Annotated in this window: 58 protein-coding genes (2 of these 58 running past the window's edge); 38 read left to right on the forward strand and 20 right to left on the reverse strand. The window is 56.5% G+C overall.

The annotated features are described in order from the left end of the window. On the forward strand, positions 1 to 192 hold the final stretch of the coding sequence (yjfP, locus tag ACHH0Z_RS19185; RefSeq protein ID WP_045408133.1) for an esterase. Its footprint begins 531 nt before the window's first position; the window shows 192 of its 723 coding nt (coding positions 532–723); its start codon lies off the left edge, out of view; the stop codon is at positions 190 to 192. Here the strand turns inward: yjfP and ulaR are convergent. Continuing rightward, positions 189 to 944: an HTH-type transcriptional regulator UlaR gene (gene ulaR / locus ACHH0Z_RS19190; protein WP_008502904.1), complete on the reverse strand. Its 756-nt coding sequence runs from the start codon at positions 942 to 944 to the stop codon at positions 189 to 191. The two genes, yjfP and ulaR, sit on opposite strands and share 4 nt — an antisense overlap. A 109-nt stretch (positions 945 to 1,053) precedes the next feature. Continuing rightward, positions 1,054 to 2,118 carry an L-ascorbate 6-phosphate lactonase gene (ulaG, locus tag ACHH0Z_RS19195; RefSeq protein ID WP_010427455.1) on the reverse strand — a complete coding sequence of 355 codons (1,065 nt, stop codon included), beginning with the start codon at positions 2,116 to 2,118 and terminating at the stop codon, positions 1,054 to 1,056. Positions 2,119 to 2,477: 359 nt separating this feature from the next. Between ulaG and ulaA the strand changes: the two genes are divergently transcribed. Genes ulaA through ACHH0Z_RS19225 form a run of 6 tightly spaced genes read left to right on the forward strand, consistent with a single transcriptional unit; the run spans position 2,478 to position 6,885 of the window. Continuing rightward, positions 2,478 to 3,878 carry a PTS ascorbate transporter subunit IIC gene (ulaA, locus tag ACHH0Z_RS19200; protein ID WP_021240705.1) on the forward strand — a complete coding sequence of 467 codons (1,401 nt, stop codon included), beginning with the start codon at positions 2,478 to 2,480 and terminating at the stop codon, positions 3,876 to 3,878. A 12-nt stretch (positions 3,879 to 3,890) separates the two neighbouring features. Continuing rightward, positions 3,891 to 4,196 (forward strand): PTS ascorbate transporter subunit IIB, encoded by a 306-nt coding sequence (gene ulaB / locus ACHH0Z_RS19205; protein ID WP_003856022.1) that lies wholly within the window; start codon positions 3,891 to 3,893, stop codon positions 4,194 to 4,196. Between the two features lie 9 nt (positions 4,197 to 4,205). Beyond that, entirely contained in the window at positions 4,206 to 4,673 is a 468-nt protein-coding gene (gene ulaC, locus ACHH0Z_RS19210; protein ID WP_003856024.1) for a PTS ascorbate transporter subunit IIA, read from the forward strand. 12 nt (positions 4,674 to 4,685) lie between these two features. Further along, on the forward strand, positions 4,686 to 5,336 hold the full coding sequence (gene ulaD / locus ACHH0Z_RS19215; protein ID WP_008502901.1) for a 3-keto-L-gulonate-6-phosphate decarboxylase UlaD: 651 nt from the start codon (positions 4,686 to 4,688) through the stop codon (positions 5,334 to 5,336). A gap of 9 nt (positions 5,337 to 5,345) precedes the next feature. Next, on the forward strand, positions 5,346 to 6,206 hold the full coding sequence (locus tag ACHH0Z_RS19220) for an L-ribulose-5-phosphate 3-epimerase (RefSeq protein ID WP_008502900.1): 861 nt from the start codon (positions 5,346 to 5,348) through the stop codon (positions 6,204 to 6,206). Then, a complete protein-coding gene (locus ACHH0Z_RS19225) occupies positions 6,199 to 6,885 on the forward strand; it encodes an L-ribulose-5-phosphate 4-epimerase (RefSeq protein ID WP_025911930.1) in 687 nt (228 codons plus the stop codon). The genes ACHH0Z_RS19220 and ACHH0Z_RS19225 overlap by 8 nt, the downstream gene beginning before the upstream one ends. A 138-nt stretch (positions 6,886 to 7,023) precedes the next feature. On the opposite strand, the gene yjfY is transcribed toward ACHH0Z_RS19225, so the two are convergent. Continuing rightward, positions 7,024 to 7,299, reverse strand: coding sequence for a DUF1471 family protein YjfY (gene yjfY, locus ACHH0Z_RS19230; protein WP_008502898.1), 276 nt, complete (start codon positions 7,297 to 7,299; stop codon positions 7,024 to 7,026). A 341-nt stretch (positions 7,300 to 7,640) separates the two neighbouring features. Here yjfY and rpsF point away from each other — a divergent pair, with 341 nt between their 5' ends. Genes rpsF through rplI form a run of 4 tightly spaced genes read left to right on the forward strand, consistent with a single transcriptional unit; the run spans position 7,641 to position 9,080 of the window. Next, the gene (rpsF, locus tag ACHH0Z_RS19235) at positions 7,641 to 8,036 is read left to right on the forward strand and encodes a 30S ribosomal protein S6 (RefSeq protein WP_008502896.1); all 396 of its coding nucleotides are present in this window, start codon (positions 7,641 to 7,643) and stop codon (positions 8,034 to 8,036) included. Between the two features lie 6 nt (positions 8,037 to 8,042). Beyond that, positions 8,043 to 8,357 (forward strand): primosomal replication protein N, encoded by a 315-nt coding sequence (priB, locus tag ACHH0Z_RS19240; RefSeq protein WP_008502895.1) that lies wholly within the window; start codon positions 8,043 to 8,045, stop codon positions 8,355 to 8,357. A gap of 4 nt (positions 8,358 to 8,361) precedes the next feature. Continuing rightward, a complete protein-coding gene (gene rpsR, locus ACHH0Z_RS19245) occupies positions 8,362 to 8,589 on the forward strand; it encodes a 30S ribosomal protein S18 (RefSeq protein WP_000135199.1) in 228 nt (75 codons plus the stop codon). A 41-nt stretch (positions 8,590 to 8,630) separates the two neighbouring features. Further along, complete coding sequence (gene rplI, locus ACHH0Z_RS19250) at positions 8,631 to 9,080, forward strand: 50S ribosomal protein L9 (protein ID WP_008502894.1); 450 nt, start codon at positions 8,631 to 8,633, stop codon at positions 9,078 to 9,080. A gap of 68 nt (positions 9,081 to 9,148) precedes the next feature. On the opposite strand, the gene ACHH0Z_RS19255 is transcribed toward rplI, so the two are convergent. After that, positions 9,149 to 9,793: an OapA family protein gene (locus ACHH0Z_RS19255; RefSeq protein ID WP_045408137.1), complete on the reverse strand. Its 645-nt coding sequence runs from the start codon at positions 9,791 to 9,793 to the stop codon at positions 9,149 to 9,151. A gap of 233 nt (positions 9,794 to 10,026) precedes the next feature. Between ACHH0Z_RS19255 and fklB the strand changes: the two genes are divergently transcribed. Beyond that, on the forward strand, positions 10,027 to 10,647 hold the full coding sequence (gene fklB, locus ACHH0Z_RS19260) for an FKBP-type peptidyl-prolyl cis-trans isomerase (RefSeq protein ID WP_008502892.1): 621 nt from the start codon (positions 10,027 to 10,029) through the stop codon (positions 10,645 to 10,647). A 312-nt stretch (positions 10,648 to 10,959) separates the two neighbouring features. Next, positions 10,960 to 12,369, forward strand: coding sequence for a D-serine/D-alanine/glycine transporter (cycA, locus tag ACHH0Z_RS19265; protein WP_008502891.1), 1,410 nt, complete (start codon positions 10,960 to 10,962; stop codon positions 12,367 to 12,369). Positions 12,370 to 12,455: 86 nt separating this feature from the next. On the opposite strand, the gene ytfE is transcribed toward cycA, so the two are convergent. Beyond that, entirely contained in the window at positions 12,456 to 13,118 is a 663-nt protein-coding gene (gene ytfE, locus ACHH0Z_RS19270; protein WP_045408140.1) for an iron-sulfur cluster repair protein YtfE, read from the reverse strand. 244 nt (positions 13,119 to 13,362) lie between these two features. Between ytfE and ACHH0Z_RS19275 the strand changes: the two genes are divergently transcribed. Further along, entirely contained in the window at positions 13,363 to 15,012 is a 1,650-nt protein-coding gene (locus ACHH0Z_RS19275) for a methyl-accepting chemotaxis protein (protein ID WP_045408142.1), read from the forward strand. Between the two features lie 87 nt (positions 15,013 to 15,099). On the opposite strand, the gene ACHH0Z_RS19280 is transcribed toward ACHH0Z_RS19275, so the two are convergent. The 3 genes from ACHH0Z_RS19280 to ACHH0Z_RS19290 form a co-directional block, all read right to left on the reverse strand. Continuing rightward, complete coding sequence (locus ACHH0Z_RS19280) at positions 15,100 to 16,065, reverse strand: DMT family transporter (protein ID WP_023326558.1); 966 nt, start codon at positions 16,063 to 16,065, stop codon at positions 15,100 to 15,102. Between the two features lie 75 nt (positions 16,066 to 16,140). Beyond that, on the reverse strand, positions 16,141 to 16,965 hold the full coding sequence (locus tag ACHH0Z_RS19285; RefSeq protein WP_045408145.1) for an AraC family transcriptional regulator: 825 nt from the start codon (positions 16,963 to 16,965) through the stop codon (positions 16,141 to 16,143). An 81-nt stretch (positions 16,966 to 17,046) separates the two neighbouring features. Further along, on the reverse strand, positions 17,047 to 17,895 hold the full coding sequence (locus ACHH0Z_RS19290; protein WP_045408148.1) for an SDR family oxidoreductase: 849 nt from the start codon (positions 17,893 to 17,895) through the stop codon (positions 17,047 to 17,049). Positions 17,896 to 17,979: 84 nt separating this feature from the next. On the opposite strand from ACHH0Z_RS19290, the gene ACHH0Z_RS19295 reads away from it, so the two are divergent. Then, on the forward strand, positions 17,980 to 18,366 hold the full coding sequence (locus ACHH0Z_RS19295) for a helix-turn-helix domain-containing protein (protein WP_008502885.1): 387 nt from the start codon (positions 17,980 to 17,982) through the stop codon (positions 18,364 to 18,366). 89 nt (positions 18,367 to 18,455) lie between these two features. Here the strand turns inward: ACHH0Z_RS19295 and ACHH0Z_RS19300 are convergent, their stop codons facing one another. Continuing rightward, positions 18,456 to 20,399: a bifunctional 2',3'-cyclic-nucleotide 2'-phosphodiesterase/3'-nucleotidase gene (locus tag ACHH0Z_RS19300; RefSeq protein WP_045408151.1), complete on the reverse strand. Its 1,944-nt coding sequence runs from the start codon at positions 20,397 to 20,399 to the stop codon at positions 18,456 to 18,458. Positions 20,400 to 20,589: 190 nt separating this feature from the next. On the opposite strand from ACHH0Z_RS19300, the gene cysQ reads away from it, so the two are divergent. After that, on the forward strand, positions 20,590 to 21,330 hold the full coding sequence (gene cysQ / locus ACHH0Z_RS19305; protein WP_008501432.1) for a 3'(2'),5'-bisphosphate nucleotidase CysQ: 741 nt from the start codon (positions 20,590 to 20,592) through the stop codon (positions 21,328 to 21,330). Here the strand turns inward: cysQ and ACHH0Z_RS19310 are convergent. Then, complete coding sequence (locus tag ACHH0Z_RS19310; RefSeq protein WP_025911942.1) at positions 21,324 to 21,881, reverse strand: YtfJ family protein; 558 nt, start codon at positions 21,879 to 21,881, stop codon at positions 21,324 to 21,326. The genes cysQ and ACHH0Z_RS19310 overlap by 7 nt on opposite strands. 324 nt (positions 21,882 to 22,205) lie before the next feature. Here ACHH0Z_RS19310 and ACHH0Z_RS19315 point away from each other — a divergent pair, with 324 nt between their 5' ends. Next, a complete protein-coding gene (locus tag ACHH0Z_RS19315) occupies positions 22,206 to 22,412 on the forward strand; it encodes a DUF1107 domain-containing protein (protein ID WP_008501430.1) in 207 nt (68 codons plus the stop codon). Positions 22,413 to 22,481: 69 nt separating this feature from the next. Here ACHH0Z_RS19315 and ACHH0Z_RS19320 read toward each other — a convergent pair whose 3' ends face one another. Beyond that, positions 22,482 to 23,819: a hemolysin family protein gene (locus ACHH0Z_RS19320; RefSeq protein WP_045408154.1), complete on the reverse strand. Its 1,338-nt coding sequence runs from the start codon at positions 23,817 to 23,819 to the stop codon at positions 22,482 to 22,484. A 211-nt stretch (positions 23,820 to 24,030) separates the two neighbouring features. Continuing rightward, positions 24,031 to 24,672 (reverse strand): peptide-methionine (S)-S-oxide reductase MsrA, encoded by a 642-nt coding sequence (gene msrA, locus ACHH0Z_RS19325; protein ID WP_008501428.1) that lies wholly within the window; start codon positions 24,670 to 24,672, stop codon positions 24,031 to 24,033. 224 nt (positions 24,673 to 24,896) lie between these two features. On the opposite strand from msrA, the gene tamA reads away from it, so the two are divergent. From tamA to ACHH0Z_RS19340, 3 genes are read left to right on the forward strand one after another with little or no spacing between them, the layout of a single operon-like run. Then, entirely contained in the window at positions 24,897 to 26,630 is a 1,734-nt protein-coding gene (tamA, locus tag ACHH0Z_RS19330; protein WP_008501426.1) for an autotransporter assembly complex protein TamA, read from the forward strand. Continuing rightward, positions 26,627 to 30,403 carry an autotransporter assembly complex protein TamB gene (gene tamB, locus ACHH0Z_RS19335; protein ID WP_045408155.1) on the forward strand — a complete coding sequence of 1,259 codons (3,777 nt, stop codon included), beginning with the start codon at positions 26,627 to 26,629 and terminating at the stop codon, positions 30,401 to 30,403. The genes tamA and tamB overlap by 4 nt, the downstream gene beginning before the upstream one ends. A 2-nt stretch (positions 30,404 to 30,405) precedes the next feature. Beyond that, positions 30,406 to 30,750 (forward strand): gamma-glutamylcyclotransferase, encoded by a 345-nt coding sequence (locus tag ACHH0Z_RS19340; protein ID WP_008501424.1) that lies wholly within the window; start codon positions 30,406 to 30,408, stop codon positions 30,748 to 30,750. Positions 30,751 to 31,065: 315 nt separating this feature from the next. Here ACHH0Z_RS19340 and ACHH0Z_RS19345 read toward each other — a convergent pair whose 3' ends face one another. The 3 genes from ACHH0Z_RS19345 to ppa all read right to left on the reverse strand — a co-directional run bounded on the left by ACHH0Z_RS19345 (position 31,066) and on the right by ppa (position 32,869). Next, entirely contained in the window at positions 31,066 to 31,536 is a 471-nt protein-coding gene (locus ACHH0Z_RS19345) for a hypothetical protein (protein ID WP_044597260.1), read from the reverse strand. Next, on the reverse strand, positions 31,533 to 31,853 hold the full coding sequence (locus tag ACHH0Z_RS19350; RefSeq protein ID WP_224162589.1) for a hypothetical protein: 321 nt from the start codon (positions 31,851 to 31,853) through the stop codon (positions 31,533 to 31,535). Before ACHH0Z_RS19350 ends, ACHH0Z_RS19345 begins: the two co-directional genes overlap by 4 nt. A 485-nt stretch (positions 31,854 to 32,338) precedes the next feature. Continuing rightward, complete coding sequence (gene ppa, locus ACHH0Z_RS19355; RefSeq protein WP_008501423.1) at positions 32,339 to 32,869, reverse strand: inorganic diphosphatase; 531 nt, start codon at positions 32,867 to 32,869, stop codon at positions 32,339 to 32,341. Positions 32,870 to 33,178: 309 nt separating this feature from the next. Here ppa and ytfQ point away from each other — a divergent pair, with 309 nt between their 5' ends. From ytfQ to ACHH0Z_RS19380, 5 genes are all read left to right on the forward strand, one after another. Next, positions 33,179 to 34,135, forward strand: a complete 957-nt coding sequence (ytfQ, locus tag ACHH0Z_RS19360) for a galactofuranose ABC transporter substrate-binding protein YtfQ (protein WP_021240696.1) — start codon at positions 33,179 to 33,181, stop codon at positions 34,133 to 34,135. A gap of 105 nt (positions 34,136 to 34,240) precedes the next feature. Continuing rightward, positions 34,241 to 35,743, forward strand: a complete 1,503-nt coding sequence (gene ytfR / locus ACHH0Z_RS19365) for a galactofuranose ABC transporter, ATP-binding protein YtfR (RefSeq protein WP_008501421.1) — start codon at positions 34,241 to 34,243, stop codon at positions 35,741 to 35,743. A gap of 10 nt (positions 35,744 to 35,753) precedes the next feature. Further along, complete coding sequence (ytfT, locus tag ACHH0Z_RS19370) at positions 35,754 to 36,779, forward strand: galactofuranose ABC transporter, ATP-binding protein YtfT (protein ID WP_163291562.1); 1,026 nt, start codon at positions 35,754 to 35,756, stop codon at positions 36,777 to 36,779. Further along, the gene (gene yjfF / locus ACHH0Z_RS19375) at positions 36,766 to 37,767 is read left to right on the forward strand and encodes a galactofuranose ABC transporter, permease protein YjfF (RefSeq protein WP_032675830.1); all 1,002 of its coding nucleotides are present in this window, start codon (positions 36,766 to 36,768) and stop codon (positions 37,765 to 37,767) included. Before ytfT ends, yjfF begins: the two co-directional genes overlap by 14 nt. Before the next feature lie 84 nt (positions 37,768 to 37,851). Then, on the forward strand, positions 37,852 to 39,423 hold the full coding sequence (locus tag ACHH0Z_RS19380) for a methyl-accepting chemotaxis protein (protein ID WP_045408157.1): 1,572 nt from the start codon (positions 37,852 to 37,854) through the stop codon (positions 39,421 to 39,423). On the opposite strand, the gene ACHH0Z_RS19385 is transcribed toward ACHH0Z_RS19380, so the two are convergent. Further along, a complete protein-coding gene (locus ACHH0Z_RS19385) occupies positions 39,395 to 39,751 on the reverse strand; it encodes a LysR family transcriptional regulator (RefSeq protein ID WP_045408160.1) in 357 nt (118 codons plus the stop codon). The genes ACHH0Z_RS19380 and ACHH0Z_RS19385 overlap by 29 nt on opposite strands. Before the next feature lie 150 nt (positions 39,752 to 39,901). Next, on the reverse strand, positions 39,902 to 40,900 hold the full coding sequence (gene fbp, locus ACHH0Z_RS19390) for a class 1 fructose-bisphosphatase (RefSeq protein ID WP_008501416.1): 999 nt from the start codon (positions 40,898 to 40,900) through the stop codon (positions 39,902 to 39,904). A 197-nt stretch (positions 40,901 to 41,097) separates the two neighbouring features. Here fbp and mpl point away from each other — a divergent pair, with 197 nt between their 5' ends. Beyond that, entirely contained in the window at positions 41,098 to 42,477 is a 1,380-nt protein-coding gene (gene mpl / locus ACHH0Z_RS19395; protein ID WP_025911962.1) for a UDP-N-acetylmuramate:L-alanyl-gamma-D-glutamyl-meso-diaminopimelate ligase, read from the forward strand. A 77-nt stretch (positions 42,478 to 42,554) separates the two neighbouring features. Here the strand turns inward: mpl and yjgA are convergent, their stop codons facing one another. Continuing rightward, entirely contained in the window at positions 42,555 to 43,106 is a 552-nt protein-coding gene (gene yjgA, locus ACHH0Z_RS19400; protein WP_008501414.1) for a ribosome biogenesis factor YjgA, read from the reverse strand. A gap of 95 nt (positions 43,107 to 43,201) precedes the next feature. Between yjgA and pmbA the strand changes: the two genes are divergently transcribed. The 12 genes from pmbA (at position 43,202) to ACHH0Z_RS19460 (ending at position 53,869) form a co-directional block, all read left to right on the forward strand. Then, positions 43,202 to 44,554 (forward strand): metalloprotease PmbA, encoded by a 1,353-nt coding sequence (gene pmbA / locus ACHH0Z_RS19405; protein ID WP_045408164.1) that lies wholly within the window; start codon positions 43,202 to 43,204, stop codon positions 44,552 to 44,554. Between the two features lie 38 nt (positions 44,555 to 44,592). Next, positions 44,593 to 44,979 (forward strand): cytochrome b562, encoded by a 387-nt coding sequence (gene cybC, locus ACHH0Z_RS19410; RefSeq protein ID WP_008501412.1) that lies wholly within the window; start codon positions 44,593 to 44,595, stop codon positions 44,977 to 44,979. A 315-nt stretch (positions 44,980 to 45,294) separates the two neighbouring features. After that, positions 45,295 to 45,633, forward strand: coding sequence for a glycine dehydrogenase (locus ACHH0Z_RS19415; protein WP_025911967.1), 339 nt, complete (start codon positions 45,295 to 45,297; stop codon positions 45,631 to 45,633). A 10-nt stretch (positions 45,634 to 45,643) separates the two neighbouring features. After that, positions 45,644 to 46,006, forward strand: coding sequence for an SFCGS family glycine-rich protein (locus ACHH0Z_RS19420; RefSeq protein WP_006810339.1), 363 nt, complete (start codon positions 45,644 to 45,646; stop codon positions 46,004 to 46,006). Positions 46,007 to 46,008: 2 nt separating this feature from the next. Next, the gene (locus ACHH0Z_RS19425; protein WP_006810338.1) at positions 46,009 to 46,308 is read left to right on the forward strand and encodes a DUF4312 family protein; all 300 of its coding nucleotides are present in this window, start codon (positions 46,009 to 46,011) and stop codon (positions 46,306 to 46,308) included. 22 nt (positions 46,309 to 46,330) lie between these two features. Continuing rightward, on the forward strand, positions 46,331 to 47,107 hold the full coding sequence (locus tag ACHH0Z_RS19430; protein WP_008501408.1) for a DUF4311 domain-containing protein: 777 nt from the start codon (positions 46,331 to 46,333) through the stop codon (positions 47,105 to 47,107). Between the two features lie 13 nt (positions 47,108 to 47,120). Next, positions 47,121 to 47,762, forward strand: a complete 642-nt coding sequence (locus tag ACHH0Z_RS19435; protein ID WP_013095350.1) for a DUF4310 family protein — start codon at positions 47,121 to 47,123, stop codon at positions 47,760 to 47,762. A 42-nt stretch (positions 47,763 to 47,804) separates the two neighbouring features. After that, positions 47,805 to 48,938 (forward strand): amidohydrolase/deacetylase family metallohydrolase, encoded by a 1,134-nt coding sequence (locus tag ACHH0Z_RS19440; protein ID WP_045408168.1) that lies wholly within the window; start codon positions 47,805 to 47,807, stop codon positions 48,936 to 48,938. Then, the gene (locus ACHH0Z_RS19445; RefSeq protein WP_045353096.1) at positions 48,922 to 50,040 is read left to right on the forward strand and encodes a DgaE family pyridoxal phosphate-dependent ammonia lyase; all 1,119 of its coding nucleotides are present in this window, start codon (positions 48,922 to 48,924) and stop codon (positions 50,038 to 50,040) included. Before ACHH0Z_RS19440 ends, ACHH0Z_RS19445 begins: the two co-directional genes overlap by 17 nt. Then, a complete protein-coding gene (locus ACHH0Z_RS19450) occupies positions 50,037 to 50,777 on the forward strand; it encodes a KDGP aldolase family protein (RefSeq protein ID WP_008501404.1) in 741 nt (246 codons plus the stop codon). The genes ACHH0Z_RS19445 and ACHH0Z_RS19450 overlap by 4 nt, the downstream gene beginning before the upstream one ends. 25 nt (positions 50,778 to 50,802) lie before the next feature. Then, on the forward strand, positions 50,803 to 51,939 hold the full coding sequence (locus ACHH0Z_RS19455; protein ID WP_045408170.1) for a lactonase family protein: 1,137 nt from the start codon (positions 50,803 to 50,805) through the stop codon (positions 51,937 to 51,939). Positions 51,940 to 51,958: 19 nt separating this feature from the next. Beyond that, a complete protein-coding gene (locus tag ACHH0Z_RS19460; protein ID WP_008501401.1) occupies positions 51,959 to 53,869 on the forward strand; it encodes a transcription antiterminator in 1,911 nt (636 codons plus the stop codon). Positions 53,870 to 53,901: 32 nt separating this feature from the next. On the opposite strand, the gene nrdG is transcribed toward ACHH0Z_RS19460, so the two are convergent. Beyond that, positions 53,902 to 54,366 (reverse strand): anaerobic ribonucleoside-triphosphate reductase-activating protein, encoded by a 465-nt coding sequence (gene nrdG / locus ACHH0Z_RS19465; protein WP_045408172.1) that lies wholly within the window; start codon positions 54,364 to 54,366, stop codon positions 53,902 to 53,904. Positions 54,367 to 54,471: 105 nt separating this feature from the next. Beyond that, a protein-coding gene (gene nrdD / locus ACHH0Z_RS19470; RefSeq protein WP_023334309.1) for an anaerobic ribonucleoside-triphosphate reductase crosses the window boundary here: on the reverse strand, positions 54,472 to 55,001 show its 3' portion. It continues 1,609 nt past the right edge of the window; the window shows 530 of its 2,139 coding nt (coding positions 1,610–2,139); its start codon lies off the right edge, out of view — the gene reads right to left on this strand; it ends in the stop codon at positions 54,472 to 54,474.

Below are 55,001 nucleotides of genomic sequence, written 5' to 3' on the forward strand. Positions count from 1 at the left end.
CGCCCGCTTTTGCTGTGGCACGGTGATGCGGATGATGTGGTGCCACCTGACGGTACCTTCCGCCTGCAGCAGGCGTTAAAGAAGGAAGGGCTGGACGGTAATCTGACCTGTTTGTGGGAATCAGGCGTTCGCCACCGCATTACGCCAACGGCGCTGGATGCCACGGTAGCGTTTTTCCGCCAGCACCTTTAAACGCGCAGCACTTTTACTCCCTGGTCTTCCAGCTTCTGGAGGATCTCGGGGTTAGCCCCTTTGCCGGTGATCACCAGGTCGATCTGTTCTGCGCGGCTGAACAGCATGCCTGCGCGTTCACCGACTTTACTGCTGTCGACCAGCACCACGAGTTTGCCTACCACGTTGAGCATGTTTTGTTCCGCCATCGCGGTCAGCATATCGGTTTTATACAAACCTTCAGCGGTCAGGCCTTTGCCGCTGGTAAACATCCAGTGTCCGGCGTAGAGACTGTTTTCGCTGTCCTGTGGGCTAAGCGTAATCGACTGACTTTTATTGTACTGACCACCCATGATCACCACGCTCTCATGCTCCTGATCGATGAGATAGTTGGCGAGCGGTAAGTAGTTCGTGATGATTTGCACCGGCTTGCCGCACATCTCGCGGCCCAGCAAAAACGCCGTAGAGCCGCAGTTGATAACGACGCTCTCACCGGGATTCACCAGCTGCGACGCGGCTCTGGCGATCCGTACTTTTTCATCGTGATTCTGCGCCTGATGAATGTTCATCGGCGTCCAGCGGGGGCGCTGCTGGCTAATGGCTTCCGCACCGTTGCGAACTTTTTTCAGCTTGCCGCTTTCATCCAGCTTGTTAATGTCTCGCCGCGCGGTGGCAGGGGAAATCCCTAAACGTTCGATCACTTTCTCGACGGTGATAAACCCTGTTTGCGCCAGGAGTTCCAGTAAAATTTGATGCCGTTGCGCTTCCGTCATGAGCTATTCCGATAAGAATTGATTTGAAAAGATGATATTTGAAATAGCGTGAAATTACTAAAATAAATATGAAATCGCCAGACACAAGTCTGGCGATGTGGCCTCGGAATCAGAGGAAGGACTTAAACGGCAGGTCAGGCTCAATGGTGAAGCAATCATCGAAACCACGCGGGTAGTGGTACTCAAGATTGTCTTTGTCCAGCGGCCAGGTGAACTTGCCGCCTACCTGCCAGATAAATGGCTTGAAGCCGTACTTCAGGCGGTCTTTTTTCATCTCCCACAACACGCGGATTTCCTGCGGATCGGCCTGGAAGTTTGACCAGATATCGTGGTGGAACGGAATAACGACTTTGGTGTTCAGCGCTTCCGCCATGCGCAGCATGTCGGCGCTGGTCATTTTATCCGTAATACCTCGCGGGTTCTCGCCGTAGGAGCCCAGGGCCACGTCAATCTGATGCTCGTTACCGTGCTTAGCGTAGTAGTTGGAGTAGTGGGAGTCACCGCTGTGATACAGGGAGCCGCCCGGCGTTTTGAACAGGTAGTTCACCGCGCGCTCGTCCATGCCGTCTGGCAGTACACCTGCCGCTTTTTGATCGGCCGGCAGCGTAATCAGAGCGGTACGGTCAAAGGCATCAAGAGCATGGATTTCAATGTCTTTGATTTTCACCACGTCGCCCGGTTTCATCACGATGCAGCGCTCTTTCGGCACACCCCAGCCAATCCAGAGATCCACGCAGGTCTGCGGCCCGATAAACGGCACATCGTCCGCGCAGTTTTGCATCACCGCAGCCGCCACGTTTACATCAATATGGTCGTTGTGATCGTGGGTAGAGAGCACGGCATCGATCTGACGAATGGCAAAAGGATCAAGCACAAACGGTGTAGTACGCAGGTTCGGCTGGAGTTTTTCAACGCCGGCCATACGCTGCATCTGGTGGCCTTTTTTCATCAGCGGGTTACCGTGGCTCTGTTTGCCGGTGCCGCACCAGAAATCGACGCAGATATTGGCGCCACCTTCTGATTTCAGCCAGATCCCGGTGCAGCCCAGCCACCACATTGCAAACGTGCCAGGAGCAACCTGTTCCTGCTCGATTTCTTCGTTCAGCCAGCTACCCCACTCCGGAAAGGTGCTCAGAATCCATGATTCACGGGTGATGGTGTTCACTTTACTCATCGTTTTGACTCCTGGTTTTAATCAAAAGTAATCACATTGTGATTCGTTGTGATTAATGCTGGCACCATTTTACGCGCTTTGCAATAGCGAAAATGCGGAATTTTATCTGCTCAACGTCACAGACTCTCTGCTTGTTACTTGTTAGATTATCGCGTAATAAACATTAATTTCATGAATTATAAGGACTAATTTATTTCTTTTGTGCGGTAGTGAAAATCATTACTAACTGAAGGGAAATAAATTGCGTGATGCGTCACAAATAATCAAATTCAATCTTGTGGTGATTATTTGTGATTAATAGAGTGATGGCACCAACCGCACAGGGATTGCCCCTCGTGTTCTCATTTCTGGAGAGAGTTATGGAGATCCTCTACAACGTCTTTACCGTTTTCTTTAATCAGGTAATGACCAACGCCCCGCTGTTGCTGGGTATCGTGACGTGCCTGGGATATATCCTGCTGCGTAAAAGCGTCAGCGTGATTATTAAAGGCACCATCAAAACCATTATCGGTTTCATGCTGTTGCAGGCGGGGTCGGGCATACTGACCAGCACGTTTAAGCCAGTCGTTGCCAAAATGTCGGAAGTGTATGGCATTAATGGGGCTATCTCTGATACCTACGCCTCAATGATGGCGACCATCGATCGTATGGGCGATGCCTATAGCTGGGTAGGTTACGCCGTTCTGCTCGCGCTGGCGCTGAACATTATCTATGTTCTGCTGCGCCGCATTACCGGTATTCGCACCATCATGCTCACCGGGCACATTATGTTCCAGCAGGCGGGGCTGATTGCGGTTTCTCTCTATATCTTCGGTTACCCAATGTGGACCACGATTATCTGCACCGCGGTGCTGGTCTCGCTCTACTGGGGTATCACCTCCAACATGATGTACAAGCCAACCCAGATAGTGACCGACGGTTGCGGTTTTTCCATCGGTCACCAGCAACAGTTTGCTGCCTGGATTGCTTACAAAGTTGCGCCGTACCTGGGTAAAAAAGAAGAGAGTGTTGAAGACCTTAAGCTGCCTGGCTGGCTGAATATCTTCCATGACAACATCGTGTCGACCGCGATTGTGATGACCCTCTTCTTCGGCGCCATTCTGCTCTCCTTCGGTATTGATGTGGTGCAGGCGATGGCGGGGAAAACCCACTGGACGGTTTACATCCTGCAGACCGGTTTCTCTTTCGCCGTGGCTATTTTCATCATTACTCAGGGCGTGCGTATGTTCGTCGCCGAACTGTCTGAAGCTTTCAACGGTATCTCTCAGCGCCTGATTCCTGGCGCGGTACTGGCCATCGACTGTGCCGCTATCTATAGCTTCGCGCCAAACGCGGTGGTCTGGGGCTTTATGTGGGGCACCATCGGCCAGCTGATTGCGGTGGGCATCCTGGTCGGCTGCGGCTCCTCAATCCTGATTATTCCGGGCTTTATCCCGATGTTCTTCTCCAACGCCACCATCGGCGTATTCGCTAACCACTTCGGCGGCTGGCGCGCGGCGCTCAAGATCTGCCTGGTAATGGGCATGGTTGAAATCTTTGGCTGCGTGTGGGCGGTCAAGCTCACCGGTATGAGCGCCTGGATGGGCATGGCGGACTGGTCAATTCTGGCACCGCCGATGATGCAGGGTTTTGCCTCCATCGGACTGATCTTTATGGCCATCATCATCCTGATTGCTCTGGCTTATATGTTCTTCGCTGGCCGTTCGCTGCGAGCTGAAGAAGATGCGGAAAAACAAACAGCAGAAGTGTCTGCTCATTAAGGAGTTTCGATTATGACCGTACGTATCCTGGCTGTGTGTGGTAATGGGCAAGGCAGCTCCATGATCATGAAGATGAAAGTGGACCAGTTTTTAACCCAGTCCAACATCGACCACACGGTGAACAGCTGCGCAGTGGGTGAATACAAAAGTGAGCTGAACGGCGCGGACATCATCATCGCCTCTACTCATATCGCCGGCGAAATTAGTGTGTCGGGTAATAAATATGTGGTGGGCGTACGCAACATGCTGTCGCCTGCGGATTTCGGACCAAAACTGCTGGAAGTGATCAAAGAACACTTCCCACAAGACGTGAAGTAAGGACGCCATATGAAACTACGTGATTCGCTGGCAGAGAATAACTCCATCCTTTTACAGGCCGAAGCCAGTACCTGGCAGGAAGCGGTGAAGCTGAGTGTGGATCTGCTGGTTAAGGCTGACGTTGTCGAGCCTCGTTACTACCAGGCGATTCTGGATGGCGTAGCGCAGCATGGCCCTTACTTTGTGATTGCGCCAGGCCTGGCGATGCCGCATGGCCGCCCGGAAGAGGGCGTCAAGAAAACCGGCTTCGCGCTGGTGACGCTGAAAACGCCGCTGGTGTTTAACCACGAAGATAACGACCCGGTCGACATCCTTATCACTATGGCGGCTGTCGATGCCAATACCCACCAGGAGGTGGGCATCATGCAGATCGTCAATCTGTTTGATGACGAAGCCAATTTTGACCGTTTACGCGCCTGCCGCACCGCGCAGGACGTGCTGGATTTAATTGATAACGCCACTGCGGCGGCCGTTTAAGAGGAATTGAATATGTCATTACCCATGTTGCAAGTTGCGCTGGATAACCAAACGCTGTCTCACGCTTACGAAACCACCCGCCTGATTGCGGAAGAAGTGGACATCATTGAAGTGGGCACCATTCTGTGCGTGGGCGAAGGCGTTCGTGCGGTTCGCGACCTGAAAGCGCTCTATCCGCATAAAATCGTGCTGGCGGATGCCAAAATCGCCGACGCAGGCAAAATCCTCTCCCGCATGTGCTTCGAAGCCAACGCCGACTGGGTCACCGTGATCTGCTGTGCGGATATCAACACCGCCAAAGGCGCGCTGGACGTGGCAAAAGAGTTTAACGGCGACGTGCAGATTGAGCTGACCGGCTTCTGGACCTGGGAGCAGGCCCAGGAGTGGCGCGACGCGGGCATTCAGCAGGTGGTGTATCACCGCAGCCGTGATGCGCAGGCCGCAGGTGTGGCGTGGGGCGAGGCGGATATCAGCGCCATCAAACGTCTGGCCGATATGGGTTTCAAAGTGACCGTCACTGGCGGTCTGGCGCTGGAAGATCTGCCGCTGTTCAAGGGCATTCCGATTCACGTCTTTATTGCCGGTCGCAGCATTCGTGATGCGGCGTCCCCGGTGGAAGCGGCGCGTCAGTTCAAACGCTCAATCGCTCAGCTTTGGGGCTAAGGAGCGGGTATGTTGTCAAAACAGGTCCCGCTTGGCATCTATGAAAAGGCACTCCCTGCGGGGGAGTGCTGGCTGGAGCGGTTACAGCTCGCAAAACAGCTGGGCTTCGATTTTGTCGAAATGTCGGTGGATGAGACGGACGAGCGTCTTGCTCGCCTCGACTGGAGCCGCGAACAGCGCCTGGCACTGGTAAGCGCCATCGCGGAAACGGGCGTGCGCGTGCCGTCCATGTGCCTGAGCGCTCATCGTCGTTTTCCGCTCGGCAGCGAAGATGATGCCGTGCGCGCGCAGGGGCTGGAGATCATGCGTAAAGCCATCCGCTTTGCGCAGGACGTGGGTATCCGCGTGATCCAGCTGGCGGGTTATGACGTTTACTATCAGGAAGCCAACGATGAAACGCGCCGTCGTTTCCGTGATGGCCTGAAAGAGAGCGTTGAGATGGCAAGCCGTGCGCAGGTCACGCTGGCAATGGAGATCATGGATTACCCGCTGATGAACTCCATCAGTAAGGCGCTGGGCTACGCGCACTATCTGAACAACCCGTGGTTCCAGCTTTATCCCGATATCGGCAACCTGTCGGCATGGGATAACGACGTGCAGATGGAGCTGCAGGCAGGCATAGGGCATATCGTGGCGGTGCACGTCAAAGATACCCGTCCAGGCGTGTTTAAAAACGTACCGTTCGGCACCGGGGTGGTGGATTTCGAACGGTGCTTCGAGACGCTCAAGCAGACAGGTTATTGCGGGCCTTACCTGATTGAGATGTGGAGCGAAACGTCGGACAACCCTGCTGCGGAAGTAGCAAAGGCGCGGGACTGGGTGCGCGAGCGTATGGCGCGCGCGGGATTACTGGAGGCTGAACATGCTTAAGCTTAAACAGCAGGTCTTTGAAGCCAACATGGATCTGCCCCGCTATGGCCTGGTCACCTTCACCTGGGGTAACGTCAGCGCTATCGATCGCGAGCAGGGGCTGATCGTGATTAAGCCGAGCGGTGTGGCGTATGACACCATGAAAGCTGACGATATGGTGGTGGTCGATCTTGAAGGAAACGTTGTTGACGGTAAATGGCGTCCTTCTTCGGACACGGCGACCCATCTGGCGCTGTATCGGCGTTATCCGTCCCTTGGCGGTGTGGTGCATACTCACTCCACGCACGCGACCGCCTGGGCACAGGCGGGGCTGGCGATTCCGGCGCTGGGCACGACACATGCGGACTACTTCTTTGGCGACATCCCCTGCACGCGCGCATTAACGCAGGATGAAGTGGAAGGAGAGTACGAACTCAACACCGGAAAGGTGATTATCGACACGCTGGGAGAATGCGAGCCGCTGCATACGCCGGGGATTGTGGTGTATCAGCACGGCCCGTTCGCCTGGGGAAAAGATGCCCACGACGCCGTCCATAATGCGGTCGTCATGGAGGAAGTGGCACGTATGGCGTGGATTGCCCGCGGCATTAACCCACAGCTTCAGGGCATTGATGATTACCTGATGAACAAGCATTTCATGCGCAAGCATGGCCCGAATGCCTATTACGGGCAGAAGTGAATAAGTGCTCTGGAATACCGAAAACAGTTGTAACCGGTGGTATTCCGGAGCCATTCATAAAAAAAGCCCCCGGGCAGGGGCAACGTCAACTATGGCTATGTTCTCGTTGTTGGCTTTCCTGGTGCTAGCGTTAAGGCGTTATCGGTAAATATCTGCACTGGCGTGCATATTGCCGTTGCTGCCGGGCTCACGGATTAACATCACGTGGTAATAAGTTGCGCCCTGGGCGTCGGTCTCTTCATTTAGTGCCTGATCTGCTTCGCTTTCGGTGGCGAAATTATGATTAATATAGATTACGCCTAAGCTGTGCACATCATCCATGTTTCTGGCCTGTCGGCTGTCTATCTTGATGGCTGCCATCGCGTTTGCACTGAGCAAAAGCGCCGCCATTATGGCTAATGCGATTTTTTTCATGATATGCGCTCCACGACTGCGTGCTGTGAGAGGGGGGATGCTCCTTCTTCTGTTTCGGTTATCTCTGATTAAAGTGTAATCATTCCTCCGGCGGGGATGCGTGACCATTTCTGATGCAGTTGTTCAAAAAAACACCGCTTACGGATGTGAGTAATTTTAAATCACCCACTTAGACCCGCTTCGCGCTTTGTGCGAATTATTTGTGCAATCAGCTTGAGTTTCCAGGGGCGCGCAAGTATTATGACGCGTCAATTTTTCAGCCGACCTTTAACACGTTCCTTGCCTCCCCGGGCCTCGGCTGACCCAGACAGGAGGCTGAATAATCCGTAAGGAGCAATTCGATGCGTCATTACGAAATCGTTTTTATGGTCCATCCTGACCAGAGCGAACAGGTTCCGGGTATGATCGAGCGCTACACTGGTGCAATCACTGCAGCAGCGGGCACGATCCACCGTCTGGAAGACTGGGGCCGCCGTCAGCTGGCTTATCCGATCAACAAACTGCACAAAGCACACTACGTTCTGATGAACGTTGAAGCGCCGCAGGAAGTGATCGATGAGCTGGAAACTAACTTCCGCTTCAACGATGCCGTTATCCGCAGCATGGTTATGCGTACCAAAAACGCAGTGACCGAAGCATCTCCGATGGTTAAAGCGAAAGACGAGCGCCGTGAGCGTCGCGATGATTTCGCAAACGAAACCGCAGATGATTCTGATGCTGGGGATTCTGAAGAGTAATTTCTGATGACCAACCGTCTGGCGTTGTCCGGCATCGTATGCAGGGCTCCCCTTCGAAAGGTCAGTCCATCAGGAATTCCGCATTGCCAGTTCGTGCTTGAGCATCGTTCTGTGCAAGAGGAAGCCGGGTTTCACCGGCAGGCGTGGTGCCAAATGCCCGTTATTATTAGCGGACACGAAAACCAGGCCATTACTCACAGTTTAACGGTCGGTAGTGCAGTAATCGTTCAGGGGTTCATCTCTTGCCACAAGGCAAAGAACGGTCTGAGCAAAATGGTTCTGCATGCCGAGCAGATTGATTTGATAGATTCTGGAGACTAGCCATATGGCACGTTATTTCCGTCGTCGCAAGTTCTGCCGTTTCACCGCGGAAGGCGTTCAAGAGATCGACTATAAAGATATCGCAACGCTGAAAAACTACATCACCGAAAGCGGTAAGATTGTCCCAAGCCGTATCACCGGTACTCGTGCAAAATATCAGCGTCAGCTGGCTCGCGCTATCAAACGCGCTCGCTACCTGTCCCTGCTGCCGTACACTGATCGTCATCAGTAATCGGGCACGGTCCATTAATACGACTTTAAGAGGATAAGGTAATGCAAGTTATTCTGCTTGATAAAGTAGCAAACCTGGGCAGCCTGGGTGATCAGGTAAACGTTAAAGCGGGTTACGCTCGTAACTTCCTGGTTCCACAGGGTAAAGCTGTTCCAGCTACCAAGAAAAACGTAGAGTTTTTCGAAGCACGTCGCGCTGAACTGGAAGCCAAACTGGCTGACGTTCTGGCGGCTGCTAACGCTCGCGCTGAAGCAATCAACGCACTGGGCACCGTTACCATCGCGTCCAAAGCTGGCGACGAAGGTAAACTGTTCGGTTCCATCGGTACCCGCGATATCGCTGATGCAGTTTCTGCAGCAGGCGTTAAAGTGGCTAAGAGCGAAGTTCGTCTGCCGAACGGCGTTCTGCGTACCACTGGTGAGCACGAAGTTGACTTCCAGGTTCACAGCGAAGTGTTCGCTAAACTGGTTGTTAACGTTGTAGCTGAGTAATTTTTTACTCTGCTCACGTTGAAACGCCGGTCTTGTGCCGGCGTTTTGCTTTTTACAGAACCCTGCCCTTAACGTACCCTGATAAAGCTGCCGTCTGTCTGGCGGGTAAACAGCACCCGTTGTCCATTTCCGGTATCAATCGTTAACCCTGTCACCACCCCGCTGGCATTCTGGCGAATTTGCACCATCTGGCCATTCTGCAGGTTACTGAGCGGTTTACCCGCGCCTTCCACCTTCGCCATGGCATACACGTCTGTCGGCGGCAGGTTGTGGTCACGGAACAGCTGCGCCAGCGTTTTCCCCGGCTCTACGCGATAGGAACGCCACTGTTGCTCAATGCCGGTGGGCTGTTGGGTCTGAGGCTGAGACGGGGCGGCGGCCTGTTCCTGTGGCTGTTCGTCCTGAATCGGCTCTGGCTCAACCGGCGCGACCTGACCCGGATCGTTAGACGGGGTAACGAGCTGCGTCTGCATCGGCTGTGCGTCAGGCTGCGGTCGCGTTTGCGACTGAAGGTCCAGCTGAGCATTGCGGGTGACGGGGGCAGTATCAACATCATCGCCACCGGAAGGAAGCAGGAAGCCCACAATCACCATCAGCGCACCAATGATGATCCCTCTGCGATGCAGAGGAGGCAGCGGATCCATGATGCGAAAATTGTCCGGCGCCTGCCAGATTTTCGCCAGGGTAGGTTTCAGTTCAAATCGCCCGGGCATGGCACTCCTCCTGCTCCGCGTATTTTTTATCCTGTGCCCCGAAGTATAGTTTGCTAACTGCCTGAACGGCGTAGTAAACCCGACATCCGTGACATCAGTTCGGGATTAATCCTGGTTCTCTCTATTGTTTCTGTTTCGTCGCGGTTTGTCACCTTAACTTCAGACAAAGTTTTACCCATAAGGGCATGGCTGATATGCTGCCCGCTACTTTAAATGTGATGGAAGGAAAACCCATGACCACCCCGACTTTTGACACTATCGAAGCGCAGGCAAGTTACGGTATCGGCTTGCAGGTAGGACAGCAGCTGAGCGAATCCGGCCTGGAAGGTCTGTTACCTGAAGCGCTGGTGGCGGGTATCGCTGACGCTCTGGAAGGTAAACAGCCTGCCGTTCCGGTTGACGTTGTGCACCGTGCGCTGCGTGAAATCCACGAGCGTGCTGACGCCGTGCGTCGCGCGCGCTTTGAAGAGATGGCCGCCGAAGGTGTGAAATATCTGGAAGAGAACCGTGAGCGTGAAGGCGTGAACAGCACCGAGTCTGGTCTGCAGTTCCGCGTGATCAATCAGGGCGATGGCGCAATCCCGGCGCGTACCGACCACGTTCGCGTACACTACACCGGTAAGCTGATCGACGGTACCGTCTTCGACAGCTCCGTCGCGCGCGGCGAACCGGCTGAGTTCCCGGTGAATGGCGTTATCGCGGGCTGGATCGAAGCGCTGACCCTGATGCCAGTCGGTTCCAAATGGGAACTGACTATCCCGCATAACCTGGCTTACGGCGAGCGTGGCGCTGGCGCGTCCATCCCGCCATTCAGCACTCTGGTCTTTGAAGTCGAGCTGCTGGAAATTCTGTAATCGACTTTTCTTATTTCCTCTCTCCGGTTGGGGAGGGGAAAATAGCGTGAAAACCTATAGTTAAGTCGGAATCAATATTTTATCTTGCAAACGAAACTGTTGCGTGTATTTTTGTGAGCTGTTTCGCGCTGCATGAGTGATATGACACTCACTTTCAACATATTATTAACATAATATCTAAATCATAGTATTCATCCCGCCGATTCTTACCTAATATCGATTAGCCCTAACAAGGGAACGTCATTTTTTTGACGTATTTAAAGGCCAGAAGAGCCTTAACAACACAGACAGGCATAAACAGGAAAATATCACATGGTAGATCAGGTCAAAGTCGTCGCCGACGAAGAGGCGTCGTCTGAACAGTCGCTACGGCGCAATCTCACAAACCGTCATATTCAGCTCATTGCTATTGGGGGTGCCATCGGTACCGGGCTGTTTATGGGGTCAGGCAAAACCATCAGTCTCGCCGGACCGTCAATCATATTCGTTTATATGATTATCGGTTTTATGCTGTTCTTCGTGATGCGTGCAATGGGTGAGCTGCTGCTCTCGAACCTCGAATACAAATCCTTCAGCGACTTCGCTTCAGACCTGCTCGGGCCATGGGCGGGCTATTTCACCGGCTGGACCTACTGGTTCTGCTGGGTCGTGACCGGTATGGCGGACGTCGTGGCGATAACCGCCTATGCGCAGTTCTGGTTCCCCGGGCTGTCGGACTGGGTGGCCTCGCTGGCGGTTATTGTTCTGCTGCTGAGCCTGAACCTCGCCACCGTTAAAATGTTCGGTGAGATGGAGTTCTGGTTCGCGATGATCAAAATCGTGGCCATTGTCGGGCTCATCGTGGTGGGCCTGGTGATGGTGCTCACCCACTTCCAGTCACCAACCGGCGTTCAGGCGTCGTTTACCCATCTGTGGAATGATGGAGGCTGGTTCCCGAAAGGCATTAGCGGCTTCTTTGCTGGCTTCCAGATTGCGGTGTTCGCGTTTGTAGGGATTGAGCTTGTCGGAACGACCGCTGCGGAAACCAAAGATCCGGAGAAGTCTCTCCCGCGCGCCATCAATTCCATTCCGGTGCGTATCATCATGTTCTACGTCTTCGCGCTGATCATCATTATGTCCGTGACGCCGTGGAGCTCGGTGGTGCCAAGCAAGAGCCCGTTCGTTGAGCTGTTCGTGCTGGTGGGGCTGCCTGCGGCGGCGAGCCTGATTAACTTCGTGGTGCTGACCTCAGCGGCGTCTTCCGCGAACAGCGGCGTGTTCTCAACCAGCCGTATGCTGTTTGGTCTGGCGCAGGAAGGCGTGGCGCCGAGCGCGTTCGCCAAGCTGTCTAAGCGTGCGGTACCTGCGAAAGGGCTGACCTTCTCCTGCATGTGCCTGCTGGGCGGCGTGGTGATGCTCTACGTAAACCCAAGCGTGATTGGCGCGTTCACCATGATTACCACGGTCTCAGCGATCCTGTTTATGTTCGTCTGGACCATCATCCTCTGTTCCTATCTGGTGTACCGCAAACAGCGCCCACACCTGCATGAAAAATCGATCTACAAGATGCCGCTGGGCAAGCTGATGTGCTGGGTGTGCATGGCGTTCTTCGTCTTCGTGCTGGTTCTGCTGACGCTGGAAGATGATACCCGCCAGGCGCTGATCGTCACGCCGCTGTGGTTTATCGCGCTGGGGCTGGGCTGGATGTTTATCGGTAAGAAACGGATGGCTGGCATGCGTTAAGCATGTTGCCGGGTGGCGCTGACGCTTACCCGGCCTACGTTCGAGGACCTTGCAGGCCCGGTAAGCGCTAGCGCCACCGGGCTTTTTTATTCCCCCGCTAGTGCCCGCGGGAACAGAACGTTGTTCTCAAGGCTGATGTGTTCCATCAGGTTGTCAATCATCTCGTTAATGCCGTTGTACATCGCTTTCCACGTTGTGCACGCTTCTGGCGGCGGCGTGACGTTGTGGGTGGTGTGTTTGATCACTTCCAGCAGTTCGCCCGCGTCATCATGCTCGCTTTCCATCACGCTGATGGGCCCCATCGCCTGGCTTCCCATTCCCTGTTTAATCATCGGGAAGAGGATCTGCTCTTCTTTCATCATGTGGCTGGAAAGCTCTTCGTGCAGCAGGGTCAGGTATTTCGCCAGACCGCGCGGTACGGAAGGTTTGTCGGCATGCACGCGCTCGACTTTGGTCGCCTGCAGGATCAACTCCGGCAGCTGTTCACGGTGACGGTCATGGTAACGCACGATGATGTGGTCGATGATTTCCGCGAGCGGAGCGGTTCGCCAGTCTTTGTCGACGGGCTGTTCGGCCAGCTTCGTCAGCTCGGCTTCAATCACCTCAACGTTCAGCTCTTTGCGTAGGGCCGCCCGTGCCAGGGTTTGCTTACCGCCGCAGCAGTAGTCCATATCGTATTTGCGAAACAGCGCAGAAGCGCGAGGAATGGAGAGCGCCAGCTCGCCCAGGGGTTGGTCGCGAAAGGCCATAGCAGTTACCTCATCATCAATAATATAAAGTGCATATTAAATACATCTTTTAAGCGACGCTATAACCCTTTAGAGGAACGGGTAAAAGTGAGATGCAGATCACAAAAAAATATCCGATTTAACCCTCTGAATGGGTTCAGGAAAGTGGTTTCGAAACTTTTTAAAGGTGGAGAAACAGTAAACAACCCGCTGCACCTGCCGATATATCCACGTCAGACAAACCTGCATATAACAAAGGCAACGCATGTTTAAACGTATAAAAGTCATTACCCTTCTGATTTCGGTGCTGCTTGTGCTCGGCATCATGCAAGTGATTTCCGCCGGTATCTTTATCAACGCCCTGAATAACGATAAAGACAACTTTACCGTGTCGCAGCTCTCCAGCAAGAACGTGGCGGAGTTTACCGATGCGTGGATCAGTCTGAACCAGGCGCGCGTCACCCTGAACCGCGGGATGCTGCGCCTGCAAAGCAGCATGGCCTCGCAAATTAACGGCGGTCAGCTGAATGAGCTGGTGACCACGGCGAAAAATCTGCTGACTGAAGCCCAGGTTCATTACGATAAATACTATGCCTTGCCGAATACGCCAGGCCTGGATGAGAACCTGACCAACCAACTCGAAGAGCAGTACCGCATTTACTCTGCAACGCTGACGCAAATGAATGTTCTGCTGAGCCAGGGCAATCTGGAAGATATGTTCAAGCAGAATGCCGAACAAAAACAGAATGCGATGCAGACGGTTTATCGTGAATGGCGTGAAGCGCAGGCCGCGCTCACGGATAAAGGCATTCAGGATAACGAAAGTGATTACAAGCGCATCCTGTGGATCCTCTCTGCGGTCATGCTGCTGGTGATTGTGGTGATTATCTCCAGCTGGATTGCGATGCGCCGCGTGCTGCTGCTGCCGCTGGAAGAGGTGATTAACCATATTCGCGCCATTGCGGCAGGCGATCTCACCCAGCCGATTCAGGCCGACGGTAAAAATGAAATGGCCATCCTGGCGCGCAACGTGCAGGAGATGCAAACTTCGCTGGCGAACACCGTGGGCGTAGTGCGTGAAGGCGCAGATACCATTTACACCGGTGCAGGCGAAATCTCTGCAGGCAGTAACGATCTCTCTTCCCGCACCGAGCAGCAGGCCGCGTCTCTGGAAGAGACGGCAGCCAGCATGGAGCAGCTGACGGCAACCGTGAAGCAGAACGCCGATAACGCGCGTCAGGCTTCCCGTCTGGCGCTGGATGCCTCCTCCACGGCGAAGAAGGGCGGTAACGTGGTGGAAGGCGTCGTGCGGACGATGGACGAAATCGCCACCAGCTCCAGCAAAATTGCGCAAATTACTAACGTGATCGACGGCATTGCTTTCCAGACGAATATCCTGGCGCTGAACGCGGCGGTGGAAGCCGCGCGTGCGGGCGAGCAGGGCCGTGGTTTTGCGGTGGTGGCAGGGGAAGTGCGTACCCTTGCCCAGCGCAGCGCTCAGGCGGCGAAAGAGATCAAAGCGCTGATCGATGACTCCGGCGAACGCGTGAACGCGGGCTCGCAGTTGGTTAACGAAGCCGGGGCCACGATGGCTGAGATCGTCAATGCGGTTACCCGCGTCACCGACATTATGGGCGAAATTGCTTCGGCCTCTGACGAGCAGAGCCGCGGTATCGACCAGGTGGGCCAGGCGGTAGCCGAGATGGACCGCGTGACCCAGCAGAACGCCTCACTGGTGGAGGAGTCTGCGGCCGCGGCGGCGGCGCTGGAAGATCAGGCTGCACGCCTGAACGACGCGGTGGCGGTGTTCAAAATTACCCGCAACCAGGCGGTCAAAGCGGCGCCGGTAAAAACCTATGTGCCAAAAGCGCAGCCTGTCGCGGCGGCGTCTGAAGCAAACTGGGAAACGTTTTAACATCATGCCGGGTGGCGCTGGCGCTTACCCGGCCTACGAAACGGCTCCTTGTAGGCCGGGTAAGGCGGAGCCGCCACCCGGCAAATATCACACCTCCGACGCCGGAACAACCCTCGGTTTTTCCGGCTTCGCTCTCACCGCCATCACTACCCCCACAACCAGCAGCACGATCCCGCAGGCCGTGAACAACGGCGGCACGCTCTGGCGCATCAGGAAGGTATAAAGCAGTCCGGCCAGGGTTTCGAAGACAATCAGCGGCCCTAAGATCACCGTCGGCAGCTTCTGGCTGGCAATGTTCCAGCATAGCGCGCCCACCCATGAGCACAGCACCGCGATCGCAACCATCAGGCCAATGAACACCCACGGTCTTGGCCCGAAGGGCTGGGCGAAGTCCGGCTGCTGATGGCCCAGCCAGAGGCATGCGCCGAGATACCCCACGACGGATACGGGCAGAGTGACCAGCGCCTGCGCCGTCGCCCACATCATCGGGTGCTTGTCCGGGTTCTCACGCAGCCAGCGCGCGTTGCGCAGGGCATACCATGCCCAGCACGCCACGGAAATGAACGCCAGCAGAATGCCAGAACCGTACCGCCACAGGTCAACATCGCCCTGCCCATGGCGCAGCTCGGCAATATTGACGCATATCAGCCCCAGGGCGGTGCAGACCAGCGCCGGGGCCATTTTTGACCACGCCAGTTTGCCATCGCGCTGGCTGTAGAGCAGGTTAGCAAAGACGGGGATGACGACCGGCAGCGTGCCGATAATCATGGTCGATACCGGCGCACCGGTACGCTGAATGGCACTCGCGAGGCAAACGTAATAGATAAGATTGCCCATCATGGTCAGCGCCAGCGCGGTCCCCCAGTCCTGACGGCTGAGCTGGCGCAAGCGCGCGCGTCCCAGCCACGCCAGGGGCAGGGCAATCAGCCCCAGCGCCAGATAACGTCCGGTCGACTGTAATATTGCCGGATACTCGGGCACGATCAGCGGGCCGACAAAAATCAGTCCCCACATCATCCCGGCCAGCAGGGCATACAACACTCCACTAATCATTTTTCCATCCACAGGTATTTACGCTGTAGTCAGTGTAGGAGGGGCGAATGCGCGCGTATTGTATGAGATTGCGCATTAGCGCCGTGTAACCTGCTTCTGGTAGCGCACGGGCGTAATGCCGTAGCGGTGGGTAAACGCGCGGGTCAGATGTGACTGATCGGTCAGCCCGGTTGCGGCGGCAACCTCTGCGGCGGGCATGCCGTGGGTGAGAAACGCTTTGGCGCGCCAGAGTCGAATGGCCATCAGCATCTGATGCGGCGTCACGTGAAAATGGGCTTTGAACTGGCGCTGGAAATGGTACGGGCTGAGCGAGACGACGCTGGCCAACTCGTCCAGCGTCAGAGCGCGCATATAGTTGTCGTGCAGGTACTCGCGTACCCGTTCGAAGCGGTGCGCGCCTTCCTGAACCCGTGGCGCGTGGTGGGCAAACGGCTGGAAGGTATCAATTAGATCCAGCAGTAAACCTTTTTGCGCAAGCGGATCGTCCGTGTGCCACAAGCCGTAAATAAGCCTGCCGATTTGCTGTGAGCGTAACGGATCATGACGGGTCACGTCGCTGAACCACCAGTGTCGGAGGCCGGTCACCTCTTCCAGCAGATCGGGTTCGATATAGACCATCCGGTAGCGCCAGCCGCCCTCGGTGGCGGATTCGCCGGTGTGGATCTCGTCCGGGTTCATGGTAACGACGGATTTCTCCGCCGCGAGATGCTGGCTGCCGCGATAGCGAAAGCGTTCGGCACCGGTTTCAATCGTGCCGATGCCGAAGGCTTCATGGGTGTGAGGCTCAAAGGCGTAGTCAGAAATATGCGCGTGATACAGCTCCAGGCCCGGCAGCTGCGCCAGATGGCGAAAGCGCGCGCTGTCTCTTTCATCATTAAACTGTTCCGGTACGCCTTGCACGGTGAGCCTCCTCGTGGGTCATCTTTTCATTATCAAAGATGACCCGAGGGGATGCCACAAAAAATAACCAGCCCGTAACAATTACAGAATGGCTTTGATGCTCTGCGCCAGCGTAGTGGTCGGACGGCCGATCAGTTTGCTCAGGGTGCGGCTGTCGTCGAAAAGGCCGCCTTTCGAGGCGCCCACGTCGGAGTCCGCCAGCATATCGGCCAGCCCGGCAGGCAGGCCGACGCTCTTCAGCGCGGCGGCAAACTCCGCTTCGCTGAGATTCTGGTAGGTGACCGGCTTTCCGCTCTGTTTGCTCAGTTCAGCCGCCAGTTCGCTCAGCGTCCAGCCGTGGTCGCCCGCCAGTTCATACACCTTGCCCGCATGGCCCTCTTCAGCAATCACTTTCGCTGCCGCCGCGGCATAGTCTGCGCGGGTGGCAGAGGCAATTTTGCCTTCGCCTGCCGCACCAATAAACACGCCGTGTTCCAGCGCAGGCGGCGCGCTCGCCAGATAGTTTTCGGTATACCAGCCGTTGCGCAGCAGGGCATAAGGAATGCCTGACGCCGCCAGCGCTTTTTCAGTGGCAACGTGTTCAACGTGCAGACCGAGCGGCGAGGTATCCGCATGCAGCAGGCTGGTATAGGCGATAAATTTCACCCCTGCCGCTTTGGCGGCGTTAATCACGTTCTGGTGCTGGATCGCGCGCTGGCCGACTTCGCTGGACGAGATCAGCAGCAGCTTATCCACGCCGTTCAGCGCGGCGGTGAATGCGGCTTCATCCGTGTAGTCCGCCTGACGCACCACAATTCCCTGCTGGCTTAAGGCTTCAGCTTTTGCCGGGTTACGTACGATAGCCACAATCTGGTTAGCCGGTACGCTTTTCAACAGCTGTTCGATAACGAGATGGCCAAGCTGGCCGGTGGCGCCGGTAATCGCGATCATGATGAATCTCCTTCGTGTTTGTCTGGTGTTGTGGCACACTAGCACCATAACTAACTTTTAGTAAGTACGTACAAAAAGGTAAGTATGAAAACAACGATACCGACGCTCAGCGAACAATTGCGCGATGGCAATCTCTTCGCGGAACAGTGCCCTTCACGAGAGGTGCTCAAACACGTTACCAGCCGCTGGGGGGTACTGATTCTGCTGGCGCTGCGCCAGGGAACGCATCGCTTTAGCGATCTGCGCCGTAAAATGGGCGGGGTAAGCGAAAAGATGCTGTCCCAGTCGCTTCAGGCGCTGGAGCAGGACGGGTTTGTCGATCGCGTATCGTACCCGGTTGTGCCACCGCACGTAGAGTATAGCCTGACCCCGATGGGGATCGAGGTCAGCGAGAAAGTCGCCGCGCTGGCGGACTGGATTGAGGTGAATACGCCGAAGGTGATGGCGAATCGGGACGATCGCGCGGCGTAAAAGCCGGGTGGCGCTTCGCTTACCCGGCCTACCCATAATCTTCCATCCCGTAGGCCGGGTAAGCGAAGCGCCACCCGGCACAATCGCCGCTACTTACTTAAATCCAGGTGATAAATCGCGAACCCAATATCATCCGTCGCCACCTGTTTCATCGGATACTGCGCCTTCTCCTTAATAAACGCGGCTGCCTTCTCGGACGGTGACGTTTCAAAGCGGATATCCAGCGGCGTATCGCTGTGGATCGGCGCCAGACGCCAGTTGTTATCCACCGCCGGATGAATTTCGCTGGCCTTTTTCGACTCGGCGCTGATCCACGCCGCCAGCACAGAGCGGTTCTCGTCCGGCGAGGCAAAGGCGATGTGGCCATCTCCCGTACCGGCAAACTTACCGCCGTAGGCACGGTAGTTATTGGTCACCACCAGGAAAGTGGCATTCGGGTCGATCGCCTTGCCGTTGAAGGTCAGGTTTTTAATGCGCTCCGCCTGCGGGTTGATCGCCTGACACTCGCCGTCATATTTCGCCGGCTGGGTGACGTCAATCTGGTAGTTCACGCCGTCGATCACGTCGAAGTTGTAGGTGCGGAAGCCGTCCCAGTTAATCAGCGACTGCGGCTTGCTGCTGTGTGGGTCAATCTGGTTAAACTGTCCGGCAGAACACTCCAGCCACTCTTTTACCTCTTTCCCGGTGGCTTTAACCACCACCAGCGTATTCGGGTAGAGATAGAGATCGGCGGCATTACGGAAGGTGAGCTGGCCCTTTTCGACCTCCACATAGCTTGCCGGGTCATTCTTACGCCCGCCCACTTTGAATGGCGCTGCGGCGGAGAGCACCGGCAGTTTCGCCAGATCCGGATCGCCCTGCACAAAGTGTTCGGCATAGGCTTTCTGCGCCATGTTAACCACCTGGACGGTCGGATCGTCCTGCACCAGCGCCAGGAAGCTGTACATGTTGTCGGCGGATTTGCCGATCGGCTTGCTGACGAATTCGCGCGTGGCGTCGTGATCGTGCTTCAGCACGTCGACCAGTTTTTTATCTTCCGCCGCCAGCGATTTTTTCGCCGCAGCGTCGTAAATTGGGCGCGCTTCGGCTTTTGACTGCGTGACCTTCCAGCGGCCGCCGTCGTTATTCAGCACCAGATCCACCACGCCAAGATGGTCGCCCCACATGCCCGGCATCACCGACGGCACGCCGTTAAGCGTCCCTTTCTCTATATCGGCCCCTTTGATGCTGGCAAAGTCTTTGCCCGGGAAGACCGCGTGGGCGTGGCCGAACAGGATCGCATCGACGCCCGGGACCTCACTCAGGTAGTAAACGGAGTTTTCTGCCATGGCCTGGTACGGATCGGCGGAGAGGCCGGAATGGGCGACAACGACCACCAGATCGGCGCCTTTCTCACGCATTTCCGGCACGTATTTGCGCGCGGTTTCGGTGATGTCGTTAACGGTCACCTTACCGTCGAGGTTGGCCTTATCCCACGTCATGATCTGCGGCGGGACAAAACCGATGTAGCCGATTTTCAGCGTCTGTTTTTTCCCGTCCTGATCGACAACCTCAGTCTCTTTAATCAGGTAAGGCGTAAAAAGCGGCTTTTGGGTCTTAACGTCGATGATATTGGCGTTAACGTACGGGAATTTTGCGCCTGCCAGGGCATCATGCAGGTATGTCAGACCGTAGTTGAATTCATGGTTGCCGAGGTTACCGACGGTATAGTCCAGGGTGTTCATCGCTTTATAAACAGGATGGATCTCGCCTTTTTTCAGCCCCCTGGTCGCCATGTAGTCCCCGAGCGGACTGCCCTGAATGAGATCGCCGTTATCGACCAGCACGCTATTTTTCACTTCGCCACGCGCCGCATTGATCAAACTCGCCGTGCGTACCAGTCCGAATTTTTCCGTCGGGGTATCTTTGTAGTAATCGAAATCCATCATGTTGCTGTGCAGATCGGTCGTTTCCAGAATACGTAAATCGACCGTCGCTGCCTGCACGCTCGCCGCAATCAGCGTCGCCAGGAGCGTTGCGCTAAACTTAATCATCAGAAGAGTCCTTTTTTCGATCCAGGCCACAAAAGAGTATGTATCTATAACGTGTTGCTTACATAAATGTGAATCCTGACAGAAAAAAGCAACCTGAAACCGGAATTGCTTCACAGATAGCGGAATTGTTCACATTACGATATAACTAAAACAAAGAGTTAACCTCACTGCGTTAACAAAGAGGTGGAAAATGCTAGATAAAATTTGTCAGCTCGCACGGGATGCGGGGGATGCCATCATGCAGGTGTATGACGGTAGTAAACCCATGGAGGTTGTCAGCAAAGCGGACGACTCTCCGGTCACGGCGGCAGATATCGCGGCGCATAAGGTGATCCTGAAAGGGTTACAGGCCTTAACGCCGGACATCCCCGTCCTGTCAGAAGAAGCGCCGCAAAGCTGGGAAGAGCGCCAGCACTGGCAGCGCTACTGGCTGGTGGACCCCCTGGACGGGACAAAAGAGTTCATCAAGCGCAACGGTGAATTCACCGTCAATATCGCCCTGATTGAGAAGGGTAAAGCGGTGCTGGGCGTGGTCTACGCGCCGGTCATGAAGGTGATGTACAGCGCTGCAGAAGGGAAGGCGTGGAAGGAAGAGTGCGGCGTGCGCAAGCAGATCCAGGTGCGCGACGCGCGTCCGCCGCTGGTGGTGATTAGCCGCTCGCACAGCGACAGCGAGCTGCAGGAGTATCTGCAGCAGCTGGGTGAACACCAGACCACCTCGATTGGCTCATCGCTGAAATTCTGCCTGGTGGCGGAAGGACAGGCGCAGCTCTATCCCCGCTTTGGGCCGACGAACGTCTGGGATACTGCGGCTGGTCACGCCGTGGCTGCGGCCGCCGGGGCGCACGTTCATGACTGGCAGGGCAAGCCGCTGGACTACACCCCGCGCGAATCCTTCCTCAACCCCGGCTTCCGCGTCTCTCTTTATTGAGCCAGCAGCTTATGCAGCAGGTCGACAACCTGCTGCACTTCTTCCTGGGTTAGCGCCCCGTCTTTCACCCACTGTACGCGGCCGTTCTTATCCAGCACGACAATCGCAGAGCTCTCTTCCTCCAGCTGCCAGGCCTTACGGGTGACGCCGTTGCTGTCGACGATAAACTGCGACCACGGATAGAGCTTTTTATTGCTCTCAAGGCTTGAACGCACAAACATCCCGGAGCCCGGAATGGCGTCATCGGTATTCACGATCGTGGTGGTCTGGTAACGATCGTGTGGGAATTTTGCCGCCTTGATCGCCTCCACCAGGTTGGCATTTTTCTCTTTTGCAGATGTACGACCGGCAATATGTTGTACAACTCTCACTTTGCCCGCGAGCTGCGCGCTATTCCAGGCTTTGTAGCTAAACTTATCATTGTCGAGAATCAATTCTCCCCGGTCAGCAATGCCGACTGGCGGTACACGTTGTCCTTTTTCAATGTTGTGAGCACAAGCCCACAGGGGCAGCAGCAGGCAGGCTGCTGCAAGGATAGTACGTAGGGTCATGGCGTTTCCTTATTGTTTGCAGGTGATCCGACCACTTGGTCATGCATTTTTAATGATAAGTGCGATCAATGTGGTTTTCCCGCAATCCCGATGCCAGTTTGCGGGCGAACGCACATATCCATGAAAAAACGACGGCTTATACTGCTCTCTATCACGCTTTGCAAAGATTATTCTGAATAATTGTAATCAAACGGTAAATAAACTTATGCACACTGGGTAACACCGTAGTTCTGGTCTATAGTCATTGGGCATTAAAATTTGCGCTCAGGACAGTCGGGCCGATTGTGGCACCGCAAGAGCGTATGATTCGCAGGAGATACAAGAATGAAAATTTTCCAACGCTACAACCCGCTTCAGGTGGCGAAGTACGTGAAGATCCTGTTCCGTGGACGGTTGTATATCAAGGATGTTGGCGCTTTTGAGTTTGATAAGGGCAAAATCCTTGTCCCAAAAGTGAAGGACAAACAGCACCTGTCTGTGATGTCCGAAGTCAACCGTCAGGTTATGCGTCTGCAAACTGAGATGGCTTAACCAACGTGCTATGCAGTAGTTAAAAAAACGGCTCCCGATGGGAGCCGTTGATGTTTGTGGGGACCGACGTTATGCCGATACCTTCTCTTCCGCATCCGGCAGCTTCGGCACCAGTATGGTCGGTTTGTTGTCGATGCGCGTCACCAGCAGCTGGTCGATGCGGTAGTTATCAATATCCACCACCTCAAACTTGTAGCCGGAGAACTTCACCGAGTCGGTACGTTTCGGGATCTTACGCAGCATAAACATCATAAAGCCGCCGATGGTCTCGTAGTTTCCGGACTGCGGAAACTCGTCGATATCCAGCACGCGCATCACGTCTTCAATTGGCGTGCCGCCATCAATCAGCCATGAATTATCGTCACGCTGAACAATCTGCTCTTCCAGCCCCTGGCCTACCAGGTCGCCCATCAGCGTGGTCATGACGTCGTTGAGGGTGATAATACCCACCACCAGCGCGTATTCGTTCATGATCACCGCGAAGTCTTCCCCGGCGGTTTTGAAGCTTTCCAGCGCTTCGGAGAGCGTCAGGGTGTCCGGCACAATCAGGGTATTGCGGATTTGCACGCCGCTGTTCAGCGCCAGGCTCTGGTTCGCCAGTACGCGGTTCAGCAGGTCTTTGGAGTCGACGTAACCGATGATGTGGTCAATATCTTCATTACAGACCAGGAACTTGGAGTGCGGATGCTGCGCCACTTTGTTCTTCAGGCTCTGCTCATCTTCGTGTAAATCGAACCAGATAATGCTTTCACGGCCCGTCATGGAAGAGGGCACGGTACGGGATTCCAGTTCGAATACGTTCTCAATCAGCTCGTGTTCCTGCTTGCGCAGCACCCCGGCCAGCGCGCCGGCTTCCACGACCGCATAAATGTCGTCAGAGGTGATGTCGTCTTTACGCACCATCGGCAGCTTAAAGATGCGGAAAATGACGTTTGCCAGGCCGTTGAAGAACCACACCAGCGGGCGGAACACAAACAGGCAGAAGCGCATCGGGTTGATGATACGCAAAGCCACGGCTTCTGGCGCAATCATACCGATGCGTTTCGGGGTCAGGTCGGCGAAGAGGATGAACAGCCCGGTCACCAGCGAGAAGGAGAGGATAAAGCTCAGCTGTTCGGCCAGTTCGGCGGACATGTACTGCGCAAAGAGGCTATAAAACGCCGGGGAAAATGCCGCATCGCCCACGATACCGCCCAGGATAGCCACCGCGTTCAGACCAATTTGCACCACGGTAAAGAACGTACCGGGGTTTTCCTGCATTTTGAGAATGCGAGAGGCGTTGATGTTGCCCTCGTCGGCGAGCAGCTTCAGTTTGATTTTACGGGACGCGGCCAGCGAGATCTCGGATATCGAGAAAAATGCACTGACGGCAATCAGACAAAGTATTACTAAAATACTGTTTAACATAGTTTATCCGGCTTCTCGCCAGATCCTCAGAAGGGGAGTTGATACCATTTGTGTGGAAACACATTGAACATCAGCTCGTAGCGTTGAGCCGATTATTTCAGCGGCTAGTATAGCGTAAAGAGATGTAAATCTGCCAGAGGTCACATTTTTACATAAAACAGACCGGACAGCGGGTGCTGTCCGGTACGGGCGACGATCTAACGGCTGATAATCAGGCCAGCTGTGGCGGCAGGCAGACGCCGATACCTCCGATTCCGCAGTAGCCGTACGGGTTTTTATGCAGATACTGCTGGTGATCGTCCTCGGCGTAGTAGAACGGTTTCGCGGTGGTGATTTCCGTCGTCACCTCGCGCGTATCGCCCGCTTCACGCATGGCCTGCTGGAAACGCTCAAGGCTGGCGCGCGCGGCGGCATCCTGCTCAGGGGTGAGCGGATAGATAGCCGAGCGGTACTGCGTGCCGTGGTCGTTGCCCTGACGCATGCCCTGCGCCGGGTCGTGGTTTTCCCAGAAGACCTGCAGGAGCTGTTCGTAGCTGATTACCGTCGGGTCGTACACTACGCGTACCGCTTCCGCATGGCCGGTTTCGCCGGAGCAGACTTCGCGGTAGGTTGGATTCGGCGTGTAACCGCCCGTGTAGCCGGCTGCCGTGCTGTAAACGCCAGGCAGCTGCCAGAAGAGGCGCTCAACGCCCCAGAAGCAGCCCATAGCGAACAGGGCGATTTCCATGCCATCAGGAACGTTAGTCATGGAATGGCCATTGACGGCGTGTAAAGTCGCCACAGGCATAGGGGTGTTGCGTCCCGGTAATGCATCAGCTTGTGAAACCAGATGCTTTTTGTCGAATAAACTCACGGTGGGGCCTCCCGGGGTGCGATGTTTCGGTTAAGGTTGTCACGGCGCGTTTAATTGAACACAATAAATGCGCTGAATGAGTCTAGATTTAATCATAAGAAATATTTGGGTGTTACACCCATTTTCAACCCGAGATTCGGGTTTTTGGCCAACAGGCCGTATTTTGCCGCGGAGCGGCACTTCATTTGCTTCCAGGGTGGAAACAGGGATATTCAGGAGAAAACGTGACAAAAATCCGCCAGTTATGTTTAGTCAGTCTGTTGCTGACAAGCGGGATTGCCAGCGCGGCGAATGTCCGTTTGCAGGTTGAGGGGTTATCCGGGGCGCTACAAAAAAACGTGCGTGCGCAGCTATCGACCATCCAGAGTGATGAGGTGACGCCGGACCGGCGTTTCCGCGCGCGCGTCGATGATGCCATCCGTGAAGGACTAAAAGCGCTAGGGTATTACGAACCCACCATTGATTTCGATCTCCGCCCGCCCCCAAAGAAGGGGCGCCAGGTGCTTATTGCCCGCGTTTCGCCGGGCGAGCCGGTGCTGATTGGCGGCACCAACGTCATCCTGCGCGGCGGGGCGCGTACCGACCGGGATTACCTGGACCTGCTCAGCACGCGGCCGAAAATCGGCACCGTGCTCAACCACGGTGACTACGACCACTTCAAAAAAGAGCTGACCAGCGTTTCCCTGCGTAAGGGCTACTTTGACAGCCAGTTCAATAAAAGCCAGCTGGGCATTGCGCTGGCGCGACGTCAGGCCTTCTGGGATATCGACTACGACAGCGGAGAACGCTACCGCTTTGGCGACGTGACGTTCGAAGGGTCGCAAATTCGTGAAGAGTACCTGCAAAACCTCGTGCCCTTTAAAAAAGGGGATTACTACCAGTCGAGCGACCTGGGAGAGCTGAACCGACGGCTCTCAGCCACCGGCTGGTTTAACTCCGTGGTTGTCGCCCCTGAATTTGATAAGTCTAGAAAAACCAAGGTGTTGCCGCTGCACGGCGTTGTTTCGCCGCGCACCGAGAACACCATTGAAACCGGTGTGGGCTATTCGACGGACGTTGGCCCGCGCGTGAAGGCCACCTGGAAAAAGCCGTGGATGAACTCCTACGGCCATAGCCTGACCACCAGCGCCAGCATTTCCGCCCCGGAACAGCAGCTCGATTTCAGCTATAAAATGCCGCTGCTGAAAAATCCGCTTGAGCAATATTACCTGGTTCAGGGGGGCTTTAAGCGCACCGACCTGAACGATACCGAGTCCGATTCCACCACGCTTGCCGTGTCGCGTTACTGGGATCTCTCCAGCGGCTGGCAGCGCGCCATCAACCTGCGCTGGAGCCTGGATCACTTTACCCAGGCCAACGTCACCAACACCACCATGCTGCTCTATCCTGGGGTGATGATCAGCCGCACCCGCTCGCGCGGCGGCCTGATGCCGACCTGGGGCGATTCCCAGCGTTACTCTATCGATTACTCCAACACCATGTGGGGTTCCGACGTGGATTTCTCGGTGATTCAGGCGCAGAACGTCTGGATCCGCACGCTGTATGACAAACACCGCTTTGTGGTGCGCGGCAACCTCGGCTGGATTGAAACCGGCGACTTCGACAAGGTCCCGCCGGACCTGCGCTTCTTCGCCGGGGGCGATCGCAGCATCCGTGGCTATAAATACAAATCCATCGCGCCTAAGGACGATGACGGCAAGCTGATCGGTGCCTCTAAGCTGGCTACCGGCTCGCTGGAGTACCAGTACAACGTCAGCGGAAAATGGTGGGGCGCCATGTTCGTCGACGGCGGCGAAGCGGTGAGCGATATCCGCCGCAGCGATTTTAAAACCGGCGCGGGCGTCGGCGTACGCTGGCAGTCACCCGTCGGGCCCATTAAGCTCGATTTCGCCGTGCCGGTGGGCGACAAAGAAGAACACGGATTACAGTTTTACATCGGTCTGGGGCCTGAATTATGAGTTTATGGAAGAAGATAAGCCTCGGGGTGCTGATTTTTATCGTGCTGCTGCTCGGTACGGTGGCGTTTCTGGTAGGAACGACAACCGGGCTGCATCTGCTGTTTAACGCCGCGAACCGCTGGGTGCCGGGGCTGGAGATTGGCCAGGTGACGGGCGGCTGGCGCGACCTGCGCCTGAAGAACATCCGCTATGAGCAGCCGGGCGTGGCGGTGAACGCCGGGGAGTTTCACCTGGCGGTGAAGCTGGGCTGTCTGCGTGACAGCAAGCTCTGCGTCAACGACTTGTCGCTAAAAGACGTCAACGTGGCGATAGATTCGAAGAAAATACCGAAGTCTGCGCCGGTAGAGGAAGAGGACAGCGGTCCGCTGAATCTCTCCACGCCGTATCCGATCGCGCTTTATCGGGTGGCGCTTGATAACGTCAATATCAAAATCGACGACACCACCGTGTCCGTGATGGATTTCAGCTCCGGCCTGCGCTGGCAGGAGAAAAACCTCACCCTGACGCCAACCTCCCTGCAGGGCTTGCTGATCGCGCTGCCGAAAGTGGCCGACGTGGCGCAGGAAGAGATCGTCGAGCCGAAGATCCAGAACCCGCAGCCGGAAGAGAAGCCGCTGGGCGAAACGCTGAAAGACCTCTTCTCGAAGCCTGTCCTGCCGGAAATGACCGATGTGCATCTGCCGCTGAACCTCAATATTGAAGAGTTCAAAGGCGAGCAGCTGCGCCTGACCGGCGATACCGACCTGACGGTCTATAACATGCTGCTGAAAGTCAGCAGCATTGACGGCAATATGAAGCTCGACGCGCTGGATATCGACACCAATCAGGGCTCGGTGAACGCGTCAGGCAACGCCCTGCTGCGCGACAACTGGCCGGTGGATATCACGCTGAATAGCGCCCTGAACATTGACCCGCTCAAAGGCGAGAAGGTGAAGGTCAAAGTGGGCGGGGCGCTGCGCGAGAAGCTGGATGTCGGGGTCAATCTCTCCGGCCCGGTAGACATGGTCCTGCGTGCGCAAACCCAGCTGGCGGAAGCCGGGCTGCCGCTCAATCTTGAGGTGGTCAGCAAGCAGCTTTACTGGCCATTCACCGGCGAAAAACAGTACCAGGCCGATGACCTGAAGCTGAAGCTGAGCGGTAAGATGACCGACTATACGCTCTCGTTCCGCACCGCAGTGAAGGGGCAGGGCGTGCCGCCCGCGAACATCACCCTGGATGCGAAGGGCAATGAACAGCAGGTTAACCTCGACAAGCTGACCGTCGCGGCGCTGGAAGGCAAAACCGAGTTGACCGCGCTGCTCGACTGGCAGCAGGCGATCAGCTGGCGCGGCGAGCTGAAGCTGACGGGCATTAACACCGCCAAAGAGGTGCCGGACTGGCCGTCGAAGCTGGATGGCCTGATCAAAACCCGCGGCAGCCTGTACGGCGGCACGTGGCAGATGGACGTGCCGGAAATCAAGCTCACCGGGAACGTGAAGCAGAACAAGGTAAACGTTGAAGGCTCGGTGAAAGGCAACAGCTACCTGCAGTGGGTTATCCCGGGTCTGCACGTGGCGCTGGGCCGCAACACGGCGGATATCAAAGGCGAGCTGGGGGTGAAAGATCTCAATCTGGACGCCACCATCGACGCGCCGAATCTGGATAACGCCCTGCCGGGCCTGGGCGGTACGGCGAAGGGGCTCCTGAAGGTGCGCGGCACGGTAGACGCGCCGCAGCTGCTGGCGGACATTACCGCCAATAACCTGCGCTGGCAGGCGCTGAGCGTTGCCCGCGTTCGTGTGGAAGGGGATGTGAAATCCACTGACCAGATCGGCGGAAACCTGAACCTGCGCGTGGAGCGCATTTCTCAGCCGGACGTCAACATCAGCCTGGTGACCCTGGACGCCAAAGGGAACGAGAAGCAGCACGATCTCCAGCTGCGCGTGCAGGGCGAGCCGGTCTCCGGCCAGCTTCACCTGACCGGCAGCTTCGACCGCAAAGAGGAGCGCTGGAAAGGGACGCTGGATAACACCCGCTTCAACACGCCGGTCGGGCCGCTGGCGCTGTCGCGCGCCATCGCGCTGGACTACCGCAACGCCGAGCAGAAGATCAGCATTGGGCCGCACTGCTGGACCAACCCGAATGCGGAACTGTGCGTGCCGCAGACCATCGATGCGGGCGCGGAAGGACGCGCGCAGATCAACCTCAACCGCTTCGATCTGGCGATGCTGAAACCGTTTATGCCGGATACTACCCAGGCCAGCGGCGTCTTCAGCGGAAAAGCCGATGTCGCCTGGGACACCACCAAAGAGGGGCTGCCGCAGGGCAGCGTCACGCTGTCCGGGCGTAACGTGAAGGTGACGCAGGAGGTGAATGACGCGCCGCTGCCGGTGGCCTTCGACACCCTGAACCTGAGCGCGGACCTGCATAACAACCGTGCGGAGCTGGGCTGGCTGATTCGTCTCACCAATAACGGTCAGTTTGACGGCAAGGTTCAAATTACCGACCCACAGGGACGACGAAATCTGGGCGGCAACGTCACTATCCGCAACTTCAACCTGGCGATGGTGAACCCGATTTTCGCGCGCGGGGAAAAAGCCGAGGGCATGGTGAACGCCAACCTGCGCCTGGCGGGCAATGCGCAAAGCCCTCAGCTGTTCGGCCAGCTGCGCCTCAGCGGCGTGGATATTGACGGCAACTTTATGCCGTTTGACATGCAGCCCAGCCAGATCGCGATGAACTTCAACGGCATGAGCTCGACGCTGAGCGGATCGGTACTGACGCAGCAGGGGCAAATCAATCTGAGCGGCGACGCGGACTGGAGCCAGCTCGACAACTGGCGCGCCCGTATTGCCGCGAAGGGCAGTAAGGTGCGCATCACCGTACCGCCGATGGTGCGCCTGGACGTCTCGCCTGATGTGGTCTTTGAAGCTACGCCAAGCCTCTTCACGCTTGACGGTCGCGTTGACGTGCCGTGGGCGCGCATCGTGGTTCACGACGTGCCGGAAAGTGCGGTCGGCGTCTCAAGTGATGAAGTTATGCTCAATGAAAATCTGAAACCGGTCGAACAGAAGAGCGCGGGCATACCGATTAATAGTAACCTTATCGTGCACGTGGGGAATAACGTGCGGTTGGATGCGTTTGGGCTGAAGGCGAGGCTTACGGGCGACCTGAAGGTGGCGCAGGATAAACAAGGGCTTGGCCTGAACGGGCAGATCAATATCCCTGAAGGGCGATTCCACGCCTATGGTCAGGATCTGATTGTCCGTAAAGGCGAGCTGCTGTTCTCCGGTCCACCGGATCAACCCTTGCTGAACATCGAAGCGGTTCGTAATCCGGAAGCGACGGAAAACGACGTCATTGCCGGGGTACGCGTCACCGGTTCCGCCGACGAACCGAAGGCGGAGATCTTCTCTGACCCGGCGATGTCCCAGCAGGAAGCCCTCTCTTACCTGCTGCGTGGTCAAGGTCTCGACAGCGGTCAGAGCGACAGCGCGGCGATGACTTCGATGTTAGTGGGGCTGGGGGTTGCACAAAGTGGGCAGGTTGTGGGTAAAATCGGCGAGACGTTCGGCGTAAGCAATCTGGCGCTGGACACCCAGGGCGTGGGTGACTCCTCGCAGGTGGTGGTCAGCGGCTATGTACTGCCGGGTCTGCAGGTAAAATATGGTGTGGGGATCTTTGACTCACTGGCAACACTCACGTTACGCTATCGCCTGATGCCTAAGCTATATCTGGAAGCAGTGTCCGGCGTAGACCAGGCACTTGATCTGCTCTATCAGTTTGAGTTTTAGCAATGCGAATATTTGTCTACGGCAGTTTACGAACCAGGCAAGGCAACAGTCACTGGATGACCAATGCCCAGCTACTGGGGAATTACAATATCGAGAACTACCAGTTGTACAGCCTGGGCCACTATCCAGGCGCGGTTCCGGGCGAAGGAACAGTACAGGGTGAAGTTTATCGTATTGATAACGCGACGCTTGCCGAACTTGATGCCTTGCGCACCAGGGGCGGTGAATACGCACGCCAGTTGATCCAGACGCCGTACGGAAGCGCGTGGATGTATGTATACCAGCGTCCAGTCGACGGGTTAACGCGGATCGTAAGCGGTAACTGGTTAGACAGAGACCAGTACTGAAAAACGACAACGCCACCGTAAGGTGGCGTTGTTTTTTTATTCCTTCAACTCTCTTCTGTATCCCGGCGTCGGGTTAAAAACAGAGGAACGAACAGCATGATGTACGGCGCAATAAGCCATAAAAAACACAAGGCGCGTGAACGGCCATAGTAGTTTATGCACCGCGTATTGCTTGAAATGACGGGCAGGAAACACAGTAAAAACAGCAGAATCACATAATCGCTTCGATAAGGGATCCATAAGTAAAACAAAAACCAGGCAAGCTGGAATGTCATGATGCAGAGATACTGCCATTTACTGTCTTTACCGTAACAGTCAAACGCCTTTATGTAGCCCATCTTTATGCTTTGAAGAAAGAAACTTAGCATGTATAACGCTCACGATCGCGACGGTCAGGAGTGTGCTCATCAGCAACGCCCCTAAAAAATAGCTGTGGGTGATATCAGTAGCACCCGAGCCTAAAGTATGCAATTTACTATAACCTCTATCTACTGCAACAAAAAGTGTATATAGCCCTATGTTAATAAAGAATTGCAGAAGACAAGAAAACAAGATATTTCTTGGAATTGTTTTTAATAGAGTGAGTAACGCATAAATAATGCTTGATGATAGCGCGAAGTAAAGTCCGTTAAGTAAACCAGATAGTAATGCGCTATTTATTTGACTGAATATTAAATGTTCGCTTCCATAGTACCATGACAGATATTCAACATAAGTACTTCTGCCAAAGACAAAGGAGGCAATAATAAGGACGAATAGGCTCATGACATGGCTTTTCTTACTCATAATTTTGCTCCCTTAGATAGCAGCTCCTTCATCGTTTTACTGGCTTCTAGCTGATCTTTGATTATGGCAAGGTCACGAGTATTGTGGTTATATTTTGCAATAGCGGTTGGCGTACCCTTACCACCATTGTCCATAAAGAAGACTATATCCTTACGACCATAAAGAAGGACTTGTGGGATGGGATCACGCCCATAACTCACCGCCTGTGGAAGGGAGTGGATAGACTCTGTCGTGAGGAAGCGAGGAATATTTTCATGCTCAATATTACCTAAAGGCGTGGTGGCAACAAGGGAGCCGATAAAATCGGTCGTATACACTAACGCATCTGTATCCTTGGTCGTTACTTTTGAACCTGTAATATATTTTATCTGTTGCCAAAGGGTAATATCTTAGGGGTAACCTTAACACCATCCATAAACATATCCTGCTTGCGTTTTAGCTGAATGACAGTACGGTGTACCTGTGTCAAAGAGGGGCTGATTTCCCCAATAGAAGGCATAAAACCATCGCGGGAATACAACCGTTCAATGATAAAATAAATCCCAGTTGGGCGGGCAGCATCAATGTTAATGGATTACATATGAATCCTGTAATGAATGGGGATTAATGATCATCATGACAGTATGTTGTGAACAGCCAGGCTATTCAACCACTCCCACTATAAATGATAGGGTGTCTTTTTTGGTTTTAATGTCAAAAACATAAAGAATGGAATTATTCTTAAAAATTCAGTTTGTACTACTTTAAACCAGGGAAATAAAAAAGCCCCGACTCGCGGGGCCTTCATTAACAGCAGTAAGAATTACTTCTTAGCAGCGCGTTCGAAAGAGGCGATGATTTCCGCTTTCGCTGCTTCTGCGTTGTCCCAGCCGTCAACTTTAACCCACTTGCCTTTTTCGAGGTCTTTGTAGTGCTCGAAGAAGTGAGTGATCTGCGCTTTCAGCAGCTCTGGCAGGTCGTTCACATCTTTGATGTGATCGTATTCTTTGCTCAGCTTGGTGTGCGGTACCGCAACCAGCTTCGCATCTTCACCGGATTCGTCGGTCATTTTCAGCACGCCAACTGGACGGCAGCGAATCACTGCGCCTGGCTGCAGTGGGTATGGCGTTGGGACCAGCACGTCAACCGGGTCACCGTCCAGAGACAGGGTGTGGTTGATGTAACCGTAGTTGCACGGATAGAACATCGCGGTAGACATGAAGCGGTCTACGAACAGGGCGCCGCTCTCTTTGTCCACTTCGTATTTGATCGGATCTGCGTTAGCCGGGATTTCGATAACTACGTAGATGTCTTCTGGCAGTTCTTTACCCGCTGGGACGTTGAGTAAGCTCATGTCGGTGTCCTTTAAAATGGATGGTAAACAAGTGGCAGGTATTATAGCCAACTCGCGCTGAATGTCTCCGCCTGTTTTCGCCTTCTCTCCACGTTCTTCCCACTTTTCAGACCGATTCCATGACAGAAAAATCCATAAACTCAGCCGCATTTTTCATGGAGAAATGAAAGCGATTACAAACTTGTGATTAACGTTTTATTCACTTTTCTGAAGTGTGATGTAACGCAATTCGTTACATATTTCATGGGCTATAGTCATTCCGCAGAACATCTTTTAACCAACAATAACTCACCCTACGAGGACGTTCATATGTGGAAGCGCTTACTCCTTGTCACAGCAGTTTCGGCAGCCATGTCGTCTATGGCGATGGCCGCTCCCTTAACCGTAGGTTTTTCGCAGGTCGGCTCTGAATCTGGCTGGCGAGCGGCAGAAACCAACGTGGCGAAAAGCGAAGCTCAGAAACGCGGCATTACCCTGAAAATCGCCGATGGTCAGCAAAAACAAGAGAATCAGATCAAAGCCGTGCGCTCCTTTATCGCCCAGGGCGTGGATGCCATCTTTATTGCACCCGTCGTGGCGACCGGCTGGGAACCCGTCCTGAAGGAAGCGAAAGACGCTGAAATCCCGGTCTTCCTGCTCGATCGTTCCATCGACGTCAAAGACAAATCTCTCTATATGACCACCGTGACGGCCAACAACGTGCTGGAAGGGCAGCTAATTGGCGACTGGCTGATAAAACAGGTCGACGGCAAGCCGTGTAACGTTGTTGAACTGCAGGGCACCGTCGGGGCGAGCGTGGCCATCGACCGTAAAAAAGGCTTTGCTGAAGCCATCGCGAAAGCGCCAAACATCAAGATTATCCGCTCTCAGTCCGGCGACTTTACCCGCAGCAAAGGTAAAGAGGTGATGGAGAGCTTCATTAAGGCTGAAAACAACGGCAAGAACATCTGCATGGTTTACGCCCACAACGATGACATGGCGATCGGCGCGATTCAGGCAATTAAAGAAGCGGGCCTGAAGCCGGGCAAAGATATCCTCACCGGCTCTATCGACGGCGTGCCTGATATCTACAAAGCGATGATCGACGGCGAAGCCAACGCCAGCGTGGAGCTGACGCCAAACATGGCCGGCCCGGCATTCGACGCGCTGGAGAAATTCAAGAAAGACGGCACGATGCCGGAGAAAGTGACGGTCACCAAATCCACGCTCTACCTGCCTGACACGGCGAAAGAAGAGTTAGAGAAGAAGAAAAATATGGGCTACTAAGCCTGTCTGAACATGCCGGGTGACGCTGCGCTTACCCGGCCTACGATACGCTCTTTTGTAGGCCGGATAAGCGTAGCGCCATCCGGCTTGATGCAGGGGGAAACCATGACCACTGAACAACACCAGGAAATCCTCCGCACAGAGGGCTTGAGTAAATTCTTCCCCGGCGTAAAGGCGCTGGATAACGTTGATTTCAGCCTGCGGCGCGGGGAGATCATGGCGCTGCTGGGGGAAAACGGCGCGGGAAAATCGACGCTGATTAAATCTCTGACCGGCGTTTATCACGCCGACCGCGGCACCATCTGGCTGGAAGGTAACGCCATTTCGCCCAAAAACACCGCCCATGCCCAGCAGTTGGGGATCGGGACGGTATACCAGGAAGTGAACCTGCTGCCGAATATGTCGGTGGCGGATAACCTGTTTATTGGCCGTGAGCCACGACGCTTTGGCCTGCTGCGCCGTAAAGAGATGGAGGCGCGGGCGACAAAGCTGATGGAATCCTACGGCTTCTCTCTCGACGTCCGCGAGCCGCTGAACCGCTTTTCCGTGGCGATGCAGCAGATCGTCGCCATTTGCCGCGCGATCGATCTCTCGGCAAAGGTGCTGATCCTCGACGAACCCACCGCCAGCCTCGATACCCAGGAGGTGGAAATGCTCTTTACCCTGATGCGCCAGCTGCGCGATCAGGGCGTCAGCCTGATCTTCGTTACCCACTTCCTCGATCAGGTGTACGAGGTGAGCGACCGCATTACGGTGCTGCGCAACGGCAGCTTTGTCGGCTGCCGCGAAACCCGCGAGCTGCCGCAGATCGAGCTGGTCAAAATGATGCTGGGCCGCGAGCTGGAGACCAACGCCCTTCAGCGCGCGGGCCGCACGCTGCTGAGCGAGAAGCCGGTCGCCGCGTTCAGCGATTACGGCAAAAAAGGGGTCATCTCGCCGTTTAATCTTGAGGTGCGGCCGGGCGAAATTGTCGGGCTGGCGGGCCTGCTGGGCTCGGGGCGTACCGAGACAGCCGAGGTGATCTTCGGGATCAAGCCCGCCGACAGCGGCAGCGCGCTGATCAAGGGCAAACCGCAAACCCTGCGATCGCCGCATCAGGCCTCCTGTCTGGGTGTGGGTTTCTGCCCGGAAGACAGGAAAACGGACGGCATTATTGCCGCCGCCTCGGTGCGGGAAAATATCATTCTGGCGCTTCAGGCGCAGCGCGGCTGGCTGCGGCCGATCCCACGCAAAGAGCAGAACGCCATTGCTGAGCGCTTTATCCGCCAGCTCGGCATCCGCACCCCGAGCGCGGAACAGCCCATCGAGTTCCTCTCCGGTGGTAACCAGCAGAAAGTGCTGCTCTCCCGCTGGTTGCTGACCAAACCCCAGTTCCTGATCCTCGACGAACCGACCCGCGGCATTGACGTAGGGGCGCACGCCGAAATTATCCGGCTTATCGAAACCCTGTGCGCAGACGGTCTGGCCCTGCTGGTCATTTCGTCCGAGCTGGAAGAGCTGGTGGGCTATGCCGATCGCGTCATCATCATGCGCGATCGTAAACAGGTGGCAGAGATCCCGCTGGATAAGCTGTCCGTTCCGGCGATCATGAATGCCATCGCGGCATAAGGAGTGAATCGTGATGTCCCGTTCGCTTTCGCAAACCGGTGAGTCAAAGCGCCGCTTCAGCTGGCCGACCGGCACGCCGCAAATCGCGGCGCTGCTGGTGGTTTTACTGGTGGATAGCCTGGTCGCGCCGCATTTCTTCCAGATTATCGTGCAGGATGGCAGCCTGTTTGGCAGCCCGATAGACATTTTAAACCGCGCCGCGCCCGTGGCGCTGCTGGCCATCGGGATGACGCTGGTCATCGCCACCGGCGGGATTGATCTCTCCGTCGGCGCGGTGATGGCTATCGCCGGGGCCACGGCAGCCTCCATGACCGTGGCCGGGCATAGCCTGCCGGTGGTCCTGCTTGCAGCCTTAGGCACTGGCGTGCTGGCCGGATTATGGAACGGCATTCTGGTGGCGGTGCTGAAAATCCAGCCCTTTGTCGCCACGCTCATTTTAATGGTGGCCGGGCGCGGCGTCGCGCAGCTGATTACCTCCGGACAGATCGTCACCTTTAACTCGCCGAGCCTGGCGTGGCTCGGCAGCGGCAACCTTCTGTTCTTCCCGACGCCGGTGATGATTGCCCTGGTGACGCTCGTGGTGTTCTGGCTTTTCACCCGCAAAACGGCGCTGGGCATGTTCATTGAGGCCGTCGGGATCAACATTCGCGCCGCGCGCAACGCCGGGGTTAACACGCGGCTGATGGTGATGCTGACCTACGTGCTGAGCGGTATTTGCGCTGCCATCGCCGGCGTGATCGTCGCGGCGGATATTCGCGGAGCCGATGCCAACAACGCCGGGCTCTGGCTGGAGCTGGATGCGATCCTGGCGGTGGTGATCGGCGGCGGGTCGCTGATGGGCGGGCGCTTTAACCTGCTGCTCTCGGCGATCGGCGCGCTGATCATTCAGGGCATGAACACCGGGATCCTGCTTTCGGGATTCCAGCCGGAACTCAACCAGGTGGTGAAAGCGGTGGTCGTGCTCTGCGTGCTGATCGTCCAGTCGCCGCGCTTTGTCAGCATCATTAAGGGGATCCGTGGCCATGATAAAACGTAATTTACCGTTAATGATCACGCTGGGCGTGTTTGTGCTGGGCTATCTCTACTGCCTGACCCAGTTCCCGGGGTTTGCCTCGACGCGCGTGATCTGCAATATCCTGACCGATAACGCCTTTTTAGGCATCATCGCCGTCGGCATGACCTTTGTGATCCTCTCCGGCGGGATCGACCTCTCCGTCGGGTCGGTGATCGCGTTTACGGGCGTGTTCCTTGCGAAAGCGATCGGCTTCTGGGGCATCTCACCGCTGCTGGCGTTCCCGCTGGTGCTGGCGATGGGCTGCGCGTTTGGCGCCTTTATGGGGCTGCTGATCGACGCGTTAAAAATTCCGGCATTTATCATTACCCTCGCGGGGATGTTCTTCCTGCGCGGGGTGAGCTACCTGGTGTCGGAAGAGTCGATTCCCATTAACCATCCGGTGTACGACACGCTCTCCAGCCTGGCGTGGAAAATCCCCGGCGGCGGCCGCCTGAGCGCGATGGGGCTACTGATGCTGGGCGTGGTAGTGATTGGCATCTTCCTCGCCCACCGCACCCGGTTTGGCAATCAGGTTTACGCCATTGGCGGCAACGCCACGTCGGCCAACCTGATGGGGATCTCGACCCGCAGCACCACCATCCGCATCTATATGCTCTCGACCGGCCTGGCGACGCTGGCGGGGATCGTCTTCTCGGTGTATACCCAGGCGGGCTATGCCCTTGCAGGCGTTGGCGTGGAGCTGGATGCGATTGCTTCTGTGGTCATCGGCGGTACGCTGCTCAGCGGCGGCGTGGGGACGGTGCTGGGGACGCTGTTCGGCGTGGCGATTCAGGGGCTGATCCAGACCTATATCAACTTTGACGGCACGCTCAGCTCCTGGTGGACGAAGATCGCCATCGGCATTCTGCTGTTTATTTTTATTGCCCTGCAGCGCGGCCTGACGGTGCTCTGGGAGAACCGTCAAAGCTCGCCTGTTACCCGCGTGAACACATCGGTAACAGAGCGATAACATGCTGAAAGTCTAAACATTTTCCGGTAGCGGCCGATACTCTTTTTTTATGCCCAGAAATATCTCGCTACCGGAAATAATATCATGCTGAAAACGCTATCGATTCGTACCGGCTTGCTCTCTTTACTGGCCGTTATGACCCTTCTGCTGCTGATTGTCAGCGGCATTGGCATTTATGCCCTCACACAGAGTTCTTCTTCGCTGCAGCGTATTAATCACCTTCAGGGTGAGCAGATGGTGCAGCTTAATTCAGGCTATACGCTGATCCTGCGCGCGCGCAATGAAGCGGGTCAGGCCGTCCGCATGATGGAAATCGGCATGCTGGACGATGCGGCCAGCGCGGTAAAAAACATTAATCAGGAAGTCGCCCTGGCCCAGAAAACGCTGAAGGACGTGATCGACGGCGGCGTGGCTGACGAGCAGGGGCAGCAGCTGCTCGATAAAGTGGCAGCCAGCCTGGCGGCGTATAACCAGCAGGGGATCAACCCGATGCTGAAAACCCTCAACGACCAGAGCGCGGACGGGTATTACGATCTGCTGGAGAAGACGCTGATCCCGCTGGCGTCAGCGTTTGATAACGACATGCAGGCGTTTCAGAAATGGAGCGAAGCGCGAGGTCAGGCGGAAGTGAGTGCCGTGCAGGCGAGTAAAACCCGCGTCCTGATCCTGATTATCGTCGCCGCGCTGCTGACGGCGGGCATTATCGTGCTGGCCTGGCTGGCGCTGCGCCATATGCTGCTCAAGCCGCTCTCGGCGTCGATTGCTCAGCTGGAGAACGTGGCGGCGGGCGATTTAACCCATACGCTGGCCGCGCCCGCGAGCCAGGAGTTTAACCGCCTTAACGCGGTCATTGAGGAGATGCGTCAGTCGCTGATGAACTCGGTTCTGCGGGTACGCGATGCCAGCGCGCAGATTGACACCGGCAGCCGCGAGCTGACGCTGGGGAACCGGGATCTCGCCGAGCGAACGGAATCCACCGCCACGTCGCTGGAGCAGACGGCGGCCAGCATGGAACAGATCACCGCCACGGTGAAGCTCAACGCCGATAACGCCGAGCAGGCGCACCAGCTGGCGAAGTCGGTGTCCGACACGGCCGATCACGGCAGCGAAATGGTCTGCTACGTGATTGAAAAAATGCGCGATATCTCCGGCAGCTCGGCGCGCATCGCCGACATCCTGAGCGTGATCGACGGCATTGCCTTCCAGACCAATATCCTGGCGCTTAACGCCTCCGTAGAGGCGGCGCGCGCGGGCGAGCAGGGGCGCGGGTTTGCCGTCGTCGCGGGCGAGGTGCGAAACCTGGCCAGCCGCAGCGCCGACGCGGCGAAGGAGATTCGTTCTCTTATCAGTGATTCGCAAACCCACGTTAACGAGGGCAGCGAGCTGGCCCAGCAGGCGGGCGAAACGATGGATGAGATCGCAACAGAAGTGCTGCGCATGACCAAACTGATGCGTGAGATTGCGACCGCGTCTCAGGAGCAGAGCCGCGGCATTGAGCAGGTGAATATTGCGGTAAACCAGATGGACGAAACCGCGCAGCAGAATGCGGCGCTGGTGCAGCAATCCTCCGCCGCGACCCGCTCCCTTGAGGAGCAGTCGCGTCAGCTGATGGAAGCTATGTCATCATTCAAAGTGACGACTCAGAACGCGGCATAATATTACCCAGCCCCGGTACGTTCTGTGCCGGGGGTTTATTCCTTCCGGAATTAAGCGCCCCGATATTATCGTGAATTTCGCCCATTAATATTTCCAGCGAGTTGGTTAAGGCTAATGCTTTTTCCGTCGGCTCAAGATATAAGCCTTTGCGGAGAAATAACGGCTCATCAAAGAGTTGATTAAAACGCTTTAATGCCAGACTCACCGCAGGGCGTGACATCTCCAGACGCAAAGAGGCCTTTGCCATGCTGCCGCAGCGGACGATTTCAATAAATACAGGGATAAGATTTAAATCAATGCCGGTATTAGCACGGGAATAATTTTTCATTGCGTTTCTGCTCCACGAAATATCTGTCAAACTGTTATGGAAATAATGCAGGAGCAGTGGCGAATATTAAAGCGTGTTTTTTATAAACACTTATACGGTAAAATATATAAATGAACAGGGGAGCCGGATCGGCTCCCCTGAAGAGAGGGATTACGCGTCCGGGTACTCGCGGATAAAGCGTTCAACGTCTTCAACCATGTGGTTGTTGCCGACGAAGAACGAACGGCGCTGGTGAAGGCTTTCCGGCACGATCTCCAGAATACGCTCTTTACCGTCGCTCGCCTTACCGCCCGCCTGTTCGGCCAGGAACGCCATCGGGTTGCATTCGTACAGCAGACGCAGCTTCCCGTCCGGGTGGCTGGCGGTGCTTGGGTAGAGGTAAATGCCGCCTTTCAGCAGGTTACGGTGGAAATCCGCGACCAGAGAGCCAATATAGCGGGACGTATACGGGCGCTGCGTCGCTTTATCTTCTTCCTGGCAGAATTTGATGTACTTCTTCACGCCGTTCGGGAAGCGGATGTAGTTACCTTCGTTAATGGAGTAGGTATTGCCCTTCTCCGGGAAGCGCATGCGTTCCTGGCTCAGACAGAAAACGCCCAGGGAAGGATCGTACGTAAAGGCGTGTACCCCGCAACCGGTGGTGTAGACCAGCATGGTGGAGGAGCCATAGACGACGTAACCGGCAGCAACCTGATTAATGCCCGGCTGCAGGAAATCTTCTTCGGTCACCGGCGTGCCAACAGGCGTGACGCGGCGGTAGATGGAGAAAATGGTACCGACAGAAACGTTAACATCGATGTTAGAGGAGCCGTCGAGCGGATCCATCAGAACAACGTATTTCGCGTGTTCACACCCTTCGAAAACAACAATTTCATCTTCTTCTTCGGAGGCGATACCCGCAACGATGTCGCGCGCGCGCAGTGCAGCTTTCAGTTTTTCATTTGCGAACAGATCGAGTTTCTGTTGAACCTCGCCCTGAACGTTCTCGGCACCGCTGGCACCCAGGATATCGACCAGACCGGCCTTGTTGATATCACGGTGGATGATCTTAGCGCCCAGCTTTATTGCCGACAGCAAAGCAGTGAGTTCACCGGTAGCATGAGAGAACTCGTGCTGCTTTTCGACAATAAATTCACCTAACGTTTTCATAACACTTTCCCTGCATCTTTGTGAGTAGAGCGATTGTATGTTCACTAAAACGACTAAAGCCCAACAATCTTAACAAATATTCAAATAGTAGCGCAGAGGTGAATCGCGCCAGCAACATACGGATTTACCTGAAATGCGTTTCACAGCCGCTAACATGTGAGTAAAATGTGCGCCACATTAAAGAAGGATAGTGACGTATGCGCATTCATATATTGGGGATTTGTGGCACTTTCATGGGCGGACTGGCAATGCTGGCGCGCTCGCTGGGCCATGAGGTGACAGGTTCGGACGCCAATGTGTATCCGCCAATGAGCACACTTCTGGAGAAACAGGGCATCTCTCTTATTCAGGGCTACGATGCCAGCCAGCTGGATCCCGAGCCGGACCTGGTGATTATTGGCAACGCCATGACCCGCGGCAATCCGTGCGTTGAGGCGGTACTGGAACGCAATATTCCGTTCATGTCCGGCCCGCAGTGGCTGCATGACTTCGTCCTGCGCGACCGCTGGGTGGTTGCCGTTGCCGGTACCCACGGCAAAACGACCACCGCGGGCATGGCGACCTGGATCCTCGAAGCCTGCGGCTACAAGCCGGGCTTCGTCATCGGCGGCGTACCGGGTAATTTCGACGTCTCTGCGCGCCTGGGGGACAGCCCGTTCTTTGTGATCGAAGCCGACGAGTATGACTGCGCGTTCTTCGACAAGCGCTCCAAGTTCGTGCACTACTGCCCGCGCACGCTGATCCTCAACAACCTTGAGTTTGACCACGCGGATATTTTTGACGACCTGAAAGCCATACAGAAACAGTTCCACCACCTGGTGCGCATCGTGCCGGGCCAGGGCCGCATCATCCTGCCGGAAAACGACATCAACCTGAAGCAGACCCTGGCAATGGGCTGCTGGAGCGAGCAGGAGCTGGTGGGCGAGCAGGGCCACTGGCAGGCGAAGAAACTCAACGCCGATGCCTCCGAGTGGGAAGTGCTGCTCGACGGCGAAAAAGTGGGCGAGGTGAAGTGGGGCCTGGTGGGCGAACACAACATGCACAACGGCCTGATGGCGATTGCGGCAGCGCGTCACGTGGGCGTTCAGCCTGCGGATGCGGCGAATGCGCTGGGTTCGTTTATCAATGCCCGCCGCCGTCTGGAGCTGCGCGGTGAAGCCCACGGCGTCACCGTGTATGACGATTTCGCGCACCACCCAACGGCCATTCTGGCGACGCTTGCCGCCCTGCGTGGCAAAGTTGGCGGTACCGCGCGCATTCTGGCGGTGCTGGAACCGCGCTCGAACACCATGAAGATGGGCATCTGCAAAGACGATCTCGCGCCGTCGTTAGGACGTGCCGATGAAGTCTTCCTGCTGCAGCCGCAGCATATTCCGTGGCAGGTGGCGGAAGTGGCCGATGCCTGCATCCAGCCTGCGCACTGGAGCGCGGATGTGGATGCGCTCGCGGATATGGTGGTGAAAGCCGCTCAGCCCGGCGACCATATTCTGGTGATGAGCAACGGCGGTTTTGGTGGGATCCATCAGAAGCTGCTGGACGGTCTGGCGAAGAAAGCGGAAGCGGCCGCCGAGGCGTAAAAAAAAGCCCGGTGGCGCTCACGCTTACCGGGCCTACGTTCTTTTCCCCCTCGCCCCTCCGGGGTGAGGGGAACGGATTACTCTTCGTTCTCAGACAGCTCGCGCAGATACTGGAAAATCAGGCGCGCAGACTTCGGCGGCTTATTCCCTTCTTTCTCTTTCTTCGCGTTGCGGATAAGCGATCGCAGCTGCTGGCGGTCGGCATCCGGCCACAGGTTCAGCACTTCCGGTACGGCGTCATCACCCTGTTCAATCAGACGATCGCGGATCTGCTCCAGCTTATGGAACAGCGCAACCTGCTGGTTGTGGCGGTTTTTCAGCTTGTCCAGCGCCTGGCGGATCGGATCAACATCACGCTGACGCAGCATTTTCCCGATAAGCTGAAGCTGGCGACGACGGCCTTCTTTTTTGATTTTCTGTGCCAGTTCAATGGCATCGCGCAGATCCTGGTCGAGCGGGATCTTATCCAGCGCGTTTTTACCCAGTTCTACCATTTCCGCGCCAAGCTGTTTTAACTCTTCGGCGTCACGTTTAATTTCACTTTTACTGACCCAGATGATCTCATCATCTTCGTCTTCGATGTCATCACCGGGAACGTCGTCGAGCCAGTCTTCGGGCTGCTTAGTCATGTCAGGCTCCTTAAAAAAAGAGGCTAATGTTACCAGTTAAGACGCGCACTGAAAAACGGTTCTCTGTTAGACTTCAGTTAACTCTCTCTTACAGTATGGCATTTGCGATGAAAGTAACCTCACAAGTTGAAGCGCAGCGTAAGATTCTGGAAGAAGCCGTCTCCACCGCGCTGATGCTTGCTTCAGAAAAATCAGATGGCGCCGAAGTGGCGGTCAGCAAAACCACCGGCATTAGCGTGAGCACCCGCTATGGCGAAGTGGAGAATGTCGAATTCAACAGCGATGGCGCGCTGGGTATCACGGTATATCACCAGAATCGCAAAGGCAGTGCGTCATCCACCGATCTCAGTCCGGATGCCATCGCCCGTACGGTGCAGGCCGCGCTGGATATCGCCCGTTATACCTCGCCGGATCCTTACGCCGGCGTGGCGGATAAAGATCTGCTGGCGTTTGACGCGCCGGATCTCGACCTGTTCCATCCGGCGGAAGTGACGCCGGACGAAGCGATCGAGCTGGCTGCCCGCGCCGAGCAGGCGTCCCTGAAGGCCGACAAGCGCATCACCAATACCGAAGGCGGCAGCTTTAACAGCCACTACGGCATCAAAGTCTTCGGCAACAGCCACGGCATGCTGCAGGGCTACTGTTCTACCCGCCACTCGCTCTCCAGCTGCGTCATCGCCGAAGAGAACGGTGACATGGAGCGCGACTACGCCTATACCATTGGCCGCGCGCTGGGGGATTTGCAGTCTCCGGAGTGGGTAGGCAAAGAGTGTGCCGAACGCACGCTGTCTCGCCTGTCGCCGCGTAAACTCTCCACCATGAAAGCGCCGGTGATTTTTGCCAACGAAGTGGCGACCGGCCTGTTTGGCCATCTGGTGGGCGCTATCGCGGGCGGCTCCGTTTACCGTAAATCGACCTTCCTGCTCGACTCGCTGGGCAAGCAGATCCTGCCGGAATGGCTCACCATCGAAGAGCATCCGCACCTGCTGAAAGGCCTGGCCTCCACGCCGTTCGACAGCGAAGGCGTGCGCACCGAGCGTCGTGACATCGTGAAAGACGGCATTCTGACCCAGTGGCTTCTGACCAACTACTCCGCGCGCAAGCTGGGGCTGAAAAGCACCGGGCACGCGGGCGGCATTCACAACTGGCGCATTGCCGGGCAGGGCCTCAACTTTGAGCAGATGCTGAAAGAGATGGGCACCGGGCTGGTGGTGACCGAGCTGATGGGTCAGGGCGTCAGCGGCATCACCGGCGATTACTCTCGCGGCGCGGCGGGCTTCTGGGTTGAAAACGGCGAAATCCAGTATCCGGTGAGCGAAATTACCATCGCTGGCAATCTGAAGGACATGTGGCGCAATATCGTTACGGTCGGTAACGATATTGAAACACGCAGCAATATACAGTGTGGTTCTGTATTACTCCCGGAAATGAAAATCGCCGGACAATAGAGATAGCGTTTTGTTGATAATAAAAAAGGAAGTGAGCAATGCGTAAACATCTGTTAGCGATCGTCGCGGCTTCAACGCTGGTTCTTGGCTCTTCTGCGTTTGCTGCCGATCTTGAAGACGACATGGGCATCCTCGGGCAAAACCTGAAGGTGGTGCAGAAAACCGACAATGCGGCGGAAATGAAAGACGCGCTGACCAAAATGCGTGAAGCGGCGCTGGACGCACAAAAAGCGACGCCTCCTAAACTGGAAAGCAAAGCGGCAGACAGTGCAGAGATGAAAGACTACCGCCACGGCTTTGACGTGCTGGTCGGCCAGATCGACGGCGCGCTGAAGCTCGCTAACGAAGGCAAAGTGAAGGAAGCCCAGGCGGCGGCCGAGCAGTTTGTGACGACCCGTAATACGTATCACAAGAAATACCGTTAACCGATCGCGCATCTGACAAATAATCAGCGGGGGCCAGTGGCCCCCGTTTTTTTGCGCGGTAATAAGTAAACCCTATCGCCATCACATTTTTGCGTCACCACGCCTGAACGTTTTCGCTTCCCCGGCGCGCGTTTTGCCGCTGGAATACGTGATATTCATCACGCAAATGCCGTGATTAATCCAGATTCACCGTATTTATGTGGCACAGATCACTGCTGCGGCTCCCCTTTCCACTTCGAAGTGGAAAACAACTCGCTACAAACAATTCCCCCCCAACGTTAGTTTTATTCCAGAGCCATTAACGGGGTAAGACCAGTGATTAACGGAGCGGTAATGAACGACGTTGGGGAACAGGCAGAGCAAACAGAACAGCTCGCGAACACCATGCTGCAGCAGGTTTATGCCCTGCTGGCCCGGAACAACATCATCCCCAATGCGGTACAGGAGCAGATGCTTACTTCCCACGTGCGCGCCATGGCGCACCGGTCCGTGACCGGCGAGCCGCTGCCGGAGGTTGAAGCAGAGCTGTTTGACGAAATTTCACCGGATTCAATGCGGCTTGCCCGTGAAGTGGTAGCGCAGTTTGGCAACCTTCCTGATGAAGAAGCCTGGCTGCTCTCCGTTCACTTTGAAGTCGCGAAAGACAACCTTTAAGGAGCAACACATGGAACAGATTACAGTCGTGATTGGCGATCGCCTGGGTAAAGGTCAGAAAGTGGCGGCCGGTGTGGAAAAAGCAGGTGGACGCGCGGTTGTCGTACCGGGCATGGCGGCAGACATGAAGCTCGGCGACGTAATGAAAGCGGAAAACGCCACCTTCGGCATCTCCTTCTGCGGCAGCGGCGGCGCGGGTGCCATCACCGCCCAGACCAAATATGGCTACAAGGCCAAATACGGTATGCGTTCCGTGGATGAAGGCGTCACCGCCATCAACGAAGGCTGCAACGTGCTGGGCTTTGGCTTTATGGATAAAGAAGAGCTGGGCGAGCGTCTGGTACAGGCGTGGCAGAAAAAATACGGCGCATAAGCATGAAAGAACAGTTCACAACCACGGTGAGAGTGAAGGGGAAGGGCGACGCCAAAGCGCGCGCCTTTGCCGACGCGCTCAACCACGTTCAGGCCGCGGTGATGAAAGCCTCACCGCATATCTTACTGCGTATTGAGCCACAGGATGTGCAGGTCGTTCAGGCGCAAGAAGCGGTGCGAAAAGAAGCGTTTCTGTTCTTCTTTCTGCGCCGGGAAAGACGCACCTACAGCGTGGAGCTGGATGTGACCGTCAACGTGACCGCCATCAATCTCGACCAGGTGGATTTCGTCACGCAACGCTGATTATTCATAAAAGGGCAGACTGATGTTCTTAATTATATTAATAAAATCGCTCATCATCGGCGGCCTGGTAGGCGTCGGTGTCGGGGCCGGGGCTGCACGCATGTTTCATGCGCCTACCACTCAGGGTATGGGCGCGTTTCGTACGTTGGGGGAACTGAACTCCTGCGAAGGGGATCCGGCGTCCCACTTCTCCTTTGGGTTAGGCTTCTTCTTTAACGCCTGGGCCTCTTCCGTGGCCGCAGGGGCTTTCACACAGGACGTTGACCACCGCATCATCCCGAACTGGGGTGCGGCCGCGCTGATGATCAAAAACCGTAACGTCGGCGAAACGCTGCACGACCCGCGCAAAATGGCGATTGCCTGCGGCGTGATCGGCATGATCGTCGTGACCTTCCTTAACCTTACCGCCTCCTCCGTGCCCGCTGCGCTTCAGGTCACCGCCGTGAAGGTGCTGGTGCCTGCCGCGAACCTGCTGGTCAACACCGTGATGCCGGTGATCTTCTGGCTGGCGGCCATCGACGCGGGTAAAAAATCGGGCTTCTGGGCCACCATCTTTGGCGGCGCGGCGCAGCTGATTATGGGCAACGCCGTACCGGGCCTGGTGCTGGGGATCCTGATCGGTAAAGGCGTGGAAGAGAGCGGCTGGAACCACGTCACCAAAGTGATGATGGCGGCGATCGTTCTGCTCTTCGTGCTGAGCGGCTTCTTCCGCGGCTTCGACATGAAGATGATCGAATCCTTCCATCTGACCGTGCCGAACTGGCTCGACATGATCCACAACTCGCTCAGCGGTAAATAACAGGAGCCTCGACATGGAACAGAATAAAGGTTTTTGGTATGCCGACTGGTCGTTCCCGATCTTCGTTGGCCTGCTCTCCTCCGGCGTGTTTGCCGGGACGCACATGTACTACCTCTACGGCATCGGCGCGTTTAACGAAGTGGCCTTCGTGGCGATGCTGAAAGCGGGAATTGATACCGGCGTTTACGGCGCGGTGGCAGCGTTTGGCGCGAGCTTCCTGTTCGCCCGTATTATCGAAGGGTCGCTGGTCGGTATTCTCGACATCGGCGGTGCCATCCAGACCGGCGTAGGTCTCGGCGTACCGGCGCTTCTGCTGGGCGCGGGGATCATGTTCCCGGTGACCAACTTCATTGCTTCGCTGATCACCGGCCTGGTGATTGGTCTGGCGATTGGCTACGTCATCATCCTGGCGCGTAAGTTCACCATCAACCAGAGCAACTCCACCTACGGCGCAGACGTGATGATGGGCGCGGGCAACGCTTCCGGTCGTTTCCTCGGACCGTTGATTATCCTCAGCGCCATGACCGCCTCCATTCCGATTGGCGTGGGTTCTCTGCTGGGCGCGCTGCTGTTCTACATCTGGCAGAAGCCCATTACCGGTGGCGCTATCCTCGGCGCAATGATTCTGGGCTGGCTGTTCCCGGTTGCCCTTTAATACTCGCGGGCGCTCCGGCGCCCGCCTTTTCAGGAGATCCTCATGTTTGATTTACTCCTGCGCCGTGCGCGCCTCGCCGACGATACCCTGACCGATATCGCCATTCAGGACGGGAAGATCGCCGCGACGGGCGACATAGACGCTCCCGCCCGCAAAACGGTGGAGCTAAACGGTGACGTGTTCGTCAGCGCAGGCTGGATTGACTCCCACGTACACTGCTACCCGAACTCCCCGATTTACCACGACGAACCGGACAGCGTGGGCGTTGCCACCGGCGTGACCACCGTGGTAGACGCGGGCAGCACCGGGGCCGACGACGTGGACGATTTCTACGCGATTACCGGCAAGGCCTCCACCGAGGTCTTTGCCCTGCTGAACATCTCCCGCGTGGGGCTGATTGCCCAGAACGAGCTGGCCAACATGGCCAATGTTGACGCCGACGCGGTGAAGCAGGCGGTGAAGCGCCACCCTGATTTTATCGTCGGCCTGAAGGCACGCATGAGCAGCAGCGTGGTCGGTGACAACGGCATCACGCCGCTGGAGCGCGCGAAAGCGATTCAGAAAGAGAACGGCGACCTGCCGCTGATGGTCCACATCGGCAACAACCCGCCAAATCTCGACGAAATCGCCGAACTCCTGAGTTCCGGCGACATCATTACCCACTGCTATAACGGCAAGCCTAACCGCATTCTGACGCCCTCGGGCGAGCTGCGCGCCTCCATATCCTCTGCCCTGAAGCGCGGCGTGCGTCTGGACGTGGGGCACGGCACGGCGAGCTTTAGCTTTGAGGTGGCAAAACGCGCCATCGCGATGGGCATTCTGCCGCACACCATCAGCTCAGATATCTACTGCCGCAACCGCATCAACGGCCCGGTGGGCTCGCTGGCAAGCGTGATGTCGAAGTTTCTCGCCATCGGCATGTCATTGCCGCAGGTGATTGACTGCGTCACGGCGAATGCCGCCGACGGCCTGCGCCTGACGCGCAAGGGCCGCATTCAGCCGGGTCTCGACGCCGACCTGACGCTGTTCACCCTTAAACGTCAGCCGACGGTGCTGACGGATGCCGAAAACGACAGCCTGCAGGCTGAACACATACTGGTGCCGCTTGCCGCGATCCGCGCGGGCAAGGGCTACATGACTGAACAAGGGAGCACGGAACATGCCTTCGATTTATGAGAAGTACCGCTTAAAGCAGGTTATCAACACCTCTGGCCGCATGACGGCGCTGGGCGTCTCCACGCCGCGCCCGGAGGTGGTACAGGCGGCGATGGACGGCATGAATCACTATTTCGAGATGAAGGATCTGGTCAATAAAACCGGGGAATACATCGCGAAGCTGCTGGACGTGGAAGGGGCGACGGTGGTCTCCTGCGCGTCGGCGGGCATCGCCCAGTCCGTGGCGGCGGTGCTGGTGAAAGACAGCGACTGGCTGCTGGAAAACCTGCACGTCACCCCGATTGAGAACAACGAGATCGTCCTGCCGAAAGGGCACAACGTGAACTTTGGCGCGCCGGTGGGCACCATGGTGGCGCTGGGTGGCGGCAGGCTGGTGGAAGCGGGCTACGCCAACGAATGTTCCGCCGATCAGCTGGCGGCGGCGATTACCCCGCGCACGGCGGCGATCGTGTACATCAAATCTCACCACTGCGTGCAGAAAAGCATGCTCAGCGTCGAGCAGGCGGCGGTTGTCGCACGTAAACACGACTTGCCGCTCATCGTCGATGCCGCGGCGGAAGAAGATCTGCACGCGTACTACCGCGCCGGCGCGGACCTGGTGATCTACAGCGGTGCGAAGGCGATCGAAGGCCCCACCAGCGGGCTGGTGATCGGCAAGACCCAGTACGTTGAGTGGGTGAAGCGCCAGACGGCGGGGATTGGCCGCGCCATGAAGGTGGGTAAAGAGGGCATTCTTGGCCTGACCTGCGCCATCGAACACTATCTGACGGCCACCAAAGAGAGCGGTGCCGAGATGGTGGCGAAAATGACGCCGTTTATCGAGGCGCTCAACACCCTGAACGGTGTGACCGCGCGCGTGGTCTGGGACAGCGCCGGACGCGACATCGCCCGCACCGAGATTAAGTTTGACGAAGCCACCACCGGCGTCGGCACGGGGGACCTGGTGGCGAAGCTCAAGCAGGGCGAGTACGCCATTTACTTCCGTGGCTACAAGGCCAACGAAGGGATTATCGAGGCGGACGTGCGCAGCGTAAACGCTGACCAGCTGAACATTGTGTACCGCCGCATTAGTGAAGTATTAGGACAGGAGAAAAACGCATGAAACTGACCCCCAACTTTTACCGTGACCGCGTCTGTCTGAACGTGCTGGCTGGCTCAAAGGCCAACGCCAGCGCCATCTACGAGGCGGCGGAAGGCCACGTGCTGGTGGGCGTGCTCTCCAAAAATTACCCGGACGTGGCGAGCGCGGTCGCTGATATGCGCGAATACGCGAAGCTGATTGATAACGCGCTCTCCGTTGGCCTGGGCGCGGGCGATCCGAACCAGTCGGCGATGGTGAGCGAGATCTCCCGCCAGGTGCAGCCGCAGCACGTTAACCAGGTCTTTACCGGCGTGGCCACCAGCCGCGCGCTGCTGGGGCAAAATGACTCCGTGGTCAACGGTCTGGTCTCTCCGACCGGTACCGTCGGGATGGTGAAAATTTCCACCGGCCCGTTGAGCAGCGCGGCGCCGGACGGCATTGTGCCGGTGGAAACGGCGATTGCTCTGCTGAAAGATTTCGGCGGCAGCTCTATCAAATACTTCCCGATGGGCGGCCTGAAGTGCCGTGACGAGTACAAAGCGGTGGCGGAAGCCTGCGCCCGTCACGACTTCTGGCTGGAGCCGACCGGAGGTATCGATCTGGAAAACTATGAGGAGATCCTGCAGATCGCCCTCGACGCGGGCGTGAGCAAAATCATCCCGCATATCTACAGCTCGATTATCGACAAAGCCAGCGGTGATACGCGTCCGGAAGATGTGCGTACGCTGCTGGCGATGACGAAGAAGCTGGTGAAGTAGAACTCACACCTATACAGGAGCCACCATGCACACCCGTACCTTGCTTGTCGCTTCACTCTCAATGTTCGCCACCGCCGCTGTCGCCCAGACGCAATACGCCTGGGTGGGTACCTATAATCCGAACGGTGAAGGGCTGTACCGTTTTACTGTTAACCCGCAAACCGGTGCACTGAACGATAAAACGTTGGTAAGCAAACTGCCGAATGCGGCGCAGTTGACCCTTTCACAGGACGGCAAAACGCTGTATCTGGCAAGCGAAGTGGAGCAGGGCGTGGTGCAGGCGCTGCGCGTCGGCGATAACGGTGAGCTGAGCGAGCTCAGTCAGGTGGCCTCCGGCGGTGCCGGGCCTGTGTATCTCTCCCTGACGCCGAACGGCCAGCATCTGCTGGTGGCGAACTACGTCAGCGGATCTATCGCGGTGCTGCCCGTTAACGCAGACGGCAGCCTGGGTGACGCCACGGACACACATCAGGATCAAGGCGAACCGGGCGCGGCGAAGCCGGAAGCTGCCGTCGAGGGCAGCTTCGCGATCAGCGATCATAACGGCCCCCATGCGCATATGATCGCCGCCGATCCGAGCGGGAAATACATTTTTTCCACCGATCTTGGGCTGGATCGCATCTATCAGTACCGCTTTGACGATCGGACAGGAAAGCTGACGCCGAACGATCCGCCGTTTATCAGCGCCTCCTCGAAAGGCGCCGGGCCGCGCCACTTTGTCTTTACGCCGAAGGGCGATGCCCTGTGGCTGATTAACGAAGAGGCGTCTACGCTCACCCGGTATACCGTGAATACCAACGGCACCCTGAAAGAGGGTAAAACGGTTTCTGCCCTGCCGGAAGGTTACAAAGGCACCAGCTTTGCTGCCGGGCTCGCATTAAGCGCCGACGGTAAGCAGCTGTATGTGGCTAACCGTTTGCATAACAGCATCGGGCACTTTACCGTAACGGCGGAGGGCACGCTGACGCATCAGGACGATGTGTGGACGCGCGGTGACTACCCGCGCACCCTGACGCTCGATAAACAGGGGCGCTGGCTGTACGTCATGAACCAGCGCAGCGACAACATTACCCGCTTCCGCGTGGCGCAGGACGGGAAATTGAGCTTTGAGCCAGACTATACCCCGGTCGGCAGCCCATCCCAGATGGTCATTTCACCTTAAGCCGTAAGAGGACAACGACGTGCGATTTCCGAACCAACGTTTGGCGCAACTTTTCGACCTGTTGCAAAACGAGACGCTGCCGCAGGACGAGCTGGCGCAGCGGCTGTCGGTCTCCACGCGAACCGTCCGTGCGGACATCACCGCCCTGAACGCGCTGCTGGCCAGCCACGGCGCGCAGTTCATCCTGAGCCGGGGCAACGGCTACCAGCTCAAAATTGAGGACGCCGAGCGCTATCAGCAGCTTCAGGCATCCCACCCGCGCGCGCTGCGTATCCCGCGGACCGGGCCGGAGCGCGTGCATTATCTGGTGGTGCGTTTTCTGACCTCTGCGTTTTCGCTTAAGCTGGAGGATCTGGCGGACGAATGGTTCGTCAGCCGCGCCACGCTGCAAAGCGATATGGCGGAGGTGCGCGAGTGGTTTCATCGCTACAACCTGACGCTGGAAACCCGTCCGCGCCACGGCATGAAGCTGTTTGGCAGCGAGATGTCGACCCGCGCCTGCCTGACCGATCTGCTCTGGGAGCTGGCGCAGCAGGACAGCCTGAACCCGCTGGTAACCGACGTGGCGCTCAATGCGGGCGTGGCGGAGCAGATGGTGCCGGTGCTGCACGACGCCTTGACCCGTCACCACATTCGCCTGACCGATGAAGGCGAGCTGTTCCTGCGCCTGTACTGCGCGGTGTCGGTACGTCGCATCAGCGAAGGTTACCCGCTGCCGGAATTCCATGCCGAAGACGTGGAAGAGAACGTGCGCGAGGCGGCGAAGGATATCGCGGTGACCATCCAGCAGCTGGCGGGCAAGGCGCTTTCGCCGTCGGAGGAGAGCTGGCTGTGCGTGCACATTGCGGCGCGGCAGATTCAGGAGATCGCGCCCAGCGCCATTAACGCTGACGACGACGAGGCGCTGGTCAACTACATCCTGCGCTATATCAACACTCACTATAACTACAACCTGCTCAGCGACGCGCAGCTGCACGCGGACCTGCTCACGCACATCAAAACCATGATCACCCGCGTGCGGTATCAAATCATGATCCCCAATCCGCTGCTGGATAACATCAAGCAGCACTACCCGATGGCGTGGGACATGACGCTGGCCGCGGTGTCGAGCTGGGGCAAATACACGCCGTATGTGATCAGCGAAAACGAGATTGGCTTCCTGGTGCTGCATATTGGCGTCGGGCTTGAGCGCCACTACAACATCGGCTACCAGCGTCAGCCGCGCGTGCTGCTGGTATGCGACGCCGGTAATGCCATGGTGCGCATGATTGAGGCGGTACTGCAGCGTAAATACCCGCAGATTGAGGTGACGCGCACGCTCACCCTGCGCGAGTACGAGCTGGCGGAAACCATTAGCGAAGACTTTGTGATCGCGACCGCCCGCGTCAGCGAAAAGTCAAAACCGGTGGTGATGATCGCCCCGTTCCCGACCGACTACCAGTTAGAGCAGATTGGCAAGCTGGTGCTGGTGGACCGCACCCGCCCGTGGATGCTGGATAAATACTTCGACGCGGCCCATTTCCGCATTATCGACAAGCCGATCGATCAGCAGACGCTCTTCCGCGAGCTGTGTGAACAGCTTGAGGCCGAAGGCTTTGTCGGCGCGGAGTTTCTGGATTCGGTTGTTGAGCGTGAAGCTATCGTCAGCACCATGCTCGGCGACGGCATCGCGCTGCCGCACTCCCTCGGCCTGCTGGCGCAGAAAACGGTGGTCTACACCGTGCTCGCCCCGCACGGCGTGCAGTGGGGCGACGAAACCGCGCACGTTATCTTCCTGCTCGCCATCAGCAAAAGCGAGTACGAAGAGGCGATGGCGATTTACGATATTTTCGTCACTTTCCTGCGCGAGCGGGCGATGTCACGGCTCTGTAGCTGCGAGGATTTCGCCGGGTTTAAGGCGGTGGCGATGGAGAGTTTGAGTCGTTTTTGAGATAAGGGCGGATGGATAATATCCGCCTTTGATCAACGCAGATGATGTACAACCTGGTTGCTGCTGCCGCGCCAGATGAGCGCCGGGTCTTTTAAATCCTGCATGAACTTGCCGTCGACCAGCACGTTAATCAGATCCACGACTTCCATTTGCTGCGCATTCAGTTCATCCAGCTTGTAGCCCGTCCAGACCCAGATATCTTTTCCCGGACACTCTGCGCGAATGCGCTTCACCAGCTTCAACATATCCGGCACGTTTTGCGGGTGCAGGGGATCGCCGCCGGAGAGCGAGATCCCCTGGCGTTTGATGCGCGTGTCGTTCAGGTCGTTGATGATTTTATCTTCCATCTCCGCGGTGAACGGCATGCCGGAATTGAGTCGCCAGGTGCTTTTGTTGTAGCAGCCGGGGCATTCGTGGACGCAGCCGGAAACAAACAGCGTGCAGCGGGTGCCGGGGCCGTTGACGATGTCGACAGGGTAGTACTGGTGATAGTTCATAGCGAATAACCACGCCGGGTGGCGCTGCGCTTACCCGGCCTACAAAAGAGAGCGGTCCGTAGGCCCGGTAAGCGCAGCGCCACCGGGCATTAACGTGGCAGAGGATTAACCGATCTGCCCATTTCCCAGATGCTTCACGCGGCGCTTCACTTCTTCCTGTTTGCCGGCGTTAAACGGACGGGCGTCCGGGCTGCCGAGATAGCCGCACACGCGACGGGTCACGGAGACGCGAGCTGCATCGTGGTTGCCGCATTTCGGGCAGGTGAAGCCTTTACTGGTACATTCAAACTCACCGGTGAAGCCGCACTCGTAACACTCATCAATTGGCGTGTTGGTCCCGTAATACGGCACGTGCTGGTAGCTATAGTCCCACACGTCCTCCAGCGCTTTCAGGTTGTGCTGAATGTTCGGGTACTCGCCGTAGCAGATGAAGCCGCCGCTGGCGATCGGCGGATAGGCCGCTTCGAAGTCGATCTTGTCGTACGGGTTCACCTTTTTCTCGACGTCGAGGTGGAAGCTGTTGGTGTAGTACCCTTTATCGGTCACGCCTTCCACAATCCCGAACTCGGCGGTGTCCAGGCGGCAGAAGCGGTCGCACAGGTTCTCGCTTGGGGTGCTGTACAGGCTGAAACCGT

The organism is Enterobacter cloacae complex sp. 2024EL-00227, assembly GCF_043945315.1.
GTDB lineage: Bacteria > Pseudomonadota > Gammaproteobacteria > Enterobacterales > Enterobacteriaceae > Enterobacter > Enterobacter roggenkampii.

What these genes read in the sequence shown, in the direction of transcription:
- ACHH0Z_RS19310 (WP_025911942.1), bottom strand. Translation starts at nt 21,881, where the DNA reads ATGACCCTACGTACTATCCTTGCAGCAGCCTGCCTGCTGCTGCCCCTG.
- mpl (WP_025911962.1), top strand. Translation starts at nt 41,098, where the DNA reads ATGCGCATTCATATATTGGGGATTTGTGGCACTTTCATGGGCGGACTG.
- ACHH0Z_RS19420 (WP_006810339.1), top strand. Translation starts at nt 45,644, where the DNA reads ATGGAACAGATTACAGTCGTGATTGGCGATCGCCTGGGTAAAGGTCAG.
- ACHH0Z_RS19280 (WP_023326558.1), bottom strand. Translation starts at nt 16,065, where the DNA reads ATGATTAGTGGAGTGTTGTATGCCCTGCTGGCCGGGATGATGTGGGGA.
- ACHH0Z_RS19275 (WP_045408142.1), top strand. Translation starts at nt 13,363, where the DNA reads ATGTTTAAACGTATAAAAGTCATTACCCTTCTGATTTCGGTGCTGCTT.
- ACHH0Z_RS19340 (WP_008501424.1), top strand. Translation starts at nt 30,406, where the DNA reads ATGCGAATATTTGTCTACGGCAGTTTACGAACCAGGCAAGGCAACAGT.
- ACHH0Z_RS19380 (WP_045408157.1), top strand. Translation starts at nt 37,852, where the DNA reads ATGCTGAAAACGCTATCGATTCGTACCGGCTTGCTCTCTTTACTGGCC.
- ytfE (WP_045408140.1), bottom strand. Translation starts at nt 13,118, where the DNA reads ATGGCCTTTCGCGACCAACCCCTGGGCGAGCTGGCGCTCTCCATTCCT.
- cysQ (WP_008501432.1), top strand. Translation starts at nt 20,590, where the DNA reads ATGCTAGATAAAATTTGTCAGCTCGCACGGGATGCGGGGGATGCCATC.
- ACHH0Z_RS19435 (WP_013095350.1), top strand. Translation starts at nt 47,121, where the DNA reads ATGGAACAGAATAAAGGTTTTTGGTATGCCGACTGGTCGTTCCCGATC.
- ulaR (WP_008502904.1), bottom strand. Translation starts at nt 944, where the DNA reads ATGACGGAAGCGCAACGGCATCAAATTTTACTGGAACTCCTGGCGCAA.
- ACHH0Z_RS19440 (WP_045408168.1), top strand. Translation starts at nt 47,805, where the DNA reads ATGTTTGATTTACTCCTGCGCCGTGCGCGCCTCGCCGACGATACCCTG.
- ACHH0Z_RS19300 (WP_045408151.1), bottom strand. Translation starts at nt 20,399, where the DNA reads ATGATTAAGTTTAGCGCAACGCTCCTGGCGACGCTGATTGCGGCGAGC.
- ACHH0Z_RS19315 (WP_008501430.1), top strand. Translation starts at nt 22,206, where the DNA reads ATGAAAATTTTCCAACGCTACAACCCGCTTCAGGTGGCGAAGTACGTG.
- ACHH0Z_RS19220 (WP_008502900.1), top strand. Translation starts at nt 5,346, where the DNA reads ATGTTGTCAAAACAGGTCCCGCTTGGCATCTATGAAAAGGCACTCCCT.
- pmbA (WP_045408164.1), top strand. Translation starts at nt 43,202, where the DNA reads ATGGCATTTGCGATGAAAGTAACCTCACAAGTTGAAGCGCAGCGTAAG.
- ulaB (WP_003856022.1), top strand. Translation starts at nt 3,891, where the DNA reads ATGACCGTACGTATCCTGGCTGTGTGTGGTAATGGGCAAGGCAGCTCC.
- ACHH0Z_RS19225 (WP_025911930.1), top strand. Translation starts at nt 6,199, where the DNA reads ATGCTTAAGCTTAAACAGCAGGTCTTTGAAGCCAACATGGATCTGCCC.
- ACHH0Z_RS19255 (WP_045408137.1), bottom strand. Translation starts at nt 9,793, where the DNA reads ATGCCCGGGCGATTTGAACTGAAACCTACCCTGGCGAAAATCTGGCAG.
- yjfY (WP_008502898.1), bottom strand. Translation starts at nt 7,299, where the DNA reads ATGAAAAAAATCGCATTAGCCATAATGGCGGCGCTTTTGCTCAGTGCA.
- ACHH0Z_RS19385 (WP_045408160.1), bottom strand. Translation starts at nt 39,751, where the DNA reads ATGAAAAATTATTCCCGTGCTAATACCGGCATTGATTTAAATCTTATC.
- ulaG (WP_010427455.1), bottom strand. Translation starts at nt 2,118, where the DNA reads ATGAGTAAAGTGAACACCATCACCCGTGAATCATGGATTCTGAGCACC.
- ACHH0Z_RS19290 (WP_045408148.1), bottom strand. Translation starts at nt 17,895, where the DNA reads ATGATCGCGATTACCGGCGCCACCGGCCAGCTTGGCCATCTCGTTATC.
- ytfR (WP_008501421.1), top strand. Translation starts at nt 34,241, where the DNA reads ATGACCACTGAACAACACCAGGAAATCCTCCGCACAGAGGGCTTGAGT.
- ACHH0Z_RS19455 (WP_045408170.1), top strand. Translation starts at nt 50,803, where the DNA reads ATGCACACCCGTACCTTGCTTGTCGCTTCACTCTCAATGTTCGCCACC.
- rpsR (WP_000135199.1), top strand. Translation starts at nt 8,362, where the DNA reads ATGGCACGTTATTTCCGTCGTCGCAAGTTCTGCCGTTTCACCGCGGAA.
- priB (WP_008502895.1), top strand. Translation starts at nt 8,043, where the DNA reads ATGACCAACCGTCTGGCGTTGTCCGGCATCGTATGCAGGGCTCCCCTT.
- ACHH0Z_RS19345 (WP_044597260.1), bottom strand. Translation starts at nt 31,536, where the DNA reads ATGAGTAAGAAAAGCCATGTCATGAGCCTATTCGTCCTTATTATTGCC.
- fbp (WP_008501416.1), bottom strand. Translation starts at nt 40,900, where the DNA reads ATGAAAACGTTAGGTGAATTTATTGTCGAAAAGCAGCACGAGTTCTCT.
- tamB (WP_045408155.1), top strand. Translation starts at nt 26,627, where the DNA reads ATGAGTTTATGGAAGAAGATAAGCCTCGGGGTGCTGATTTTTATCGTG.
- ulaA (WP_021240705.1), top strand. Translation starts at nt 2,478, where the DNA reads ATGGAGATCCTCTACAACGTCTTTACCGTTTTCTTTAATCAGGTAATG.
- ACHH0Z_RS19295 (WP_008502885.1), top strand. Translation starts at nt 17,980, where the DNA reads ATGAAAACAACGATACCGACGCTCAGCGAACAATTGCGCGATGGCAAT.
- yjfF (WP_032675830.1), top strand. Translation starts at nt 36,766, where the DNA reads ATGATAAAACGTAATTTACCGTTAATGATCACGCTGGGCGTGTTTGTG.
- ACHH0Z_RS19445 (WP_045353096.1), top strand. Translation starts at nt 48,922, where the DNA reads ATGCCTTCGATTTATGAGAAGTACCGCTTAAAGCAGGTTATCAACACC.
- ACHH0Z_RS19320 (WP_045408154.1), bottom strand. Translation starts at nt 23,819, where the DNA reads ATGTTAAACAGTATTTTAGTAATACTTTGTCTGATTGCCGTCAGTGCA.
- ulaD (WP_008502901.1), top strand. Translation starts at nt 4,686, where the DNA reads ATGTCATTACCCATGTTGCAAGTTGCGCTGGATAACCAAACGCTGTCT.
- fklB (WP_008502892.1), top strand. Translation starts at nt 10,027, where the DNA reads ATGACCACCCCGACTTTTGACACTATCGAAGCGCAGGCAAGTTACGGT.
- nrdG (WP_045408172.1), bottom strand. Translation starts at nt 54,366, where the DNA reads ATGAACTATCACCAGTACTACCCTGTCGACATCGTCAACGGCCCCGGC.
- ACHH0Z_RS19425 (WP_006810338.1), top strand. Translation starts at nt 46,009, where the DNA reads ATGAAAGAACAGTTCACAACCACGGTGAGAGTGAAGGGGAAGGGCGAC.
- rpsF (WP_008502896.1), top strand. Translation starts at nt 7,641, where the DNA reads ATGCGTCATTACGAAATCGTTTTTATGGTCCATCCTGACCAGAGCGAA.
- yjgA (WP_008501414.1), bottom strand. Translation starts at nt 43,106, where the DNA reads ATGACTAAGCAGCCCGAAGACTGGCTCGACGACGTTCCCGGTGATGAC.
- ppa (WP_008501423.1), bottom strand. Translation starts at nt 32,869, where the DNA reads ATGAGCTTACTCAACGTCCCAGCGGGTAAAGAACTGCCAGAAGACATC.
- cybC (WP_008501412.1), top strand. Translation starts at nt 44,593, where the DNA reads ATGCGTAAACATCTGTTAGCGATCGTCGCGGCTTCAACGCTGGTTCTT.
- ytfQ (WP_021240696.1), top strand. Translation starts at nt 33,179, where the DNA reads ATGTGGAAGCGCTTACTCCTTGTCACAGCAGTTTCGGCAGCCATGTCG.
- rplI (WP_008502894.1), top strand. Translation starts at nt 8,631, where the DNA reads ATGCAAGTTATTCTGCTTGATAAAGTAGCAAACCTGGGCAGCCTGGGT.
- cycA (WP_008502891.1), top strand. Translation starts at nt 10,960, where the DNA reads ATGGTAGATCAGGTCAAAGTCGTCGCCGACGAAGAGGCGTCGTCTGAA.
- ulaC (WP_003856024.1), top strand. Translation starts at nt 4,206, where the DNA reads ATGAAACTACGTGATTCGCTGGCAGAGAATAACTCCATCCTTTTACAG.
- ACHH0Z_RS19450 (WP_008501404.1), top strand. Translation starts at nt 50,037, where the DNA reads ATGAAACTGACCCCCAACTTTTACCGTGACCGCGTCTGTCTGAACGTG.
- ACHH0Z_RS19430 (WP_008501408.1), top strand. Translation starts at nt 46,331, where the DNA reads ATGTTCTTAATTATATTAATAAAATCGCTCATCATCGGCGGCCTGGTA.